The organism is Lachnospira sp. (genome assembly GCF_016290755.1).
GTDB classification, from domain to species: Bacteria; Bacillota; Clostridia; order Lachnospirales; family Lachnospiraceae; genus Lachnospira; species Lachnospira multipara.
Genome location: NZ_JAEEVD010000012.1, coordinates 1 through 54453 on the forward strand (window position 1 = coordinate 1; position 54453 = coordinate 54453).

Annotated in this window: 53 protein-coding genes; 47 read left to right on the forward strand and 6 right to left on the reverse strand. The window is 35.6% G+C overall.

Annotated features, from left to right (window positions below):
* The 21 genes from QVA17_RS04700 to QVA17_RS04800 form a co-directional block, all read left to right on the forward strand.
* Positions 1 to 499, forward strand: a 499-nt coding sequence (locus QVA17_RS04700) for an ATP-binding cassette domain-containing protein (protein ID WP_287386799.1), incomplete at its 5' end; no start/stop codon positions are given.
* A gap of 365 nt (positions 500 to 864) precedes the next feature.
* On the forward strand, positions 865 to 1380 hold the full coding sequence (locus QVA17_RS04705; protein WP_027438863.1) for a nitroreductase family protein: 516 nt from the start codon (positions 865 to 867) through the stop codon (positions 1378 to 1380).
* A gap of 89 nt (positions 1381 to 1469) precedes the next feature.
* Entirely contained in the window at positions 1470 to 2303 is an 834-nt protein-coding gene (locus QVA17_RS04710) for an HAD family hydrolase (RefSeq protein ID WP_287386802.1), read from the forward strand.
* Between the two features lie 100 nt (positions 2304 to 2403).
* Positions 2404 to 3351, forward strand: a complete 948-nt coding sequence (locus tag QVA17_RS04715; RefSeq protein WP_287386804.1) for an L-lactate dehydrogenase — start codon at positions 2404 to 2406, stop codon at positions 3349 to 3351.
* Positions 3352 to 3359: 8 nt separating this feature from the next.
* Positions 3360 to 3887, forward strand: a complete 528-nt coding sequence (locus tag QVA17_RS04720; protein WP_287386805.1) for a GNAT family N-acetyltransferase — start codon at positions 3360 to 3362, stop codon at positions 3885 to 3887.
* 250 nt (positions 3888 to 4137) lie between these two features.
* Positions 4138 to 4536, forward strand: a complete 399-nt coding sequence (locus QVA17_RS04725; RefSeq protein ID WP_287386806.1) for a transporter — start codon at positions 4138 to 4140, stop codon at positions 4534 to 4536.
* A 135-nt stretch (positions 4537 to 4671) separates the two neighbouring features.
* On the forward strand, positions 4672 to 5844 hold the full coding sequence (locus tag QVA17_RS04730; RefSeq protein WP_287386812.1) for a trans-sulfuration enzyme family protein: 1173 nt from the start codon (positions 4672 to 4674) through the stop codon (positions 5842 to 5844).
* On the forward strand, positions 5844 to 7034 hold the full coding sequence (locus QVA17_RS04735; protein ID WP_287386814.1) for a MalY/PatB family protein: 1191 nt from the start codon (positions 5844 to 5846) through the stop codon (positions 7032 to 7034). Before QVA17_RS04730 ends, QVA17_RS04735 begins: the two co-directional genes overlap by 1 nt.
* Positions 7035 to 7043: 9 nt before the next feature.
* Positions 7044 to 7952, forward strand: coding sequence for a LysR family transcriptional regulator (locus QVA17_RS04740; RefSeq protein ID WP_287386816.1), 909 nt, complete (start codon positions 7044 to 7046; stop codon positions 7950 to 7952).
* 161 nt (positions 7953 to 8113) lie between these two features.
* Positions 8114 to 9049, forward strand: a complete 936-nt coding sequence (cysK, locus tag QVA17_RS04745; protein WP_287386818.1) for a cysteine synthase A — start codon at positions 8114 to 8116, stop codon at positions 9047 to 9049.
* A 25-nt stretch (positions 9050 to 9074) separates the two neighbouring features.
* Positions 9075 to 9227, forward strand: a complete 153-nt coding sequence (locus QVA17_RS04750) for a YezD family protein (RefSeq protein WP_287386819.1) — start codon at positions 9075 to 9077, stop codon at positions 9225 to 9227.
* A gap of 215 nt (positions 9228 to 9442) precedes the next feature.
* Positions 9443 to 10315 (forward strand): radical SAM protein, encoded by an 873-nt coding sequence (locus QVA17_RS04755; RefSeq protein ID WP_287386821.1) that lies wholly within the window; start codon positions 9443 to 9445, stop codon positions 10313 to 10315.
* Positions 10308 to 10664: a NifB/NifX family molybdenum-iron cluster-binding protein gene (locus tag QVA17_RS04760; protein ID WP_287386823.1), complete on the forward strand. Its 357-nt coding sequence runs from the start codon at positions 10308 to 10310 to the stop codon at positions 10662 to 10664. The genes QVA17_RS04755 and QVA17_RS04760 overlap by 8 nt, the downstream gene beginning before the upstream one ends.
* A 44-nt stretch (positions 10665 to 10708) precedes the next feature.
* Positions 10709 to 11557: a nitrogenase iron protein gene (gene nifH / locus QVA17_RS04765; RefSeq protein WP_287386825.1), complete on the forward strand. Its 849-nt coding sequence runs from the start codon at positions 10709 to 10711 to the stop codon at positions 11555 to 11557.
* A gap of 66 nt (positions 11558 to 11623) precedes the next feature.
* A complete protein-coding gene (locus tag QVA17_RS04770; RefSeq protein ID WP_287386827.1) occupies positions 11624 to 12622 on the forward strand; it encodes a PLP-dependent cysteine synthase family protein in 999 nt (332 codons plus the stop codon).
* A 9-nt stretch (positions 12623 to 12631) separates the two neighbouring features.
* A complete protein-coding gene (locus QVA17_RS04775; protein WP_287386828.1) occupies positions 12632 to 14098 on the forward strand; it encodes a nitrogenase component 1 in 1467 nt (488 codons plus the stop codon).
* A gap of 1 nt (position 14099) precedes the next feature.
* On the forward strand, positions 14100 to 15398 hold the full coding sequence (locus QVA17_RS04780; protein WP_287386829.1) for a nitrogenase component 1: 1299 nt from the start codon (positions 14100 to 14102) through the stop codon (positions 15396 to 15398).
* Positions 15399 to 15424: 26 nt separating this feature from the next.
* Positions 15425 to 15790 carry a NifB/NifX family molybdenum-iron cluster-binding protein gene (locus QVA17_RS04785; protein ID WP_287386830.1) on the forward strand — a complete coding sequence of 122 codons (366 nt, stop codon included), beginning with the start codon at positions 15425 to 15427 and terminating at the stop codon, positions 15788 to 15790.
* A gap of 56 nt (positions 15791 to 15846) precedes the next feature.
* Positions 15847 to 16932, forward strand: coding sequence for a tRNA 2-thiouridine(34) synthase MnmA (gene mnmA, locus QVA17_RS04790; RefSeq protein ID WP_287386832.1), 1086 nt, complete (start codon positions 15847 to 15849; stop codon positions 16930 to 16932).
* A 42-nt stretch (positions 16933 to 16974) separates the two neighbouring features.
* Positions 16975 to 17871 (forward strand): LysR family transcriptional regulator, encoded by an 897-nt coding sequence (locus QVA17_RS04795; RefSeq protein WP_287386834.1) that lies wholly within the window; start codon positions 16975 to 16977, stop codon positions 17869 to 17871.
* A gap of 339 nt (positions 17872 to 18210) precedes the next feature.
* The gene (locus QVA17_RS04800; RefSeq protein ID WP_287386835.1) at positions 18211 to 19533 is read left to right on the forward strand and encodes an O-acetylhomoserine aminocarboxypropyltransferase/cysteine synthase family protein; all 1323 of its coding nucleotides are present in this window, start codon (positions 18211 to 18213) and stop codon (positions 19531 to 19533) included.
* Positions 19534 to 19705: 172 nt separating this feature from the next.
* Here the strand turns inward: QVA17_RS04800 and QVA17_RS04805 are convergent, their stop codons facing one another.
* A complete protein-coding gene (locus QVA17_RS04805; RefSeq protein WP_287386836.1) occupies positions 19706 to 21286 on the reverse strand; it encodes a glucose-6-phosphate isomerase in 1581 nt (526 codons plus the stop codon).
* Between the two features lie 230 nt (positions 21287 to 21516).
* Here QVA17_RS04805 and dtd point away from each other — a divergent pair, with 230 nt between their 5' ends.
* Together dtd and QVA17_RS04815 are read left to right on the forward strand one after the other, a co-directional pair.
* Positions 21517 to 21963 (forward strand): D-aminoacyl-tRNA deacylase, encoded by a 447-nt coding sequence (gene dtd / locus QVA17_RS04810; RefSeq protein WP_287386838.1) that lies wholly within the window; start codon positions 21517 to 21519, stop codon positions 21961 to 21963.
* A gap of 44 nt (positions 21964 to 22007) precedes the next feature.
* Complete coding sequence (locus QVA17_RS04815) at positions 22008 to 23048, forward strand: M42 family metallopeptidase (protein WP_027431719.1); 1041 nt, start codon at positions 22008 to 22010, stop codon at positions 23046 to 23048.
* A gap of 215 nt (positions 23049 to 23263) precedes the next feature.
* Here QVA17_RS04815 and QVA17_RS04820 read toward each other — a convergent pair whose 3' ends face one another.
* Complete coding sequence (locus QVA17_RS04820) at positions 23264 to 23668, reverse strand: RNHCP domain-containing protein (RefSeq protein WP_287386840.1); 405 nt, start codon at positions 23666 to 23668, stop codon at positions 23264 to 23266.
* A 275-nt stretch (positions 23669 to 23943) separates the two neighbouring features.
* On the opposite strand from QVA17_RS04820, the gene QVA17_RS04825 reads away from it, so the two are divergent.
* Complete coding sequence (locus QVA17_RS04825; RefSeq protein WP_287386842.1) at positions 23944 to 24786, forward strand: DUF3737 family protein; 843 nt, start codon at positions 23944 to 23946, stop codon at positions 24784 to 24786.
* An 84-nt stretch (positions 24787 to 24870) separates the two neighbouring features.
* On the opposite strand, the gene QVA17_RS04830 is transcribed toward QVA17_RS04825, so the two are convergent.
* Together QVA17_RS04830 and QVA17_RS04835 are read right to left on the reverse strand one after the other, a co-directional pair.
* Positions 24871 to 25839 (reverse strand): hypothetical protein, encoded by a 969-nt coding sequence (locus QVA17_RS04830; protein WP_287386843.1) that lies wholly within the window; start codon positions 25837 to 25839, stop codon positions 24871 to 24873.
* A gap of 136 nt (positions 25840 to 25975) precedes the next feature.
* Positions 25976 to 26452 carry a hypothetical protein gene (locus QVA17_RS04835; protein WP_287386844.1) on the reverse strand — a complete coding sequence of 159 codons (477 nt, stop codon included), beginning with the start codon at positions 26450 to 26452 and terminating at the stop codon, positions 25976 to 25978.
* A 246-nt stretch (positions 26453 to 26698) separates the two neighbouring features.
* On the opposite strand from QVA17_RS04835, the gene QVA17_RS04840 reads away from it, so the two are divergent.
* The gene (locus tag QVA17_RS04840; protein ID WP_287386845.1) at positions 26699 to 27451 is read left to right on the forward strand and encodes a HesA/MoeB/ThiF family protein; all 753 of its coding nucleotides are present in this window, start codon (positions 26699 to 26701) and stop codon (positions 27449 to 27451) included.
* 139 nt (positions 27452 to 27590) lie between these two features.
* On the opposite strand, the gene QVA17_RS04845 is transcribed toward QVA17_RS04840, so the two are convergent.
* A complete protein-coding gene (locus tag QVA17_RS04845) occupies positions 27591 to 28154 on the reverse strand; it encodes a TetR/AcrR family transcriptional regulator (protein WP_287386846.1) in 564 nt (187 codons plus the stop codon).
* Positions 28155 to 28349: 195 nt separating this feature from the next.
* Here QVA17_RS04845 and QVA17_RS04850 point away from each other — a divergent pair, with 195 nt between their 5' ends.
* From QVA17_RS04850 to QVA17_RS04955, 22 genes are all read left to right on the forward strand, one after another.
* The gene (locus QVA17_RS04850) at positions 28350 to 29282 is read left to right on the forward strand and encodes an HPP family protein (protein WP_287386847.1); all 933 of its coding nucleotides are present in this window, start codon (positions 28350 to 28352) and stop codon (positions 29280 to 29282) included.
* A gap of 235 nt (positions 29283 to 29517) precedes the next feature.
* Positions 29518 to 31335, forward strand: coding sequence for a methyl-accepting chemotaxis protein (locus QVA17_RS04855; RefSeq protein WP_287386848.1), 1818 nt, complete (start codon positions 29518 to 29520; stop codon positions 31333 to 31335).
* Between the two features lie 183 nt (positions 31336 to 31518).
* Positions 31519 to 32049 (forward strand): HDIG domain-containing metalloprotein, encoded by a 531-nt coding sequence (locus QVA17_RS04860; protein WP_287386849.1) that lies wholly within the window; start codon positions 31519 to 31521, stop codon positions 32047 to 32049.
* Positions 32050 to 32180: 131 nt separating this feature from the next.
* A complete protein-coding gene (locus QVA17_RS04865; RefSeq protein WP_287386850.1) occupies positions 32181 to 33032 on the forward strand; it encodes a hypothetical protein in 852 nt (283 codons plus the stop codon).
* A gap of 142 nt (positions 33033 to 33174) precedes the next feature.
* Positions 33175 to 33852 carry an NUDIX domain-containing protein gene (locus QVA17_RS04870; RefSeq protein WP_074520532.1) on the forward strand — a complete coding sequence of 226 codons (678 nt, stop codon included), beginning with the start codon at positions 33175 to 33177 and terminating at the stop codon, positions 33850 to 33852.
* Between the two features lie 25 nt (positions 33853 to 33877).
* Positions 33878 to 34444, forward strand: coding sequence for a flavin reductase family protein (locus tag QVA17_RS04875; RefSeq protein ID WP_103952531.1), 567 nt, complete (start codon positions 33878 to 33880; stop codon positions 34442 to 34444).
* A 99-nt stretch (positions 34445 to 34543) separates the two neighbouring features.
* On the forward strand, positions 34544 to 36079 hold the full coding sequence (locus QVA17_RS04880) for a M23 family metallopeptidase (protein ID WP_287386851.1): 1536 nt from the start codon (positions 34544 to 34546) through the stop codon (positions 36077 to 36079).
* Positions 36080 to 36260: 181 nt separating this feature from the next.
* The gene (locus tag QVA17_RS04885) at positions 36261 to 37556 is read left to right on the forward strand and encodes a UDP-N-acetylglucosamine 1-carboxyvinyltransferase (protein ID WP_287386852.1); all 1296 of its coding nucleotides are present in this window, start codon (positions 36261 to 36263) and stop codon (positions 37554 to 37556) included.
* Between the two features lie 65 nt (positions 37557 to 37621).
* The gene (locus QVA17_RS04890; RefSeq protein ID WP_027431730.1) at positions 37622 to 37834 is read left to right on the forward strand and encodes a DUF1858 domain-containing protein; all 213 of its coding nucleotides are present in this window, start codon (positions 37622 to 37624) and stop codon (positions 37832 to 37834) included.
* 65 nt (positions 37835 to 37899) lie between these two features.
* Positions 37900 to 39984, forward strand: coding sequence for a RecQ family ATP-dependent DNA helicase (locus QVA17_RS04895; protein ID WP_287386853.1), 2085 nt, complete (start codon positions 37900 to 37902; stop codon positions 39982 to 39984).
* A 142-nt stretch (positions 39985 to 40126) separates the two neighbouring features.
* On the forward strand, positions 40127 to 41212 hold the full coding sequence (locus tag QVA17_RS04900) for a GGDEF domain-containing protein (RefSeq protein ID WP_287386854.1): 1086 nt from the start codon (positions 40127 to 40129) through the stop codon (positions 41210 to 41212).
* Between the two features lie 11 nt (positions 41213 to 41223).
* A complete protein-coding gene (gene truA, locus QVA17_RS04905; RefSeq protein ID WP_074520539.1) occupies positions 41224 to 41967 on the forward strand; it encodes a tRNA pseudouridine(38-40) synthase TruA in 744 nt (247 codons plus the stop codon).
* 170 nt (positions 41968 to 42137) lie between these two features.
* Complete coding sequence (locus QVA17_RS04910) at positions 42138 to 42851, forward strand: hypothetical protein (protein ID WP_287386855.1); 714 nt, start codon at positions 42138 to 42140, stop codon at positions 42849 to 42851.
* Positions 42852 to 42908: 57 nt separating this feature from the next.
* A complete protein-coding gene (locus QVA17_RS04915) occupies positions 42909 to 43427 on the forward strand; it encodes a hypothetical protein (RefSeq protein WP_287386856.1) in 519 nt (172 codons plus the stop codon).
* Between the two features lie 72 nt (positions 43428 to 43499).
* Positions 43500 to 44705 carry a flagellin lysine-N-methylase gene (fliB, locus tag QVA17_RS04920; protein ID WP_287386857.1) on the forward strand — a complete coding sequence of 402 codons (1206 nt, stop codon included), beginning with the start codon at positions 43500 to 43502 and terminating at the stop codon, positions 44703 to 44705.
* 29 nt (positions 44706 to 44734) lie between these two features.
* On the forward strand, positions 44735 to 46495 hold the full coding sequence (locus tag QVA17_RS04925; protein WP_287386858.1) for an ABC transporter ATP-binding protein: 1761 nt from the start codon (positions 44735 to 44737) through the stop codon (positions 46493 to 46495).
* Entirely contained in the window at positions 46495 to 48258 is a 1764-nt protein-coding gene (locus QVA17_RS04930; RefSeq protein WP_287386859.1) for an ABC transporter ATP-binding protein, read from the forward strand. The genes QVA17_RS04925 and QVA17_RS04930 overlap by 1 nt, the downstream gene beginning before the upstream one ends.
* A gap of 15 nt (positions 48259 to 48273) precedes the next feature.
* Positions 48274 to 48954, forward strand: a complete 681-nt coding sequence (locus QVA17_RS04935; protein WP_287386860.1) for an ABC transporter ATP-binding protein — start codon at positions 48274 to 48276, stop codon at positions 48952 to 48954.
* On the forward strand, positions 48951 to 50201 hold the full coding sequence (locus tag QVA17_RS04940) for an ABC transporter permease (RefSeq protein ID WP_287386862.1): 1251 nt from the start codon (positions 48951 to 48953) through the stop codon (positions 50199 to 50201). Before QVA17_RS04935 ends, QVA17_RS04940 begins: the two co-directional genes overlap by 4 nt.
* A gap of 2 nt (positions 50202 to 50203) precedes the next feature.
* The gene (locus tag QVA17_RS04945) at positions 50204 to 51250 is read left to right on the forward strand and encodes an ABC transporter permease (protein ID WP_287386863.1); all 1047 of its coding nucleotides are present in this window, start codon (positions 50204 to 50206) and stop codon (positions 51248 to 51250) included.
* Positions 51251 to 51286: 36 nt separating this feature from the next.
* Positions 51287 to 52477: an ion transporter gene (locus QVA17_RS04950; RefSeq protein WP_287386865.1), complete on the forward strand. Its 1191-nt coding sequence runs from the start codon at positions 51287 to 51289 to the stop codon at positions 52475 to 52477.
* Between the two features lie 9 nt (positions 52478 to 52486).
* On the forward strand, positions 52487 to 53170 hold the full coding sequence (locus QVA17_RS04955) for a 4'-phosphopantetheinyl transferase family protein (protein WP_287386867.1): 684 nt from the start codon (positions 52487 to 52489) through the stop codon (positions 53168 to 53170).
* A gap of 476 nt (positions 53171 to 53646) precedes the next feature.
* On the opposite strand, the gene QVA17_RS04960 is transcribed toward QVA17_RS04955, so the two are convergent.
* Positions 53647 to 54264, reverse strand: coding sequence for a cytidylate kinase-like family protein (locus QVA17_RS04960; protein WP_027431742.1), 618 nt, complete (start codon positions 54262 to 54264; stop codon positions 53647 to 53649).
* Between the last annotated feature and the right edge of the window lie 189 nt (positions 54265 to 54453).

The following is a 54453-nucleotide window of genomic DNA, read 5'->3' on the forward strand; positions in this document are numbered from 1 at the left end:
TGGATGTGGCAAGTCTACATTTTTAAATATCCTTGGAAATCTTGAAAAATATGACACTGGACGAATACTAATAGATGATGTAGAAATTGAAAAAATTGGACATGCCGAATATTTAAGAGACTACGTAAGCTTCCTTTTTCAAAACTTTGCCTTAGTAGAAAATAAGACCGTTAAGCAAAATCTTAGCATTATAAAAAAGAAAAACAGGTCTGGTATAAGTATTAAAGAAGCACTAGAAAGAGTAGGTATGCTCGATAAGTTAAATACTAAAGTTTATAAGCTATCAGGTGGAGAGCAGCAAAGAGTAGCTCTTGCTAGGGTCTTATTAAAGAAAAGTAAAATAGTTCTTGCAGATGAACCAACCGGTTCTCTTGATGAGGAAAATGCAAGAATAGTAATAGATATTTTGAAAAAAATGTCAGAGGAAGGGAAAACTGTGATTATGGTAAGTCATAATAAGGACTATTTAAAAGAAGCTAGTAAGGTGATTTATTTATAAATGATAATAAGAATTGCTTGCCCTCTTTATAGATGTTAATATGAAAGAAGATTTAACATTTATAGAGAGGGTAATTTTATGCCAAAAATACTTTTAGTTGAGGATGATGCTAGCATAATTGAGTCTCTTAGCCAATACCTTGAGGGTGAAGGTTTTTATAATCTGAATATAGCGACCACTAAAAAGTGATTTTTTACATTACCGGCAAAAACAGAGAAATCAATTAATGACTGTATAAGTTGACATATGGAACGGAGGAGAAAGCGTAGGATAAGCGAGAATAGAAACAATAACGATAGTTACTCCCACAAACCCCTTTCCCTATGTTACAATAAGATATAAATATATAGTGTTAAGGAGGCTTTATGGAGTTTTTAGAGTTAGCAAAGAAGCGTTTCTCAGTTAGAGATTACGAAGATAAGCAGATAGAGAAGGAAGTTCTTGATAAGATTATTGAGGCGGGTTATATTGCACCAACAGCCAAGAATAACCAGTGTGCAAGAGTTTATGTAATTCAAAGTGAAGAGGGCCTAGCTAAGATTAGAAGTCTTAGTAGATGTGCTTACAATGCACCAACTGTCTTACTTATTGCCTATGAAGAGTCTGAGCAGTATTTTAATTCTAAGGAGGAAGGAGTTTCTTCAGGTCAGCAGGATGCAAGTATTGTAGCTTGTCATATGATGTTAGAGGCAGCAGATTTAGGAGTTGGCTCAGTTTGGGTAGATGTATTCCCGAATACTTTAACAGCTAGGGAATTTAACTTACCAGAATCTGTTAAGCCAGTGTGCTTAATGCCTATGGGTTATGCTAAGGAAGGCGTTGTGCCATCTCCAATGCATACAGATTTAAGACCAATTAATGAGATGGTAAAGTATTTATAAAAAAAGCCTACTAAGATAGCGAAAGCTAGCTTAGTAGGCTTTGCTTGCTTTATAGTAGCTGGCACGCAAGCAAAAGAAATGGAGTTTTTATGCAGAAAAAAATAATATTAATTGATGTAGATGGCACACTTGTTGACTACGAAGGTAAGCTTCCAGACTCAGCTACAAAGGCTATTAGAGAAGCTAGAGCCAATGGACACAAGGTTTATATATGTACTGGAAGATCAGAAGCAGAGGTTTACGATTACATCTGGGATATAGGACTTGATGGAATGATTGGCGGTAATGGGGCTTATGTAAAAGACGGGGATGAAGTTGTTTTACATAAGAAGATAAGCAAGGAAGAAACTAAGCATATTGTGGATTGGCTTCATGAAAGAGGATTAGAGTTTTACTTAGAGTGTAATAGTGGCCTTTATGCTTCAGAAAATTTTGAAGAAAAAGGACAAACTGCAATAAGAGAATATGCTAGTCGAAAAGGTAAAAATTCAAGCAATATGACAGTTAGAGATGCTTTTCCAGATATGATTTTTGGAGCAGATCTTTATAGAGATGATGTAAATAAAGTTTCCTTCATTCTTTCAAGTTATCAAGATCACCTAGATTCAATTAAGGAATTTCCTGAGCTTAAGGCCTCAACCTGGGGCGGTTCAGGAGAGATTGCACTCTTTGGGGATTTGGGAGTTAAGAACATTGATAAAGGCAAGGCTATTGATGTCTTACTTGAGCATCTAGGGGAATCTATAGAGAATACCATCGCTATTGGGGATGCCAAGGTGGATATTCCTATGCTTGAAAAATGTAATATCGGTATAGCAGTAGCATCTGGCGGAGATGAAATCAAAGCCATGGCAGATTATATAACAGATGCTGTAAATGAAGATGGAATTTACAAGGCTTTTAAGCACTTCAATCTGATTTAGAATGTCCGCTTTACACTATCTGCATAGTTCGTTATAATTATAACAGATGCAAGGACTAGTAATAGTCTACGGTATATGCACCTAGAAAGGGGTATATTTTATGGGAACATTAAATAATAGAAAAGTTGCAGTTATAGGTTGTGGATTTGTAGGAGCTGCTTCTGCATTTGCCATTATGGAGAGTGGCTTATTTTCAGAAATGGTTTTAATTGATATGAATCACGACAAGGCGGAAGGTGAGGCCCTTGATATAAGCCACGGACTTCCTTTTTCAAAGCCAATGCAGATTTATGCAGGAGATTATAAGGATATTTCCGATGCGGCAGTTATTGTAGTTACAGCTGGCGCAGGCCAGAAACCAGGGGAGACAAGACTTGATCTTGTTAAGAAAAATGTATCTATTTTCAAGTCAATCATTCCACAGATATCTGAGGTTAACAAGGATGCAATCATGCTAATTGTTGCAAACCCAGTAGATATCTTAACTTATACTGCTTGGAAACTATCAGGATATCCAGAGAATAGAGTATTTGGCTCAGGTACAACCCTTGATACTGCTAGACTTAAGTATTTGCTCGGCCAGCACTTAGATGTTGATAGCCGTTCAGTACATGCATTTATCGTTGGAGAGCATGGCGATAGCGAGATTGCAGTTTGGAGTAGTGCCAATGTATCTGGTATTCCAATTAACAGATTCTGCGAGATGCGTGGACATTTTCATCACGAAGAAGCAATGCAAAGAATAGCTGAAGACGTTAAGAATAGCGCCTATGAAATTATTAATAAGAAGGGTGCAACTTACTACGGAATTGCCATGTCGGTTCGCCGAATCTTAGAGGCGATTATTAGAGATGAGAAGACAATTCTTCCTATTTCAAGCATTCAGCATGACAATCACGGAGTTTCAGGCATTGCCTTTAGTATGCCAGCAATTGTTGGTAAAAATGGTGTAGAGGCCACAGTGCCAATCTCTCTAAGCCCAGAGGAAGAAAAGGCCTTAAAGGAATCAGCTAGCACATTACAGAAAGTCATCGATGACGTATTTTAAGGAGATTTATGATTTATTTAAAAGAAGCTAACATGGAAGACGTGGAAAAAGAATACGAGTTTATAACTAACACACCCGAGGATGAAAATGGATTTACAAACCCAAATTCTGGCTGTAGTTTAGAGGATTTTAAAGATAAGATTTTACCAGGACTTATAAAGATGTCTAGAGGTATTGATCTTCCAAAGGGATTCGTGCCGCAGACAAGCTATTTTCTATGGGATGATGATAAAATAGTTGGCTTGTTTAGAGTAAGACATTACCTTAATGATTACTTAAAAGAGCACGCAGGCCATATAGGTTATGGTATTGCTAAGGAATACAGAGGAAAAGGCTATGCAACTAAGGGACTATCACTTGCCCTTGATATGGCAAGAGATATTATCTTAGAGGATGAGCTTTATATGTCAGTTAGAAAAAACAATCCTGCTTCTCTTAAAGTTCAAACAAAAAATGGTGCCTACATTCATCATGAAGATGAAGAAGAGTATTACACAAGAGTTAAGATATGGGAGCTAGAAGACGACGAATTATAGAAGATGATAAACTCTAGAGGATGACAAAAGATAATCAATAAATATAAAAATACAGCACCTGGTAGTGCAAAACTATCGGGTGCTTTTGCATTTTTATAATATTCCTTATCTGAAATCGGGGAGAAATTTAAAATAGTATTAGATGCACTAGAAATTTGGGGAAATGAATACATTGAATACATGAAGTCAAAGAAAAAATAGATTAATAGATAGCTTTGTAAAAATTAGACATGACAAAAAGGGGACAATTATGGAAAAAACAAGAAGCATATTAAGAAAACTAATAGTTAAGATACCGAATTTTCTTGAGAAAATCATAGGTATTATTTTATTGATTGGCGTTATTTATGGTGGCTTTAATTTAATACTAGAGGTTATGGATTTTTCAGGCAATATAGAAGTAACTGAATACGTTGAGAGTATTTTAAATGCAGCTTTTAACGTAGTTATTGTAATTGAGTTTGTAAGAATGTTGGTGAAGCATTCTATGAACACAATTATTGAAGTACTCATATTTGCAATTGCTAGAGGACTTGTGGCAGGACATGAAGAACCTTTATCCATTTTAATGAGAGTTATTGCAATAGCAGTTTTATTCTTTATTAGAAAGTATCTCTTTAAGGACTTCGATTTTGAGGAAGAAGAATAGAAAAGTTAGGTAAATTTTTTACAAAAGATTTGATGTATAGGTCAAAATTATAACAAGACATAAATATTAGGTATTTCCATAGCTAGAGGCCAAAACCTTATAATAAAACTAATCTAGGAAGGTGAGGTAATAGCTATGGAATTACAATTTTTAACACGATGTTTGTACGGAACTAATGATTTTGAAAACGTAGAAAACACAGGAAGTATAAGCTTCCCAATCTATCAAACAGCAACTTTTAAGCATCCAGGAGTAGCCATGAGCACTGGCTTTGATTATAGTCGACTCCAAAATCCCACAAGACAACATTTAGAAGAAATATTAGCTAGTTTAGAAAATGCAAAAAAATCTTTTGCTTTTTCATCTGGAATGGCAGCAATTACTGCACTTATGGAAATATTTGAACCAGGAGATGAGCTTATAGCAGATGCAGATCTCTATGGTGGCAGTATAAGATTATTTGATAACATAAGTAACAAAAATGGTATTAAGTTTACAAGAATTAATTTATCTAAGGAAGATCCAAGAGAATATATAACAAAGAAAACAAAGGCAATTTATATAGAGACACCAACTAATCCTATGATGAATGTCATAGATATACAGGAAATGGCACGTATTGCAAAGGAGAATGATCTTTTGCTTATAGTGGACAATACATTTTTATCGCCATATTTCCAAAATCCAATTGATCTTGGGGCAGATATTGTGGTTCACAGCGGAACTAAATTCCTTGGGGGACATAATGATACATTAGCAGGCTTTATAGTTACAAGTAATGAGGAAATTATTGAGAAAATGTCTTTTATTATTAAAACTGTAGGCTCAGGTCTCGCACCATTTGATAGTTGGTTAATTATAAGAGGTATTAAAACACTTGCTCTTAGAATGGAAAAGGCTCAAGAAAATGCATTCAAAATTGTCAAATTTTTACAAAACAATAAAAAGGTAAAGAATGTCTACTATCCTGGAATTGAGGGACATAAAGGCTATGAGATTATGAAAAAGCAGGCTAGAGGTTTTGGCTCTATGATAAGTTTTGAGGTGGAATCTAGTGAACTTGCAAAGACTGTTTTAAAAAGTACAAAGTTAATTCCTTTTGCAGAAAGTCTTGGAGGAACAGAGACACTTCTTACATATCCAACTACACAGACTCATGCTGATGTTCCAGAAGATATCAGAATTGCTAATGGCATTACAGATTCAGTTCTTAGATTATCTGTGGGAATTGAAGATGTGGAGGATTTAATAAAAGATTTAGACCAGGCTTTTAGGGCATATGAGGATGATGATAAGGAGGATTCATAATGAAGGAGACCAATCTTGATTTTGATGAGTATATAGAAAGAAGAAATACTGATTGTTTAAAATATGATTTTGCTACCAGGAGAGGAAAGCCAGCAGATGTGCTACCTTTATGGGTAGCAGATATGGATTTTAGGGCACCTAGCACTGTATTAACTAAGATAAAGGAAAGAGTTGATCATGGTATCTTTGGTTATACAGAGCCAAGGGATGATTATTATAATACAGTAATTGACTGGTTTAAAAGGCATCACGATTTAACAGTTGAAAGAAGTCAGATATTTACAACACCAGGAATCGTATATGCTATTGCACTTGCAATTCGTGCCTTTTCTTTAGAAGGGGAGGCAGTACTTATTCAACAGCCGGTTTATTATCCCTTTAGTGAGTTGGTTAGAGATAATAATAGAAAGCTGGTAAGTAACGACCTTTATTTAGCTGATGATGGAAAATATCATATTGATTTTGAAGACTTTGAAAAAAAGATAAAGGAGAATCATGTTAAGCTCTTTGTTCTTTGCAGTCCACATAATCCGGTAGGCAGAGTTTGGAATTATGAGGAATTAGAAAGAATCATTGATATTTGCTATGAGAATCAGGTTATTATCTTTAGCGATGAAATTCATTGCGATTTTACATTTTCAAATAACAAACATATTAGTTTATATAATGTAAATGAAAAGGCAAAGGAGATTGGTATAGTTGCAACATCTCCTGCCAAAACCTTTAATTTAGCTGGTTTACAGATTTCTAATATATTTGTTGCTAATAGTGATTTAAGATATAAATTAAGAAAAGAAAAAGCAGCATCAGGTTATAGTCAACCAAATACTATAGGCGCAACGGCTTGTGCGGCCGCTTATAAATATGGAGAGGAATGGTATGAGGCTTTACTTGATTATTTAGATGCTAATTTAGAATTTGTTAGAACTTATTTAGAAGAAAATTTACCACAAATTAAACTTATAGAGCCTGAGGGAACTTATCTTATATGGTTGGATTTTAGGGAGTTAAATCTATGCGTAAAAGACTTAGAGGATTTAATAGTCAATAAGGCAAAACTATGGCTAGATAGTGGTGAAATATTTGGTAAAATAGGAGAGGGATTTCAAAGAATAAATATAGCTACTAATAGAGCTATTCTTAAAGAAGCTTTAGAGCGAATTAGGAAGGCGGTAAAAGAGCTAGAATAGGAGTTTTTCATGACTATTTTACAGTTAAAATATGTTATAGCAGTGGCTAATTCTCGTTCTATGAGAGAGGCAGCAAGTGGACTTTTTATATCACAGCCAGCCTTGTCTGCTTCTATTAAGGAATTAGAGGAAGAGCTTAATATACAGATTTTTGAGAGAAATAATAAGGGTATTAGTTTGACAAAAGAAGGGGCTGATTTTCTAAGTTATGCTAAGCAGGCTGTGAGCCAATATAGCTTAATAGAGGATAGATACTTAGATAAAGATAAGAATAAGATACATTTTAATGTGTCTATTCAACATTACATTTTCGCAGTGCATGCATTTATTAACACAATTAAAGCGGTAGATGCAAGCAAATATAATTATTCTCTTAGTGAGACAAAGACGGAAGATGTGCTTCTTAATGTAAGTAAACTAAATAGTGAGGTAGGGGTTATTTCCTTTACTAAAGCTAATGAGAAACTTATTAAGAAACTTTTTAGAGAGTACGGATTAGAGTTTAAGGAACTTCTAAAGAGGGATACCTATGCTTATATGTGGAAGGATCATCCTCTTGCTAATAGGGATTTAATTTCTTTAGAGGATTTAAGGGATTATCCTTGTGTCTCTTTTAATCAAAATAGTGATAGTAATTTTTATCTACCAGAGGAGGCTCTGTCTAATTATAATCAGGATAAGAGAATTGAGGTTAATGATAGAGCCAGTTCTGTAGAGTTTATGCAAGCACTCAATGGTTATTCTATTGGTACAGGCATAATGATTGCAAGTAAGGCTCTAAAGGAGGGCTTTGTAAGCGTTAAGTTAAAGGAAGAAGATCCTTTAACTATTGGCTATATAGTTAGAAAGAATAACAATTTATCGGAGATTGCAAAACTTTATATTGAGGAACTGTTAAAATGCAAGGGAATTGTGTAATTTGCTTAAAGTAAGATAAGTTTTGCTATAAAAAAAACTTATCACTGAGAATAAAATTTACCGATTTTTCAAACTTTGTAAAGGGTGCTAATATATAGTCAATCCAGTAAGGATACTTAATCAAAAAGCAAAAATATAACAAATTTAAGGAGGAACAGGAAATGAGTGATATTAAACAGAGCGCAGCAGAATTAATTGGAGGAACACCAATTTTACAGCTTAATGGCTATTCAAAGAAGAAGGGAATTACTAATGCAACTATCCTTGCAAAGTTAGAATACTTAAATCCAGCAGGATCAACTAAGGATAGAGCTGCTTATTACATGATAAAGGATGCTGAAGAGAAGGGACTTTTAAAGCCAGGTTCAACAATTATTGAGCCAACAAGTGGTAACACAGGTATCGGTCTTGCTTCAGTGGCAGCAGCTAAGGGTTACAGAGCAATCCTTACATTACCAGATACAATGTCAGTGGAAAGAAGAAATCTTTTAAAGGCTTATGGTGCTGAACTTGTACTTACAGAAGGTGCTAAGGGTATGACAGGTGCTATTGCTAAGGCTGAAGAGTTAAACAAGGAAATCGAAGGTTCAATCATTCTTGGACAGTTCGTTAACCCTGCAAATGCACAGGCTCATAGAGAAACAACAGGCCCAGAAATCTGGAAGCAGACAGATGGTAAGGTAGACATCTTTGTAGCAGGTGTTGGTACAGGTGGAACAATTACAGGTGTTGGTGAATACTTAAAGTCACAGAATCCTGATGTTAAGATTGTAGCTGTTGAACCTGCAACATCAGCAGTACTTTCAACAGGTAAGGCTGGAGCTCATAAGATTCAGGGTATCGGTGCTGGTTTCGTACCAGAATTATTAAATACAGAGATCTATGATGAGATTCTTACTATTGAAAATGAAGATGCCTTTAAGGAAGGTAGAGAATTTGCAAGAACAGAAGGTATCTTAGTAGGTATTTCTTCAGGTGCAGCCCTTAAGGCAGCAGAAATCCTTGCAAATAGAGAAGAAAATAAGGGTAAGACAATTGTAGCATTATTACCAGATTCAGGTGATAGATACCTTTCAACAGCACTTTTTGCTGATTAATTATTGAAAAAGGAGAGTGAGGCTAATGGCTAGTAGTAACGATACAAAAAAGAGTGGCAGAGATTATATGGACGAAGTTAAAAAAATTGTGGAAGACATAAAATTTGGTAGTCTCACTCTTGTTATTCAGGATGGTAAGGTTATTCAATTAGATAGAATTGAAAAAATCAGACTATAAAAATATATTTTGATATCTACTTATATTTAAACTGACTGGAAAGACCAGAGGTTACTTAGATGTCTGTTTTTTACAAAAAATAGCAGTTTCATTTGCTGCAAAATCTTTGTAAAAATACGACAAATAGGTAACCTCTATTTTTTATACCCAATTTTAGCTTTTAAAGATAATAGGTAAGTTAAAACTGTAGTAAATGTAAAGAAGGAAGGAATTACATGGGAAGAGAATATAGTGATTTACAAAACTCGCATCCATGTTTTGGAGGACATAAAAATAATGCCGGTAGAATTCATTTACCAGTAAGTCCGGGATGTAATATAGCATGTAAGTTTTGCGATAGAAGCATTAATGATGTAGAGGAAAGACCAGGTGTTACCTCAAAGATTTTAAAACCTGAGGAGTCTATAGACATTTTAAAAAAGGCTTTGGAGATTTGTCCGGATATTAAGGTGGCGGGTATTGCAGGACCTGGGGATACCTTGGCAACAGATAATGCCATTAAGACCTTTTCCATAATTAAGAAGGAGTTTCCAAATCTTATTAAATGTATGAGTACAAACGGTCTACTTCTTAATGAAAGAGCAGAGGAAATTATAGAGTTAGGACTTGATTCTCTAACAGTAACAGTTAATGCCATTGATCCAGAAATTGAGGCTAAACTTAATGATTACATTATCTATCATGGAAAGAAAATAGAGGGAGTAGAAGGCGCAAAGATTCTTATTCACAACCAGCTAGAGGGAATAAAAAAGGTGGCAGCTGCAGGAATTACAATTAAGGTAAACACAGTTTTAGTGCCAGAAATTAATGGAGAGCATATAGAAGAGGTGGCAAAAACTGTAAAGGCAGCAGGTGCGAAAATGTACAACGTCATCCCACTTATACCACAGCATAAGTTAAAGGACTGCAAAGCTCCTGCCTGTTCAGATATAGAAAAGGCCATCTGGAAGGCAAGTAAACATATAGAAGTCTTTAGACACTGCCAGAGATGTAGAGCAGATGCCGTTGGAGTACCAGGTGTATCGGAATTCGGTGATCAGATATATCAGAGAAGACTAAGGGTAAAGGAGACATTTTCACATGGCTAATTCTTATAAAATCGGAGTTGCCTCCCTTGATGGAATCTATGTTAATTGCCACTTTGGTAGAGCTAACAAATTCTATATATATGAGGTGAGTGAAGACGGAGAGATTGATTTTGTTGAATTAAGACATATAGTGCCGGTGTGTGCAGGAGGAAATCACGACAATAATTTGCTTGAGACAAATGTAAAAAGATTTCTAGATTGTAATTATTTGATAGTTGCCAGGGTGGGCGATGGAGCGATGTCAATTGCTAATAGTCTAGGCCTTGAAATTCACGAGATTCCGGGAGATATCTATGAATCCATTGAACAACTAATTAAATATAAAAAAGTGCAGGAGCTATTTAACTAAAGAGGTGTATATAAAGGAATTAAGAAGGAAAGGGAAGGATAATTATGAGCGAATTAAGACAGATTGCGATTTATGGAAAGGGAGGTATTGGAAAATCTACTACAACACAAAATCTAACTGCGGGTCTTGTAGAACATGGTAAGAAAGTAATGGTGGTGGGGTGTGATCCAAAGGCAGATTCCACAAGACTTTTACTTGGTGGCCTAGCTCAAAAGACTGTTCTTGATACTATCAGGGAAGAAGGTGAGGATATTGAACTTGATAGAATCTTAAAGGAAGGTTATGGCGGAACTAAGTGTGTAGAATCTGGTGGTCCGGAGCCAGGTGTTGGATGTGCTGGTAGAGGTATTATTACATCTATTAACATGCTTGAAAATTTAGGCGCTTACACTGAAGACCTAGATTACGTTTTCTATGATGTATTAGGTGATGTAGTTTGTGGCGGTTTTGCAATGCCTATTAGAGAAGGAAAGGCAAAGGAAATCTACATTGTTGCTAGTGGTGAAATGATGGCTTTATATGCTGCTAACAATATTTCAAAGGGTATTAGAAGATATGCTAAGACTGGTGGAGTTAGACTTGGTGGTATCATTTGTAACTCAAGAAATGTAGATAGAGAATTAGACCTTTTAAGAGCCTTTTCAAAGGAATTAGGAACTAAGCTTTTATATTTCGTACCTAGAGACAATGTGGTTCAGCATGCTGAAATCAACAAAAAAACTGTTATTGAGTACAGACCTGAATCAAATCAGGCTCAGGAGTACAGAAATTTAGCTCAAGCCGTTATTGAAAATAAGGACTTTGTAATTCCAACTCCAATGACACAGGAAAGATTAGAGGAAATCTTAATGGAATATGGAATGATGGAATTAGCAGATGACTATAAGATCTAAATAAAAAATTTTGTAAAAATACGACTGACTGGAGAACCAGAGGCCATAAAGAGGAAGGAAATAATTATGGGAAAAAGTTTTAAGTCAATTACAGAATTAGTAGGAAAGACTCCATTACTTGAGTTAGTAAATTACGAGAAGGAGCATGAGTTAGAAGCAAAGATTTTAGTGAAGCTAGAATATTTTAACCCTAATCAAAGCGTAAAGGATAGAATTGCACTTTCAATGATTGAAGATGCTGAAAAGAAGGGACTTTTAAAGCCGGGAGATACAATTGTTGAGACAACTAGTGGTAACACAGGAATTGGTCTTGCAGCAATTGCAGCAGCTAAGGGTTATAAGTTTAGGGTTTATATTCAGGATAATGTAAGTAAGGAAAGATTTCAGGTAATTAAAGCCTTTGGCGGGGAAACAATTAAGTTATCAGAGGAGCCTCATGTGGCTAAGACTCTAGCTGAAACTAATGGTGATTTCGTGGCAGCCATTAAGACTTTAAAGGAAGAGGTTTTATCTAAAGAGGAGAATATCTACTTTGTAGATCAGGTTTCAAACCCAGCAAATCCAGCTGTTCATGAGCGTACAACTGGTCCTGAAATCTGGGAAGATACAGACGGTAATTTAGATATTTTTGTTGCAAATGTAGGTACAGGCGGAACTGTATCAGGAACAGGTAAATTTTTAAAGAGCAAGAATCCTGATATTAAGATTGTAGCAATTCAGCCAGGACCTAATTCACTTCCAAGTGAGACAAATCCTGAACCTGAGGAGATTACAGGAGTACATTCTTTTGAAGGAATTCCAGCAGAAAGAATACCAGCAGCTTTTGATAGAAATATCTATGATGAAAAGGTGGAAGTAGAAACTGTTGAAGCATTTAAGGCAGCTAGAGAAGTAGCAAAGTCTGATGGAATTTTAATTGGAACATCATCAGGAGCTGCAATTTATGCAGCAACTAAACTTGCACAAAGACCTGAGAACAAGGGTAAGACAATTGTTGCAGTGCTTCCAGATACAGGTCTTAGATATTTATCTACTAACTTGTTTAATGAGGATTTTTTAGTATAGGAGACTAATATGGCAATTAATTTAAATAATTCAAACGTTGCAACACGTGAAAACAGAATTGGTTCTATTACAGGATATGTAGGTACATTAAAGGATTTAGCTAGTCAAAGTGAATGCGGAACATTAAAGGGATGTTCTAGATGTTTTTCGCAGTCTAGTACTTGTCTTTCATCTTGTGGACTTGGTCAGTTATCAGCTATTAGAAATGTAGCAGTAATTCACCATGGCCCAGCAGGATGTTCAGTAGCTAGTGCTAATTCTTACTATATGTCTAGAGTAATGGCAAAGAAAAGAGGAGTTACATCTAACACAGTTTACATTGGAACTGATATGAATGAAAAAGATACAATCTTTGGTTCAACAGAAAGCTTAAGAAAGGTAATTCTTGAGGTTAATAAAAGATATTCTCCTGAAGCAATTTTTGTATCAAGCTCATGTGCTACAGGTATTATCGGTGAAGATATTGATAGTATTGTAGAAGAGGTAAGAGATGAGATAGAAGTTCCAATTGTAGCAGTACATTGTGAAGGTTTTAAGTCAAGAATTTGGGCTACAGGTTTTGATATTGCAGATCATGCAGTATTACAGGAAATCGTACAGCCACCAAGAGAAGGCGTTAAGACTAATAAGATTAATTTTAAGAACTTCTTTGAATCTGCAAGACCAGAGATTATTGAAATCTTTAAGAGATTTGATCTTGAACCAGTATTCCTTTATTGTAATTCATCAGTTGAGGAATTATCACATATTTCTGAAAGCCTTGCTACAACATGTATTTGTGGTACACTTGGTAACTATTTAGGAAATGCTTTAGAGGAAAAGTATGGTGTTCCATACATTAGAAGTATTAACCAGTGCGGTATTAAGGGCTTTGAGACATGGCTTCGTGAAATTGGTAGAGTAACTAATAGATCAGAAAAGGTTGAAGAATATATTCAGGAGCAGCGTGCTATTTATATTCCTCAGATTGAAGAAGTTAAGAAGGAATTAAAGGGCCTTAGAGCAGTTCTTGGTATGGGACCTGGTTATACATTTGAAGTATCAAGAGTATTAGACGAACTTGGCATCAAGGTAGATTGGGCTCTTGCATGGCATTATGACAAGAAGTATGAAAATGGAGATGTTCCACCTTCAATGAAGTACTTACTTGATAATGATATTGACTTTGAGGCAAGTGTAGCTGATCAGCAGAATTATGAAGTAATGAATATTCTTAATAAATATAAGCCAGATATGTATCTTTCACGCCATCCAGGTTCAACTGTTTGGGCAATTAAAAATGGTACACCAGCAATTTATGTTGCTGATGAATATATGATATTTGGTTATAAGCATACACTAGAATTTGCTAAGACTATTGTGGATGCAATTAAGAATAGAAGTTTTGAGGAAAATCTTGCAAAGAGAACTAAGCTTCCATACACAGACTGGTGGTATAAGCAGGATGTAGATACATTTTTAGAGGAGGCAAAATAAGATGGCAAAGATATTAGACAAGCAAAGATATAAGTGTGCCTTAGGAGCTATGCAGACAGTACAGGCAATTGAGCGTGCTCTTCCTATACTTCATTCAGGCCCAGGCTGCGCACAGAAATTATCCGATACTAACGGCAGCTCCGGCTACTTCTCGCCTAACATTTTCCCATGTACTAGTATTAATGAGAAGGACGTTGTATTTGGTGGCGTTAAGAAGTTGGATTCAACTATTGAAAATGCATTAAAGGTGGTAGATGCTGACCTATACGTGGTCTTAACGGGCTGTATTCCAGAAATCGTAGGTGATGATACAGGAGAGGTGGTTTCAAGATACGCAGATAATGATAAGCCTGTAGTTTACGCACCAACAGCGGGCTTTAAGGGCAATAACTACAAGGGTCATGAGCAGGTGGTTAATGCCATAATTGACCAGTATTTAGAGCCTTCAGATAAGAAGACTAAGGGGCTAGTTAATATCTGGGCAGATGTGCCATATCAGGACCTATTCTGGCTTGGTAACATTCGCGAGCTTGAAAATTTAGTAAAGGAACTAGGTCTTACACCTAATACAATTTTTGGTTATAAGCGTGGTATTGAAAATATTAACAAAATCCCAGAGGCAGAATTCAACCTTTTAGTATCACCTTGGGTAGGTTTAAGTACAGTAAAGAAGCTAGAAAAGAAATTTGGCACACCATATCTTCACTTAAAGACACTTCCTATAGGTGCTACTGAAACAAGTAAGTTCCTTCGTGAAGTTGGAAAGTTTGCAGGGGTGGATGAATTTAGCGTGGAAAGAATAATCAAGGAACATGAGGACTACTATTATTATTTAATTGAAAGATACGCAGATCTATTCCTTGAAAACCGTGTAATTAATAAGCAATTTACAGTGGTTGCCGATGCACAGTACTCACTTGGAATTACTAAGTTTCTTGTAAATGACTTAGGTTTAGTTCCTGCAAAGCAGTTTATTGTAGATGACACACCAGCTAATCAAAGAGAGGCTATTGCCGAAGAATTTAAGAAGTTAAATTATGGCATTGAGGCAGAAGTTTCCTTTGAAACAGATGGTTTTAAGATTCATGAGGAAATTAAAAATCACGACTATCATGGATATCCACTAGTTTTAGGTGGCTATTACGAAAAGGAAATTACAGAAGATTTAAAGGGTAATTTCTTAAATATTTCTTGGCCAGTTCAGGATAAGGTGGTATTTGATAGAGCTTATGCAGGTTACACAGGCGGAATCAGACTTATAGAAGATATCTATACTGTAGCTGTTCAGAGATTTAACTAGAATTTTTGTTTAAAGGAGCTGATATTTTGGCATATAAAATTGCAGTAGCTTCCTCAGATGGAGTAAAGATCGACTTAAAATTTGGACAAATCAGTGAGTTTTTAATTTACGAAGTCAGTGATGGAGACTATAAGCTGCTAGAAAAAAGAGAATATAAGCAATCTAAAAAATGTGGAACTGGTGATAGCTCATGTTCTGGTGGCGGAAAGGCTTGTAGCGGACCTGCCGACATTTTAGATAAAATATCTCTAATTTCAGATTGCAAAGCCTTAGTGTGTAAGAAGGTTGGCTTTCAAGCTATGAAGCAGCTAGAAAAGAAGGCAATTTCAGTCTTTGATGTGGATTTTACAATAGATTATGCCCTTTCTAAGATAGTGAATTACTATGGCTAGAAAAACATTTATGGTTTATACTGTAGTTAATCATAGATTAAGATAAAGGAGTTTATATGAAGAAGGCTTTAATTGCTATGAGCGGTGGCGTGGATAGTAGCGTTTCAGCTCATATAATGATAAAAAGAGGATACGATTGCATGGGTACAACAATGCGTCTTTATGAAAATGATATGATAGGTGAAGACTTACTTAGTACCTGTTGTTCTCTTAAGGACACTAATGATGCAAGAGCAGTCTGTGACAAGATTGGCATTCCTTTTAAGATTCTTCATTATGAGAATCTTTTTAGGGAAGAGGTTATGGAGGACTTCGTTTCCAATTACGAGGCAGGTCTTACACCAAACCCATGTATCGTATGTAATAAGCGTTTCAAGTTTGGACGTTTAATAGATAAGATGGAAGAATTTGGCATGGACTATGTGGTAACAGGTCACTATGCAAGAATCTATTATAACGAAGAGACTAAGAGATACGTTTTAAAGAAGGCGGTGGACCTTTCAAAGGATCAGAGCTACGTTTTATATAACATGTCTCAGGAGCAGCTTGCTCACACAATCTTCCCCCTTGGAGAGTACACAAAGTCAGAGGTTAGAGAGATTGCCATTGAAAATGATTTCGTAAACGCTAAGAAACACGAGAGTCAGGACATTTGCTTTGTTCCAGATGGTGACTATGTAGCATTTATGGAAAGATTTAGAAAGAAGAGTTATGAACCTGGCGAATTTGTGGATCTTAAGGGAAATGTAATTGGTAAGCATAAGGGTTATGTTCACTACACAATAGGTCAGAGAAAGGGCCTTGGTATTGCCATGGGTCATCCTGTATTTGTTGTGGATATTAATCCTAAGGAGAATAAGGTGGTTATTGGCGAAAGCGAGGATTTATTTAATGATACTTTAATTGCAGATAACATTAACCTTATCTCAGTGCCAGACCTTTATGAGCCAAGAAAAGTCAAGGCTAAGATTAGATATGCCATGACAGAACAAGAGGCCACTGTTAGACAGCTTGATGATAATAGAATAGAAGTAAAATTTGATAGGCCACAAAGAGCCATAACTAAGGGCCAGGCAGTTGTTTTATACGACGGCGAGGACGTAGTTGGCGGTGGCCGAATTATTGATATAGTAAGAAATTAATAAATTAGCTCCGATAGACTTAAACATTTGGGAGGACAGATTATGACACTACAGCAGATGAAATATGTTATAGAAATAGCCGAGAGAGGCTCTATGAACGAGGCAGCAAGATATCTATTTATTTCCCAGCCAAGTTTATCAGAGAGTATTAAGGAATTAGAAAAGGAAATCGGTGTAAAGATTTTTTCAAGAAGCAATAGAGGTATTGATTTAACTATTGAAGGTCGTGAATTTATTGGCTATGCCAGACAGATTTTAGAGCAGTATTCCCTTCTTGAGAATCACTACAATCAAAAGTCAGAGAATGAAAAGAAGTTCTACGTTTCTACCCAGCACTACACATTCGCAGTGGAAGCATTTTCAAAAACTATAAGAAATGCCGGCATTGACGAATACGACTTTGCCATCTATGAGACTCGTACTCACGAGGTTATTAAGGATGTGAAAAATGGTCGAAGCGAGCTTGGAATTATCTATCTTAACGACTTTAATGAGAAGGTAATTAATGCGGATTTAAAGGAGAATAACCTTCTATTTACAGAGCTTTTTGAGTGCTCGACTTATGCCTATTTAAGTGCTGATCATCCTCTTGCTAATAAGCAAAAGATTAGCTTTAGGGAATTAGATGGCTATCCTTGTCTTTCCTTTGACCAGGGGGATAAGAATTCCTTCTACTATGCTGAGGAGGTTTTAAGCACCTACCCCTATAAGAAGTTGATTCATGTAAATGATAGATCAACTGCCCTAAATATGATGACTTTACTAGATGCCTACACCTTGTGCTCTGGCGTTATATGTGAGGAGTTAAACGGTGAGGGCTATAAGGCGGTGCCGCTTGAATCTGAGGAGAAGATGCGCATTGGCTATATTAAGAGATCTGATAGTAAGTTATCAGACATAGCTAAAAAGTTCATAAAAGAATTAAAGAAATACGGTTAATGACTATTTTAGTTTTTTGTTATATGCTTTTTGAACGCAGTGTAAGCTATCTTAAATTAAGATTGGCTTGCTTATTTCAGAAGGGGATTTGCTCCTTCTGAAATAGGATGCGTAAGGGCAAAGATAAAGTAATAATAAAGATGAGAAATAAGGCTCTAGGATATTATGTCCTAGGGCCTTTTTACTGCCATGGTTATAGGAAGAGCTTATAACTAATTCTTAATTTTAAGAATTATACAGGCTGCTTTTCTAGTGTTAAGATTTAATCAAGTTAAGGAAAGCTAAAGAAACTCATGAGGATCTTAACTAATATATAAAGTATTGAAAGGAGATTAAAAAATGAGCGATCATCAGTATAAATTTGAAACATTACAATTACATGTAGGACAGGAAAAGGCAGATCCGGTTACAGATGCAAGAGCAGTACCAATTTATCAGACAACATCATATGTATTTCACAGTGCACAGCATGCAGCTGATAGATTTAATTTAAGAGATTCAGGTAATATTTATGGTAGATTAACAAATTCTACACAAGGGGTTTTAGAAGACAGAGTAGCAGCACTTGAGGGAGGCGTTGCAGCACTTGCAGTATCAGCTGGCGCAGCAGCAGTTACATATTCACTTATAGCACTTGCAGGAGCAGGAGATCACATTGTAGCACAGAATACAATTTATGGAGGAAGCTATAATTTACTTGATAATACTTTAAAGAATTACGGCATTAATACTAGCTTTGTAAATATTCATGATCATAGTGAAGTTGAAAATGCTATTACAGACAAGACTAAGGCTATTTTTATTGAAACACTTGGAAATCCAAATTCAGATATTCCAGATATAGATGCACTTGCTGTTATAGCTCATAGACATAACATACCTTTAGTTATTGATAATACATTTGGTACACCATATCTTATTAGACCAATTGAACATGGTGCAGATATTGTTGTTCATTCTGCTACTAAGTTTATTGGTGGACATGGTACAACACTTGGTGGTGTTATTGTTGATAGTGGTAAGTTTGATTGGAAGGCTTCAGGTAAGTTCCCACAATTTACAGAGCTAAATGTAAGTTATAATGGAGTTTCATTTACAGATGCAGCAGGAGCGGCAGCTTATGTAACTTATATTAGAGCAATTTTACTTAGAGATACTGGAGCAACACTATCTCCAATTAGTGCTTGGATTTTATTGCAAGGTCTTGAAACACTTTCACTTAGACTTGATAGACATGTAGAGAACACTAAGAAGGTAGTTGAATTCTTATCAAATCATCCATTAGTTGAAAGAGTAAATCATCCTTCATTAAAGAATCATCCTCAGCATGACCTTTATGAGAAATATTTCCCTAAGGGTGGAGCTTCTATATTTACATTTGATATTAAGGGTGGTCAGAAGGAAGCCTATGCATTCATTGATGGCCTTAAGATTTTCTCACTACTTGCAAATGTAGCAGATGTAAAGAGTTTGGTAATTCATCCATATGATACAACTCATGCAGAATTAACAGAGGAACAGTTAGAAAAGGCTGGAATTTACCAGAGTACAATTAGATTATCAATTGGTACAGAACATATTGATGATATTATCTGGGATTTAGAGCAGGGCTTTGAAGCCGTAGAAAAGTTAAATTCACAAGCAGAAAGGAAACTAGCTTAAAAAGATAAAGACCTAGTGATTAGAGGACATAAAACAAATATTTAGATAATTAATTTGCCATTATATTCATCTTCATTGATGTAATTATACAAAACCTTAAAAAGAGAAAGAAACGGGATTAGTTAAAAACTAGTCCCGTTTCTTGTTACATTTTCATTATTATTAACTTAAATTAGATGTTAAGTAAATCGCTATAAACCTTAAGAGCGCCCTCTGTTTCGTGAGCAAGTACCTTCTTAGCAAGTACCTTTCCAAGCTGAACACCTTCCTGATCGAAGCTGTTGATATTCCATACAAAGCCTTGGAACATAATCTTGTTCTCGAAGTGAGCAAGTAAAGCACCAAGTGCCTTTGGTGTAAGCTTATCACCAACGATAATGCTTGATGGACGGTTACCTGCGAAGTTCTTGTTAGCGTTGTCATCCTTCTTACCGCAAGCAAAGGCTACGATCTGAGCTGCAACGTTAGCGCAAAGCTTCTGCTGGCTTGTGCTACCCTGAATATCAACATCAGTTTCAAGCTGGTTGTTTCTAAAGCCGATGAACTGAAGTGGTACAATATCAGTTCCCTGATGTAATAACTGATAGAAGGAATGCTGTCCGTTAGTTCCTGGTTCACCAAAGATTACAGGACCTGTCTTATAATTAATTGCTTCACCAAATCTATTAACTGACTTACCATTAGATTCCATATCAAGCTGCTGTAAATGAGCTGGGAAACGGCTTAAAGCCTGTGAGTATGGTAAAACAGTTGTACAAGGATAACCAAGTACATTTCTTTCATAAACACCAATTAATGCATCAAGCATAGCTGGGTTCTTTAATAAATCCTTATTCTTAGATAAAACGTCTTCTTCTGCTGCACCAGCAAGGAAATCTGCAAATACTTCTGGGCCAAAGGCAAGAGAAAGTACTGCGCCACCTACTGAAGATGTTGAAGAGAAACGACCACCAATATAATCATCCATAAAGAATGCAGCTAAGTAATCAGAGGACTGAGCAAGTGGAGATGTCTGGCTTGTTACAGCTATCATATGCTTAGAAGCATCAAGACCAGCCTTCTTTAGGGCATCCTTTACAAAGGATTCGTTAGTTAATGTCTCAAGTGTTGTACCTGACTTAGAAACTAATACGAAAAGTGAATGAGCAACATCGATTGAGTTAAGAACTGCTGCTGCATCATCAGGATCTACGTTACTAATAAACTTAGCTTCCATCTTAAATGCGTTGTTCTTCTTAGCCCAGTTCTCAAGTGCAAGATACATAGCACGAGGACCAAGGTCAGATCCACCGATACCAATCTGAACTACTGTTGTAAACTTCTCGCCTGCTGCATTAGTGATTTCGCCTGCGTGAACCTTATTAGCAAATTCAGCGATTCTAGCCTGCTCATTAGCATAGAATTCTCTCTTATTAACGCCATCAGCCATAACATTATTACCTAACTGACCACGTGTTAACTGGTGAAGAACTAATCTCTTCTCGCCTGTATTAACAACTTCACCATTATATAATGCTTCATACTTATCAACTAACTGAGCTTCATCTGCTAACTTTGCTAAGCAATCTAAAACTTCTTCGTTAACCTGCTTAGAAGCATAATTATAGTTAAGACCAGCACCCATAGGAACTGTCATTTCCTTAACTCTTTTAGCACCATTTTCACCAGACATAACCTCAGTTAAGTCTACTTTTGCAACCTTAGTAAGTGCATTATATGCACCTAGAGTATCCATATTACTCCAATTAACCATATAAAACCTCCAAATTAGTAGCATTTAGCTAATTATTTTTATTCCATATAGCATGGAAATTTATAAATTGTTAAAAACACAACATAAGGAAATTATACTCCTTTTAGACTTCTGAAACAATATATAAAGTTCAATTGACTTGATTTATCTAGATGTTCTACAATTATCCTAGTTTACTTAGTCAGCTAAAAAATTGGGCTAAGATTATAAACTTTAGGAGGAAATTTTAAGTGAAATTTGTAATTCAGGTAGTAACAGAGGCTAATGTAAAGGTTGAGGGAAAAACAGTTGGTGAAATTGGAAAAGGCTTTTTAGTTTTAGTAGGCGTAGGTCAGGAGGACACTAAGGAAGTGGCAGATAAGATGATTAAGAAACTTATTGGAATGCGCATTTTCTCAGATGAAAACGGAAAGACAAATCTAGCCCTAAAGGATGTTAATGGTGAATTACTTCTTATTTCACAGTTCACTCTTTACGCAGATTGCAAGAAGGGCAACAGACCTAATTTCCTAAATGCAGGTAAGCCAGAAATGGCCAATGAACTTTATGAATACATCATTAGCGAGTGCAAAAAACAAGTCCCAGTAGTAGAGAAGGGCGTATTTGGCGCAGAGATGATGGTTTCATTAACTAACGATGGTCCTTTTACAATTATTCTAGATTCTAGAGATTTGTAAAAATAAGACATAAATCAAAATACATTTATAAAGGAGCAAGGAAAATGAACTTTGAAAAATATCAGGATTTCATTATGGAAAAGACTCTTGAGCTTTTAAACATCAACTCTCCAACAGGTTATACCGAGGATGCAGCAAACTACTGTTTAGAGGAGTTTAGAAAGCTTGGCTTTGAGGCTAAATTAACTAATAAAGGTGGCGTATTAGTTAATATTGGCGGCAAAGATAAGGAAAATGGCCTTCTACTTGAGGCTCACACAGATACACTAGGGGGCATGGTTTCCTCTATTAAGTCTAGCGGACGTTTAGTGGTTACACCTCTTGGTGGCATGAATGCCAATAATGCTGAGACTGAAAATGTAACAGTTATCACTAAGTTTGATGGTGAGTATGAAGGTACTTTCCAGCTTAACAATGCAAGTATCCATGTAAATGGAGAATATAACGATACTAAAAGAACCTTTGATAGTTGCGAAGTTGTTCTTGATGAAGATGTAAAGTCAGAAGAGGATACTAAAAAGCTTGGTATTAGCGTTGGTGATATTGTTTGCTTTGAACCTAATGCAAGAATAACTAAGTCTGGCTATATTAAGAGTAGATTCCTTGATGATAAGTTAAGTGTAGGTATTCTACTTGGATTTGCAAAATATATCGCAGACAATAAGATTACACCAGAGCGTGCAATTTATATTCATATTACTGTATTTGAAGAGGTAGGCCACGGCGGATGTGCATCTGTTCCAGAGGGAGTTACTGAGGCTATTTCTGTAGATATGGGTTGTGTAGGTGAAGGCCTTACATGTACTGAAAAGCAGGTTTCTATCTGTGCTAAGGATAGCGGTGGACCTTACGCTTTCTCAATTGTTAAGGGCCTTATTGAGGCTGCCAAGAAAGCAGGGGCTGATTATGCAGTAGATGTTTATCCTCACTATGGTTCAGATGTTGAGGCAACTTTATCTGCTGGTTATGATATTAAGCATGGCCTTATTGGTGCTGGTGTTTATGCTTCCCATGGCTATGAGAGAAGTCATAAGGAAGGTGCCCTTAATACAATGAAGTTGTTAGTGGCTTACGCAGATTTATAATTTATAAGTTAATTAGATCTTTAATTTTGGCTAGATTGTATTTTTGTAAAAAACGGACATAGTAAAAATTGAAAAAAAACGACATTTTTTAGAAAGCCGTTTTTTAATAGAATAAGAGTTGTTATACAACAATAAAAAAAGGAAGTTCTAACTAGTGGGGTTAACCTCATTAGTTTGGACTTCCTTTTAGTATTCTCATTAAGTTTAAAAAGCTTTTAGTCTAGGCCAAGCTTTCCTTCCTCATCCATCATACGGCTCATCTCTTCGATTCGCTCAAGTGGGAAAGGTGGGTTAGCGATAGGCTTCATAGCAATTGACATAAGCTTCATTGGATTGTCATCTGCTGCGATTCTGTTAGAGCTTAAAGTTCCGCAGATCTTACAACGATGAATAATAGCCCATTCGCCATTCTTTCTTACCCAAACACCGATTGGCTCCATAACTCCGCCACAATCAGCTTCTCTATCACCTGGTTCGATATCAAGGTGCTTACTTGAAAGACAGTAAGGACAGTGATTTCTGTGATCACTACTTGCACCATCTGGTTTTATTGTTCTTCCGCAAACATCGCATGTGAAAGTCTCTTCACAGGCATGATCTTTATAATAACCTTTTTTCATATTATCTCCTTGTTTTTAGATATATTAATAGTTATATTAATAATTAAGTAAAGTAATGCTAACATAAGAAAATAAAAAAGGCAAGTTAGGGAAAATACATAACTTTCACGACAGTTTATAAAAAAGTAATAAAGTCTAATTTTGTTTTACTTTACAAAAATAAAGACTTGTTTTATAGTATAAAGTACAAAATTTAATTTTATACAATTTATTACAAAACTTGCGTTTTAGACACATTTACATTAAAGAAAAAGTAAAAAGGAAAGGGTTTGGTTATGGTAACAATTATTGAAAATCAGTCTTTTGATGAAGAAAGAGCTTTATATGGTGTTAAAGATACAACAGTTTCTAATTGTAAGTTTGAGGGACCAGCTGATGGTGAGTCTGCACTTAAGGAAGCTAGAGACATTTGCATAGATAAGACATCTTTCTCTTTAAGATATCCTCTTTGGCATGTGGATGGCTTTAAGATGTTAGATTCTACAATGGATGACAAGACTAGAGCTGCTATTTGGTATGCTAAGAATGGTGAAATTACTAATTCTAAGCTTGGCGGTATTAAGGCAGTTAGAGAGTGTTCTAATATTACAGTTAAGGATTCAACTGTTGAGTCACAGGAATTTGGTTGGAAGTCAGATAATATCACACTTGATGGCGTTGATATTACATCTGAATACATTTTCCTTGATTCTTCTAATATTAAGCTTAACAATGTTAACATGAAGGGTAAGTATTCTTTCCAGTATGTTAAGAACATGGAAATCACAGATAGTAACTTAGATACTAAGGATGCTTTCTGGCATAGTGAGAATGTTACAGTTAAGAACAGCGTAGTTAAGGGAGAATATCTTGGTTGGTATTCAAAGGGCCTTACACTTATTAACTGTAAGATTATTGGTACACAGCCACTTTGCTACTGTGAGAATTTAACACTTATTGATTGTACAATGGAAGGCACAGATCTTTCTTTTGAATACTCAGATGTTAATGCTACAGTTACTGGTAACATTGAATCTGTTAAGAATCCAAAGTCTGGTAAGATCGTTGCTGATTCAATCGGTGAGATTATTAGAGAAGATGCAGTTATTGATTGTAACGCAGAAGTAGTAGTTAGATAATTAACCTTGCTACAAGGATAATTATAGATTTTCCATAGGAAAAATTTGCATAACTAAAGGGACGGTGTTTGCCGTCCCTATTTTTTAGTTTAAAATCTTTGTTTCATACTTTATCTTGTTAGCCTGAAGTAGGTTAGCAAGTGTAAGAGCTGCACCAGCGATACTAAAGACATAGTTAAGTATAAGGTCGCTATTGTAAGCGCTAGCAAACTCTGAGCTAAAATCCTTCATCTGTGGAATATATGAAAATGCATCAAAGAAGTTTACATCACTAAAGGTTCTAACGAGCCAAATTGCGTAATTAATCTGAACTGAGAAATAAATCATAGCACACATAATTACAAAGCAAATTACAATTCCAATCCAAGAAATCTTCTTAGCGAATTTATGATATAGACTAAAGGTTGCATAACCCATTACGATACCTGAAATTACGGCAACATAGTTTAACTGTCCAATAATTACGATACAAAGTACACCCACTAAAGAACCTAAGATACCACCAATAATACCGGCAGCGAAGTTTTCCTTAATTGAATGTTCGTACTGCTGTGCCTGTGAGAAATTCTTGCTGATATCGTTATAACTAATGCTATCTAAAATGTGGAAGTTGCCGGCAATTACTGCTGCAACGAGATTTTCTGTTCTACCACTAATTTCATCACAAGGGATGTAATTCTGGCTTTGAAGATAATTTACCACATAAGCAATACTATTGCAGATGTTCTGAACTAGTGCTTCCATCTTTCCGTTTGGTACAAAGCTAATAGTTAAAAGGCAGTTCTGAATAGTTGCATTACAGAAATGCTTTCTTGTGTTGCTATTAATTGTGTTAATTAATTCTGTGATATTAGCTGAATTAAGAGTTGTATTAGTTGCTGGATTAAAAGCAGTAATTCTAAATTCAACTTTAGTTGCTGCACCATAACTTGAAAGTGTGTTTACAATAATTGTATATCCGTTATAGTTTCCACTTGAAAAATATCCTGATGGATCTAGATTAAGACCTAATGTATTGGCTACATTAGTCATGAGCTTTTTAGTATTAGCCATTCTATAACCTCCATTTTTTTAAAAAGTTCCCATAGATTGTATCATCATGAAAACTTTCGGTCAAATAGAAATAATGATTATATAAATGGCTAATATAAAAAGCAATGATTTGAAAGAACTAAATGTTATGTAAAGTTTACGGTTTCATGCTGCTTTCAATGATGCTTGCTTCAATCATTTCAAAGCAATGCATTTTAAAAACGATTAAGTCTTTCTCTGAAAGCATAGTGTTTTTAAGAGCACATACCTCTGATTCACTCTTGTTAAGTCTAGTCTTTGAAAATTTTAGTTTCTCTAGGGTCTTAATAAATATAACAAGTAGTGCTACACATATTAAAGACAAGCCTATGATAATGACAAACTTAAAAGGTGAATTGTAACAATTGTAAATAACTACAGCCGAAAGTAATAGGCAGATTGTAAATATAAATCCTGCCACAATAGATTTGCTAAGACTCTCCCTCAACTCAATTCTTACATCTTCTAGCATTTCATTAGCTTGGGCTACGAATTCATCTCTAACATCGGCTGCTGTTAACGAGAGAATCTGACGCTTTTTGGCCTCAAGCTCCTCAGCGGAATAACCGCTATAATCTTCGTTTAATAATGCCATATTATCCCCCAGTTTTTCACAAAAAAATACTTCTAGAGTTATTATATGTTATTTCCTCTGGTATAGTAAAGCGACTATAAAAATAGTTACAATTCTATTAGTATTATTGGAAATTTATATAGTACATTTTCTGTAAAAACTGTGACTTTTTTACTATAATTAGAAGGTAAATGTGACTATTTACTTATAAGTAATCAAACAATAATCATATAAAATTTTGATTAGTTAATGCAGCAGGAGGAAAAAATGGGCTTAAAAAATGAGGAAAAGGAAAGATATCAAAGACAAATACTATTAAAAGAGATTGGAAATGAAGGGCAGGAGAAGTTAAAAAACTCATCGTGTTTAGTGATTGGGGCAGGAGGCCTTGGTTCTCCGGTGTGCTTTTACCTAGCCGCAGTGGGAATTGGCCACATAGGTGTCATGGATGGGGATAGACTAGAGCCTTCAAATCTTAATCGACAGATTATTCATAAAACTAAGGATTTAGGGGAGTTTAAGGCGGCTTCTGCAAGGGAGAAGATGTTAGAGCTAAACCCTAATATTAAGGTGACTGCCTATTGTGAATTTTTAACTTATGAAAATGCAGACGAAATCCTAAAGGACTACGACTTTGTAGTAGATGCTACTGATAACTTTAAGGCTAAATTTCTTATAAATGAGGTGTGCGTTAGAAACAATAAGGCCTTTGTCTATGCTGGAATTTCAAACTTTAAGGGGCAGTTAATGACCGTATTACCACATAAAAGTCCCTGCCTTAAATGCATTTTCACAGATGAAGCCTTATCAGAGGAAAATAACGCCGTGGAGCGAAAGGCAACCATCGGGGCAATTGTTGGTGTTATTGCTAGTTTAGAAAGCCTTGAGGCTATTAAGTATCTTCTTGGAATTGGCGAACTTCTTACTGGGAAAATGCTAATAGTAGATGGACTTAGCATGAATATTAGAAAGGTGACTATGCCAGAAAGAAACGAACATTGTGAGAGCTGTGGGGCTTGATGTCATTGTAAAGCGGGGGATTGCTTACACTGCGTTCAAAATAATAAAAAAGGGAATCTGCCGGTTTAAAAACTTAAGCGGATTCCCTTTAATAATCTTCTTATTTCGTTTTAAACTATCTATGAATTCTTAGCCTATCTTAGTTAAAGAATGACTTATAACCGTCAAAGATAAATCTTGTAATGTTATCTGCAAGATGTTCCTTTGTAACATCACCTGGGTGATCAAACCACTTGATAATAGGGTTAAATACAATTGAACAAATGCAAACGCTTAAGAATTCAGGATCATGAACATTAGCTGTTTCGCTTAAAGACTTTGCAATCTTATAAGTGAATCTAAGTTTGATCTTATGCTGTAATCTAACATCGTCAACATAGTTAAAAATTGAGTTTAAATCACTTTTACGTGATTCAATGATATTGATTAATTGAACAATTGCTTGACGTGTTTCAATCCTATCTTTAGGAATTGATGTAAGGTGATCGAATAATTCGTTGAATTGGTCTAGAATATAATCTTCAACTGCATCAATTAAATCTGGAATGTTTTTGTAGTGAGCATAAAAAGTTCCCCTACTAATGTTTGCTCTTTCTAGAATGTCGTTGACTGTAATCGTCTTTGTGTGTGGCTCCTGAATTAACTCATAAGTCGCTGTGATTAAAGCTTTCTTTGTTCTGATAACATCGCGTCGTTCAGCCATAAAAATCTCCTTTTTTTTATTCCCATATTTGTGCATAAAGCTATACATCTATACCCTAATAGTATAACATTATATATAAAAAGTAAAGCAAAATTTAAACATTTACTTTATATTGTCTTTTTGTTTTAATAAATACAAGGATAGAGTTGTATTATACAACTTTATTTTGGATTATCAAGTTATTAGGAGTAAGAAATGAATAGAAAAAATCTAGTTAACTATATACTTGCAGTTTTAGTTATAACATTTATGGTATTTTTATCAGAACTTTTAGGAGAAAAAGAAATAATTTTCCCAGAACTGGCTGCTCTATCAGTGGGAAGCCTTGTGTTAGCTGCTCTTCCATGGGTTGTGGATGGAAAACGTATGATTTTATACATTTCCCTTTCTGCTGTATGTGGTGTATTGATAGTATTGTTTTTACCAGGTCCTCTATATTTTCAGATGATAGTAGCTTATGCCCTAAGTCAGGTGATTTTCCTATTATCAAGAACTACAATGGCCCCAATGATTTCAGCAATAGTGCTCCCTGTTATGCTTCAAACTAGAGGCTATGTCTACATTTTAGCTGCCATTAGCCTTACAAGCTTGATTGTATTTATCAGATGGATTTTAGTAAAAAAGGGACTTAAACTAAATGTGGTTTATAAGCCAGAGGACAGCCTAAATAAGGACAATATAGTCCTTGCCCTTGAAAGAATTATAGTGGTTAGCTTGCTTATGCTAATCTTTATTCCTAAGGATTTAAAGTTTATGCTAGCTCCACCACTTCTTGTGGCCTTTACTGAGTTTACAAGGAGGGGAAATAAAGCTCTTAAAGCCCCAGTTAAGGCAGTGCTATTAATTACACTTTGTGCCACAACAGGCATGGCCTTCCGTTTTATATTAACAGTTAAGGCAGGTCTTCCTCTAACTTTAGTTGCAGCCCTAGTGGCAAGCGTAACATTTTTAATAATGAGATTTATGAAAATGTATCTTCCGCCGGCAGCAGCCATGGGGGTTTTAGCGCTTCTTATACCGGAAGAAAAATTACTTGTATACCCCCTTCAAGTAGTAGTAGGAATCACATGTTTAATGCTTTTTGCAATGTTAATAGATAAGTTTAGATATTTATTTAGAAAAAAGTAAAATTATTCGTGCAATATATTAACTTTTTTGGTAAAATATATCTTAGAGAAAGGTCCTTTAAAGACCTCATATAAAAGGTAGCCGCAAGTACCTAAGTAAAGCCTTGAAATTAAGCTAAATTAGCTTCGTTTTACAGACCTTATTTAGAGGATTTGTAGCTGCTTTTTTTATTGCGTGAACAAATAAATATGCGTTTAGAGAAAACGTAAAAAAATTCCGTTTAAGGGGGTTATTTATGTCAGAGAAGAATGAAACAAATGTAGGTATTTTAAATTCATTAGCTTTCAAGCTATCTGTTGTAGCTTTTATAATTGCTGGTGTTTTAATCTCAGTGCAGATGTATTTTGCCATTACAAGTTCAAGAAATACTATGGAAGATACATATTACAAATATGCACAGAATCTGGCTGAAACAGCTGCAACTGCCCTAAATATTCAGATGGAAACGCTAGCATCTAAGTATGGTTTTGAATCAAATGCAGAAGGTGCAGCATCAATTGAAGCCTACATTACAAAATGGGCTGAGACAAATCCATCTGAGTATGCATCTACAATTACAGAACTTTTTGAGGATTCTCTAGGTACTGTTTCCCTTGAGGGTATTGATACAAGTTATACTTACCTTTCAAGTCAAAATGCAATTATGGTTTATCATCCAGAGAAAGATAGAATTGGTACAGCTGTTACAAATGATGCTATTAATGCTATTTGTAAAAAGTTACAGGCAGGTACTAGCACAAGCTCAATCGGTAATGGTGTTGTAACTTACACAGCTGATGGCTATAAGAAATTCGCAGGTTATGCCTTTACTAATGGTGGCAATATCGTAATTGTTCTTGGTGAATTTTCACAGGTAATGAAGCCTATTGATGATTTACAGATTCACCTATTAATCTTCTTAATCGTAGGTATTATTATTATGGCTATTATCCTTTATGTGGTTATTAGATTATTCCTTAACCCATTAAGAGTGGTAACTGAAAAACTTAATAAGACAGCAAGATTTGACTTTACAACAGATGAGAATGACAATAGTGAAAAGCTTGGCAAGCGTAAAGATGAAATTGGCGTAATTGCTAGAGCGGCCAATGAAATGATTGAGCATCTTACAAGTATTGTTGTTAATATTAGCGATGCAGGTGAAAAGATTAATAGTAACGTTTTGGAGCTTCGTAATAGTACGGATGAGGTTAATAATAAATGTACCGATAACTCTGCAACTAGTGAAGAGCTTGCAGCAGCTATGCAGGAGACTTCTTCAACTGCTGAGACAATTGCTCAAAATGTTGTGGAGATGCAGGGCGAGGCAAAGAATATTGACAAGTTAGCAGACTCTGGCGTTGGCTTATCTGAAGAGATTATGGATAGAGCTGATAAGTTAAAGATTAGCACAGATCAGGCTACAAATAAGACTAAGTCAATGTACTCATCTGTTAAGGCTAAGGCAGATGAAGCTATTGAAAGCTCAAAGGCTGTGGATAAAGTAAATGAACTTACAGACACTATTATGGCTATTTCTTCACAGACTGGCTTACTTGCCTTAAATGCTTCTATTGAAGCTGCTAGAGCGGGTGAAGCTGGTAAGGGCTTTGCAGTTGTTGCTACAGAAATTGGTAGTCTTGCAGACCAGACAAGTGATGCAGTAGGAAACATCAATGGCATCATTGGTGATGTAAATAAGTCAGTTAATAAGATGAGCGAGTGCTTAGAAGAAATCAATGGTTTCCTTGAGCAGACAGTACTTAGTGACTATGCTCAATTTGCAGAAGTAAGTGAGCAGTACTACAGTGATGCTAATAGCTTTAAGGAGAGCATGATTGATATTAAGAACTCTCTATCAGAGCTTGGTGGTTCTATCGATATGGTAACAGAATCTGTTTCAACGATTTCTACAACAGTTGAAGAGGCAGCAAGAGGCGTTACTGACATTGCTGAAAAGACAACTGAAATTGTTCAGGAAACAAGCGGCAACTTAAATATGGTTGACGAATGTGAAGGCTATGTTGAAGAGCTTGAGGAAATCGTTCATAGATTTAAGATTGACGAGCAGTAAAATTTATCAAAAAATGATTGCTGTTTTGTAATTGAAAATAATTAATCAAAAGACCCATATTTTATAAATGTGGGTCTTTTTTTTAGACCTCATTTAAGATAAAATATTGCTTAGCTATAAATTTTGAATACCAAGTAGATAATATATAGAGATACATTTTCAAAAAGAAAAGGATAGGAAATTATGAGTAAGAAGATATTAGATAAGATCTATGAAGGCCATAAGTTACAGGATAAATATGGCAAGGAGTTTTATGAGGAGGCTAAGGAAATTTTAGAGCATCCAATCGTTTTACAGATGAAGCAGTTTAATCATCACAGTCAGACAAGCTGCTATCAACACTGCGTACATGTGGCTTATTATTGTTACAAGCTGGCGAAGATTCTTGGCTGGGATGAGAAGGCTTTAATGAAGGGCGGATTGCTTCACGATTTATTCCTTTATGACTGGCATGATTACACACCGGGAAAGAATGAAAGATTACACGGTTTTGAGCATCCCAATAAGGCTCTTTATAATGCTCATAAGTATTTTAAGCTTACAAGAAAAGAAGGGGATATTATTGTAAAGCACATGTTCCCACTTACTTTAACTCTTCCTACTTACAAGGAAAGTTACGTAATTATTATGGTGGATAAATTTGTTACCTCTTGCGAAGTTTTAGATAGATTCTTTAAAACTAAAAAAAGAATACTTAACCAGAGAGCTAGATAATACTGAACTTTTTGGATACAAGAAACTTAAATTATCTTTACGAGTATATTAATTCATGTTATAATACTTTCGATTGTGATATATTAAAATATTTTCACAACTATAAAATAAAAATATTGGAGGATTACAATATGAAATTTTGTCCAAATTGCGGCAAGCAGCTTCAGGATAACGAAGTTTGTACATGCCAGCAGACATCAAATGTAGCTCAGGGACAAGCACAGACAGCTAATGCAGGTCAGGCGCAGTTCAATCAGGCACAGTTTAATCAGGGTCAGCCACAGTACCAAGGTCAACCACAATACCAGGGTCAGCCACAGTACCAGGGTCAGCCACAATACCAGCAGCCACAGTATCAGGCTCCAAAGCCAATGAACCCAGCTGTTGCAGCAGTACTTGCATTCTTTACACAGGTATTTACAAAGCCTTTCGATGCAGTTGTTAATTATCTTCGTTCAAACTCAGTAGCTGCAGCATACATCATGCTTACAGTATCTGTTGTATTATGCTTTATTAATAACATTTTAAGTGAATTAGAATCAGTTATTGCTTATAGCACTCCTTTTTACAATCGTGAATTCCAGTGGGCTACAGTAGGTAGAAACTCTGGTATTGATTTACTTCAGATTTATGCTTATGCTTCACTTGCAGCATTAGTTTTTGTACTACTTACAAACTATTTTGATAAGAAGAACAACAATAGAATCAGCTTTACACAGGGTATTTTATTATTCTCAATTGCTGGTATTATCTCAGATCTTATCGGCGTTTGTGCTAACTTAATTGACTTAATCAATGTTGAGTTCTTTACAAAACTTGCAAGCTTAGTTAATAAGTTCTCTTACGGTTTTGAAATTATCGTTGTTGTGACACTTGCAACATTACTTGTTAAGGATAAGAACAAGTTACCACTTGTTTACGCATTAGCAGTAACAGCAGGTGCATTTGCATCAATGATCATCAACATTTTATTTACATTATAAGATGACTAGAATTTAATAGTGAATTTAGGCGAGACCCCAGTGGTCTCGCTTTTTTTATGGATTTATTATATAATGACAAAAGATGGGGTGAAGAGGGCTTATGTAAGCCCATAAAAAGATTTATGTCTTTAGGAGGTTTAAGATGACATATTTAGACAGCGAACAAAACAAACAATTTTTAGGGAACGGCAAGGAGAATGCTAAAGGTGAAAGCCTAGAAACATTTTTAAATAATTATGATCCAACTAAGTATCAAAGTCCTTGTAATACAGTGGACACTTTGGTTTTTACTTATATTGAAGAAGATGGACATAAGAAAATCAACAGATTGCTTCTTATTAAGCGTGGCAATCATCCAAGTATTGGTATGTGGGCTCTTCCAGGCGGCTTTGTAGATTTTAAGGAAGACTTAAAGGCAGCAGCTATTAGAGAATTAAAGGAAGAGACAGGAATTAGTGATATCGACGCAATTCAGCTTAAATCCTATGGAAAGTATGATAGAGATCCAAGAACAAGAATTATTACAACAGCCTTTGTTACTTTGATTCCAGAAGGCTCTCAGAAGGCTAAGGCAGACGATGATGCCAGTGATGCAGCATGGTTTGATATTAATTTAGTGGATATTTCTGAAAATGTTACAAGACTTACTTTAACTTCTAAAGAGAAGGAAGAAGTCATTGCAGCAGATATTGAAAAGGCTTATGTAAATATAGCTGGAATTGTGGGAAAAGAATATAAGACGATTGAAAAAATCGGACTTGCAGCAGATCATGGGGAAATTATTTTAGAGGCCTATGAGATGATTAAATCTGCATTATAAAAGATTTTATTTTGAGGTATTAGATATGAAAAAACAGACATGGAGAGCAGGAAATATGTTATATCCTGTGCCTGCAGTAATGGTTTCTTGTAAGAGAGGAAATGAAAAACCAAATATTATTACAGTAGCTTGGGCAGGAACTGTATGTTCAGACCCAGCTATGGTTTCAATTTCTGTTAGAAAATCAAGATACAGCCATGACATCATTAAGGAAAGTGGCGAATTTGTGGTAAATCTTACAACTAAGAAGCTAGCTAGAGCTACAGATTTTTGTGGAGTACGTTCTGGTAGAGACATGGATAAGTTTAAGGAAATGCATCTTACAGAATATAAGTCTACACAGATTAAGGCACCAGGCATTATGGAAAGTCCTGTAAACATTGAGTGTAAGCTTAAGCAGGTGATTGAGCTTGGTACTCATGACATGTTCTTAGCAGAAGTAGTAGCGGTAAATGTTAACGAAGATTTGCTTGATGAAAAGGGAACTCTTCACTTAGAAAAGGCTGAGCTTATTGCCTATGCACACGGTCAGTATTATGGTCTTGGCCAGCATATTGGTAAGTTTGGCTATTCTGTAAAAAAGAAGAAATAATTACATAGAGTTTACAATTTCGGGCTTTTTTGGTAATATTTAATTTGTTACAAAAATATTACATTTTTATGTATTTGATTTAGAGGTAGGATTACAGTTATGCATATAACTAGATATGGAAGAGGAATCAAGAAGGCAGCTATAATTATTACAGCACTTACAGGATTCATAGTTGCATTTTCAATTCCTTTTTATACAAAAAGTATGCTTGACACTAAAGTAGGATATTATTCAATTTCCATTAATGGAGTTACAGTAGGGGCTGCTAACTCAGTAAACGATGTTAATGAGGCTTTAGCCAATGCAAGAAAGAAGCTTTCAGCTCAGTATAGTAGTGATGTTTATATGAATCCTGATATTGAGATTGTAGAGGAAACTAGAGCGATTGCTAATAGATCAAGCGTAGATGAATTAAGCGATGATATATATAGTTATCTTTTTGATAACGTCTTAGAGGTAGAGAGAAATTTCGATTATACATTAAGAGTAGATGATTACACAGTTACACTTTCAAGTTTAGAAGAAGTAGAGGACGTACTTAATCAGATAGTAGAACAGTACGACACTCTTTCACAATATAAGGTTACAATCGCATCTTCAGAAAAGATTGATAGCGGATATGTAGTTAACCTAGAGAAGAAATCAGAGTCAAATCAGTCAAGTGATATTGTTGCTGCAGCTATTGGTGGCGACGGAACAACCGTTAATGAAGCAACAGACGTTACTAATGGCGGTATTACAGCAATTGAATTTAAGGAAAATGTATCTATTATTGCAGTTCCAGAAGGAATTGAAGCTACAGCTTCTGTAGAGGATGCGTTAAGCCAGTTAACAGAAGAAAAGACAGTTAATGAAAGCTATATTGTAGCTGAAGATGAAGATCTAGAATTTATTGCAAGTAAATACGGGGTTACAGTGGATGACTTAGTTAAATTAAACCCATTAATTAATGCTAATACAATATTAGTTGAGGGTGACATTATTACAGTTCCAGCTAAGGAGACAATCCTTACTGTAGTAACAACTAAGCAGTTATCTTTCCAACAGGAATATGATGTAAGCCCAGAATATACAGATGACGATAGCTTATCAAAGTATAATAATGTTGTTACAAGTGAGGGAACAACAGGTCAGAGATACACTGAAGCCAATATTGTTTACTACAACAACACAGAGATGACAAGATCTTATGTGACAGTTGGCATGTATGTTACAGCAGAGGCTACACCAGCTAGTATTTCTGTTGGTACTTTATCATCATCAAGCTTTACAAGACCACTTGCCACATCCGTTGGAACTTATAAGTCAGGCTTATTTGATGATAGTTCTTTAAATGGAGTTATTTGGAGCGTTGATAGCGGCACGAATGTATTAGCAGCTAATGACGGTACAGTAACAAAGGCTAGATGGTATTCAGACTATGGTTACGTAGTTGAGATTAAGCATAGTGATGGAACAATTACAAGATATGGTTATTTATCAGAGCTTAATGTTTCTGAAGGAGATACAGTAACTAAGGGCAGTGTAATTGCTAAGACAGGTAATAGTGGAGCAGCAAGTGATAATGAACTTCTATTTGAAATATGGAAGAGTGGAGTTTCATTAAATCCATTAGATTACGTTAATAAAAATTAAATATGACATCAGGTTAAAGCGTGAAGTTACAAGCTTTTGTAGTTTCACGCTTTTTTAAAGTGGAGGTGCTAACCTTTACAAAATTAATTCTTGTGATATAATTCTTTAGGATTATTAAAAAGATAATTTGATATGTAACTAGGGATTGAAGGCAAAGGCCAAGAAATAAAGAGGTTTATAAATGGAACAGTTTGTTGTTAAAGGTGGATCACCACTAAATGGTAGTGTGTCTATTGGTGGTGCTAAGAATGCAGCTCTTGGAATTTTAGCTGCAGCAATTATGAGTGATGAGACAGTTACAATAGAGAACGTACCTAATGTTAGAGATACAAGAGTACTTTTACAGGCAATTCAGGGGATTGGTGCAAAGGTTAAATATTTAGATAACAATACAGTAGAAATTAATGGCTCAACTATTAATGATGTAGTTGTAGATTATGATTATATTAAGAAGATTAGAGCTTCTTATTACTTACTTGGAGCATTACTTGGAAAGAAGCATGAGTCTAATGTTGCACTTCCAGGTGGCTGTAATATTGGTTCAAGACCAATCGATCAGCATTTAAAGGGCTTTAGAGCACTTGGTGCTAAGGACGATATTGATAAGGGTATGGTTCATGTTAAGGCTGAGCGCTTAGTAGGAGCTCATATTTATTTTGACGTGGTTACAGTAGGTGCCACAATTAATCTTATGATGGCTGCTTGTATGGCAGAGGGTTCTACAATTTTAGAGAACGCTGCTAAGGAGCCACACGTAGTTGATGTTGCCAACTTCTTAAACGCTATGGGCGCTAATATTAAGGGTGCTGGTACTGATGTAATTAGAATTAAGGGTGTTGAAAGCTTACACGGCTGCACATACTCTATTATTCCAGATCAGATTGAAGCTGGTACATTTATGATGGCAGCAGCTACAACACATGGTGATATTACAGTTTGTGATGTTATTCCTAAGCATTTAGAGTCTATTTCAGCTAAGTTACTTGAAATGGGCTGTACAATTATAGAAGGTGATGACTCAGTTAGAGTTATTGCTACAGATAGAACACTTAAGGCTACTAATGTTAAGACATTACCATATCCAGGCTTCCCAACAGATATGCAGCCACAGATGGCAATTGCATTAGCTGTTGCAGAAGGTAACAGTATGGTAACTGAAAGCATTTTCGAGAACAGATTTAAGTACGTTGATGAATTAGCTAGAATGGGTGCTAAGATTAAGGTTGAAGGCAACACAGCTTATATCGAAGGTATTGAGAAGTTCTCAGGTGCAGATGTTAGTGCTCCTGATTTAAGAGCTGGTGCAGCACTTGTAGTAGCTGCTTTATCAGCAGATGGTTTCTCAGTAATTGATGATATTGAATATATTCAGAGAGGTTATGAGAGCTTCGAGAAGAAGTTAACTAGCCTTGGTGGTAATATTGAGAAAGTTGATAACGAGAGAGATTTACAGAAATTTAAGCTAAAAATTGGATAAAATTTATTTTTTGCCAGTAATTAATGTGATAGTATAGTTATATCAACTTATAAGGAGTGGAAGATATGGAGAAGAAGGTTACACAGGATATGATTATCGCTGATATCATTGCCCAGAATCCATTAGCAGTTGATGCTTTAATGGAATGCGGTATGGGTTGTATTACATGCCCAGCTTCACAGGGTGAATCTTTAGCAGAAGCTAGTCAGGTTCATGGCTTAGATCCAGAGGACGTTGAGGCTTATGTTAATCGTTATTTAGAATTAGTTCAGCCATAATTAATACATGAGTGAATTTAGAGTGTTGCCCATAAGGGTGACACTCTTTTTTTGAAAGGAATTCTATGACAAGTAATGAAATATTAAAATCTGTTTTCGGTTATGAAGAATTTAGAAGCGGACAAAAAGAAATAATAGATGAGATATTAGCAAAGAAAGATTGTCTTGGAATTATGCCAACGGGCGCTGGTAAGTCCATTTGCTATCAGGTACCAGCCCTACAACTTCCCGGTATAACAATAGTTATTTCGCCTCTTATATCTTTAATGAAGGACCAGGTCTTTGCCCTTAATCAGGCAGGTATTCATGCGGCCTACATTAATAGTTCCCTTACAGAAAGACAGATTTCTATGGCCTTTGATAATGCTTGCAGAGGTCAGTATAAAATCATATATATAGCGCCGGAAAGACTAGATACTAAGCGCTTTTTCGAGCTTATTCACGCAGTGGATATTTCCATGGTGGCAGTCGATGAGGCCCACTGTATTTCTCAGTGGGGACAGGACTTTAGACCGGCATATCTAAATATCGTAAAGTTTGTAAATATGCTTGAGAGAAGACCGGTTATCGCTGCATTTACAGCAACTGCCACAAAGGAAGTTAAGGAAGATATTATTAAGATTTTAGGTCTAAATAATCCGCAAGTTTTTATAACTAGTTTTGATAGACCAAATCTATACTTTAGAGTGAAGCACGTGACAAGTAAGCCTGTAGAGGCCCTTAGATACTGCTCAGAACATAGAGATGAATGCGGTATTGTCTACTGTGCAACTAGGAAAAATGTAGACGAGATATGTGATTTACTCAATAGTAAGGGCATTCCTGCAACCAGATATCATGCGGGTTTGACAAACAAGGAACGTAGCAAGAATCAGGACGATTTCATATATGATAGGGTTAAAGTTGTGGTGGCAACTAACGCTTTTGGTATGGGTATTGATAAGTCCGATGTAAGATATGTCCTTCACTATAACATGCCACAGTCTATGGAAAATTATTATCAGGAGGCAGGTAGAGCAGGCCGAGACGGAGAAGAGTCAGAGTGCTTATTACTTTATAATCCTCAGGATATTATTATTAACAGATTCCTAATTGAGAACAAGGAAGCTAAGGATGACATAGATATTGAAACTCAAAAGGAAATTGCTAGACGAGATAGTAAGCGATTACAGGTTATGATTGATTACTGTAATACTACAGCTTGTCTTCGTACCTTTATTTTACAGTATTTCGGGGAGCAGGCAGACTATAAGGATAGCAGAGCTAATTCCATGACCGCCTGTGGACATTGCTGCAATTGCTGTAATGAAGTGGATTTTGTGGATGTGACAAATGAAGCTAGTAAGCTAGTGGACTGCGTCTATGAACTAGGAGAAAGATTTGGCCAGGGCATGGTTATATCTGTTCTTCGAGGGGATGACAACGACAGAATTATTAGAATGGGACTTAATGAATTATCCTCTTTTGCAAGCCTAGCAAGTCTATCTGAACGCTCTTTAAAGGACATTATAAATGAACTTATAAGACAGGAAGTTCTAGTAAAGACCGCAGGTCAGTATCCACTTCTTCAAATGGGACCAAGACGAAAGGTCTTTGATAATGGTGATATTAAGATTAGTATTCGTGATGAAGGCAAAGATAGCAGCTTTAAGAGAGAACTTACAAGGTCTAGAAAGCGTAGTCTAAGCTCTATGTCAGAGTCTGATTTCTCGGGCGGCAGAGCAGGTTCTAGCTATGGAGCTTTTGGAGCTGGCTATGGCTCGTCAAGCTATGGATATTCTGACTACGGAGATGACTATTCTTATGGCAGCGCAGGAGCTAAGGGACGTAAACGTGGACCTGCAGGAATTAGTAGAGATTACTATACTTCTGCAAGTAAGATAAATCTAAGCCCTGAGGCAGAAGAGCTACTTGCCAACTTAAAGCAAGTTAGAAAGAGCATTGCGGCTAGAGAGAAGATGCCAGCCTACATCATATTTGGTGATAAGACTTTGATGCAAATGTGTATCTATCGACCAACAAGCTACGAGGAAATGCTTGGTATCTCAGGTGTTGGTGAGAATAAGAATAAAAAATACGGTCTTGAATTTGCTAGAGAAATAGCAAGATTTGATGGCAAAAAGATAGATGATAGTGACTGGGATTTGTAAAATAGCTTTAGTAAGCGAGTCTAAAGGCTAAGAAGGCTTCATATACATATATAGTAATAATGTATAATATTGACAAAGGTTTCTTTAGAAATTAAAATTTAATTAGAAGTTATTGAACGTGATTTTTAATAAAGAGGCCAGTATGAGTGAATTTGAAGCAAGAATTAGATCGCTTATTTTACGAATTATATTAGTTACTATTATATTTGATATAATAAGCAATATTGGATTAACAATTTATTATATAGTTACAGATGATTTAGGTTCGGAAATATCTGTGTATTTGTCGGAACGCATTATAATGCCAACTGCAATTAATGTGCTTGCCCTAATTGCGGCGAAGCGTTTTAATGACTCTAAGAAAGAAACAGCTAAGTCAAAATATTGGGCATGTGCTATGGCCTTTGCAACAGTAGTGGGCTCTTTAGCAGTTTTCCAATGCTATTTTCCATGCCTTTGGACAGGACCAGCAATAGCCATGATCTTTTGTAGCATTTTCCATGACTTTAAATTAATAAGGGTAATGTTTATCTACAGTATGGGCATTATTGCCTTGGCCTATGTCTTTGTGGTGGGGGACTATCCTGAGAATATGTCCTTTTACATGCAGTGCGCTATAGTTAGTGCCATAATTACAGTGATTGCATTTCTATTAGCAAACGCCATGGAGGAATATGCAAGAAATGTGGCAAAGCTTAATAGGGAAAATCTTGAAAAAGAGATAGAGCTTAAAAGAAGACTAGATTTCGACCCTTTAACAGAGGTACATTCAAGAGGTTATATGGATCTGCGCGGCGAGGAGATGCTTAAAAATGCTGATAGATTTAATCCAGTAACTGTTGCTATAATAGACATTGATGATTTTAAACAAATTAATGATAAATATGGACATGAAAATGGAGACAAGGTTTTAAGGACTTTGGGCCTTCTCCTAAACAGTCTTATTGATGAGAGACATACAATCGTTGGCAGATACGGCGGCGAGGAGTTCTTATTTATTTTTGAAGGTGGCAACATAAATGAGCATGAGGCATTACTTGATGCCCTAAGAGAGAGTTTTTCTCTTATAAATTATGCTTTTATGGGGCCAACTAATAACTCTTGTTCCTTTAGTGGCGGTATCACTGTGACCTATGAAAGACAGCATTTAGATGAGGTCTTTAAGGTGGCAGATGAGGCACTTTACATTGCTAAGGGCAAGGGGAAAAATAACATAGTTAGGAAGTAAAGGTTAAGTTTATGAAGAATTACAAAATGACTGTATGCTATGACGGTAGTAGATTTTACGGATGGGAGCACCAGCCAGATATAGAGATGACAATTCAGGGAAAGCTTGAGTCGGTTTTAAAGGAAATGCTAGGCCAGGAAGTAGAGGTTATTGGTTGTGGTAGGACCGATGCAGGAGTTCATGCTAAGGCATACATTTGCAATGTCCACATGGAAACTGAAATGTCAGAGAAGGAAATCAGGGATTATATGAATCACTATCTACCTGATGATATCGGGGTTAATGAGGTGAAGGTGGCTTCGGATAGATTCCACGCTAGATATAATGCCATGGGTAAAACTTACCAGTATGCTTGTTATATCGGGGATAAGAAGCCTGTATTTGATAGAAAATATGTCACAGTCCTTGAGGGCAAAATTAACGTCGAGGCTATAAAAAAGGCCGCAAGTTACTTAGTTGGAGAACATGATTTTAAGTCTTTTTGTGGAAACCCAAAGATGAAGAAGTCCACAGTTCGAGAGATTTATTCTATAGATGTTACATGTAGAAATGGCTATATGTATCTAACATATCATGGAAAGGGATTTTTACAGTATATGGTAAGAATTCTTTCAGGTACCCTAATTGAGGTAGGAGAGGGAAAGAGAAGCCCAGAGTCTATTATAGATTTGATTGAGGCAAAGGATAGAAGCCTTGCTGGACCAACCGCTCCTGCAAGGGGATTAACTCTATTAAAAGTTCACTATGCCAAATAGAAGAAACAAAACTTGTTATAGATATCAAAAATTCAATCTTTTATGGAAATTTATGCCTATATAATGTAAAATAAAGGTTGTTTATCTCATTTGCAGATAAATATGAGTTTAGTTGGAGTCGCAATGTCTAACTAGACAAGACTTGATAATATAGGGAGGTTTTTTACAAGATGACCCAGAAAACTAAAGTGGCCAACGTGTTTTTCAGAATAGTGATTTTTCTTGGCCTTATCGCATCAATTGTAGGAATTGTTGAGATGTGCTTGATTGCACTAAAAGAGAATTATTCAACTAATACCGCTGTAATTTATTATGGCATGGCGAATAACCTATTTATTTGGACAATTGCCTTCATGGTTCTTACAGGAATTTCAGTTTTAGCTTTTATTATGAATTTTGTTTCACATAAGGCAGTGGGTACCCTTTCTTATGTATTAAGAACAATTTTTATCTTTGTTGAAGCTTTAATTAACATTATTTTATGCACTGTAGCTTATGTATTTAACGTAGTTGCCGCAGTACTTCTTGGATATTTACCAGTAGAGAAAGTTTATGAAGTTAATTCATATATTGACGATGTAGATAAGCTTGAAACCTTAGTTGCAATCCTTGTATGTGCAACAATTGCAGCTTTTATCTTCTATTTGATTTTAAGTGTTACATCAATTGTTTCACTTCATAAGATGAATAATAAGCTTTTTGAAAATGCATCACAGCTACAACAGAAGAATTACACAGCACAGGCAACTGAAGAAGTGACTTTAGAGGAAGTTGTTGAGACTCCAGTAGAGCAGGCAAAGCCTACAACTGAGACAGTAGCTCCAGTAGCTCAGACAGAGCCTACAGCTTCAAGTCAGGATTTTTCAGGATTTAATAATAACTAAAATTAAAGAGCAGGAATAATCCTGCTCTTATGTTCTTTATAGCAGATTAGGAGGCTTATGGATAAGGTATATAGAAAAAGACAACTTGCATTTAGCATAGTTCTTTTACTTGGAGAACTAACAGGAATTAGATCTGTTATTTATATGTTAACATTTATTGGAAATTATAAGGATTTATCAGATGCTTCAGCTTTTGAAATGGGAGTTTCAGTGGGACTAAATTATATGCTTTTTTCAGTGCTTATAACTATAAGCTTCATTTTAAGTATTAGAGCTAAAGCAGCAGTTAAGCATATGGAGTATCTTAGCCGTAACATTGATATGGTCATTGCAGTAATAATTACAAGTTCATCTTCAGTGGCAGTGCTTATTGTCATGATGCTTGGCTATGCAAGATATATGGGCGATATGGATATGCTTGCAAGAATTTATGAGTCAGAAGAAGTTAAGTTACTTATCTCAAATCCGCAGGAGTTCTACATTTACATGATTGCAGTAGCAATTATTTTACCACTAGCAATTAAGTCGATTTTTGACATTATAAATTACTTTAGAACTAGAAAAATAGAAGATTAAGAGATTAGAAGATAAATATAGAAGAAAAGAAGAAGTAAAAGATTATTGAAAATGAGGAAGTAAGTGGGAAAAATGAAACTAGTAACACCTAAGTATTATGAGGAATTTAAATGCATCGCGGGAGACTGCACAGATACTTGTTGTGCAGGCTGGGATGTGGATGTAGACAAGAAATCAAACGATTTTTATAAGACAGTAACAGGACCTTTCGGGGATAGACTAAAGGCGGTTTCTGTAGATGATGAAGAGGGCGGCTGCACATTTACCTTAACAAAGGAAAAAAGATGTCCCTTCTTAAATGATGCTAATCTTTGTGATTTATATACAGAGTTAGGAGAGGACAAGCTTTGCGATACCTGTGCAGAGTTTCCAAGATTTATTAACAATTTTGGCGCCTTAAGAGAGATGGGAATTGCACCATCTTGTAAGACAGCTGGGGAAATTATATTTGCCAAAAGAGGAATGATGGAATTTAGCGAATCCGATATTGATGAGGATATCGCTCTTAATGACATCGACCCTTTTGTATATATGCTTCTTAGAAGGGCAAGAAAGCTAAGCTTTAACTTAATTAATGACACGGATTATAAGTTGGGCGAGCGTATTGCAGCCTTCCTTGCAATGAGCAGGGATGTGCAGCGACTTCTTGATATTCAGGAAGATGAGAAGATAGGCAACGTGCTAAAGGCCTATGAGAATAAGGATTTGGTGGATGAGGCCATTAAAAACATTAGAAAGAGACGTCTTGAATCAGAGACACTCTCTGCTAGAAAACTTGGTTTCCCTCAGGATGCTAAGCATTTTGAGCAGATCAAACACTACTTTGATAGTTTTGAAGGCATGGAAGTTATCAACCCTGATTGGTATAAAGTCTGTCAGGCTGTGGATAAGTTCTACGAAGATATCAAGGAAAGTAGAAAAGCTATTGAATTAAAGGACGAATTCAATGAATACTACAAGGATAGACTTGCTGAGTATGACCAGTTATTTAACTACACAATATTTAGATATCTACTAGATGCAGTTAATGACTACGATTTACTCTTAAAGACTACAATTTGTATTGTTTGGTATATTGTTTTAAAGGCAGCAGACATTGCGGTTTGGTATTGCAATGGAAAGACACTATCCTTTACAGAACAAGTTGATATAGCACATTTATACTCAAGACAATTTGAACACTCTTATTCTAATTTTGAAGTGTACAACGAAATGTTTGAAACAAATGAAATATATTCCGTAACTAATCTAGAAGCAATTTGCTTAATGTTTGACTAGTTTGGAATAGTAAGAAAGGTAATTTTAGTATGAAGATGATAATGAGGTATTTGGAAAAATTCAAAAAAGAATGCGTATTAGCACCACTTTTTAAAATGCTAGAAGCAGTATTTGAACTTTTTGTTCCTATTGTAGTTTCTGCAATTATCGATAAGGGTATTGCAAACGACGATATTGCTTTTATTTTAAAATCTAGTGTAATGCTTGTATTCCTTGCGATGATTGGACTTGCAAGTTCAATAACAGCTCAATATTTTAGTGCGAAGGCAGCCATTGGATGTGCAACAAAACTAAGATATAGCGTGTATGAGCATATCTTAGGATTATCTTTTACAGATTATGATGAAGTTGGAACATCAACATTGATTACAAGATTAACTTCTGATATTAATCAGATTCAAAATGGTGTTAACTTAGTTTTAAGACTATTCCTTCGTTCACCATTTATTGTATTTGGTGCAATGATTATGGCCTTTACAATTAATGTAAAGATCGCTCTTGTATTCGTGGTTACAATTCCTGTATTAGCATTTATTGTTTTTGGAATTATGCTTATTACAAGACCTATGTATCGCGATGTTCAGAATAAGTTAGATAAAGTCCTTTTAACTACTAGAGAGAACTTAACAGGTGTTAGAGTTATTCGTGCCTTTAATAAGCAGGCTAAGGAAAATGTAAAGTTTAAGGCAGAAAACGAAGACCTCAATAAGCTTCAGAGAGTAGTTGGTAGAATATCAGGTCTTATGAATCCTTTGACTTATGTGGTTGTAAATGCTGCTATTGTAGCCTTAATTTACTTTGGTGCTATCAAGGTTAACACAGGTTCCATGACACAGGGACAGGTTGTTGCCCTTTATAACTATATGTCACAGATTTTAGTAGAGTTAATTAAGCTTGCTAACCTTATTGTAACTATTACTAAGGCCCTTGCTTGTGCAGGTAGAGTAGAAAGCGTATTAGCTATTGAATCTTCTATGGATTTTGTAGAAAAGAGACAGGAATTAGGTCTTGATGAAAATGTATCTAATAAACAGCCTAAGTTAGAACTTCGCAATGCATCCCTATGCTATAAGGGAAACAGTGAGGACTCAGTTTCTAATATAAATCTTGTTGCTAAGAAAGGTGATATGATTGGAATCATTGGTGGTACTGGTTCAGGTAAAACTACAGTGGCAAATCTTATCTCTAGATTTTATGATGCAACAAAGGGTAGCGTACTTATTGATGGTGTAGATGTTAAGGATATTCCTAGAGAAGAGCTTGTAAAGAAGGTATCAGTTTGTATGCAGAAGGCTGTTTTATTTAGTGGAACAGTAAGAGAGAACTTAACAATGGGGAGAAAGGATATCCCAGAGGAAGTTCTTGAAAAGGCAGTGGAAGTTTCTCAGTCTAAGGAATTCTTATCAAAGAAGGAAGGCTATCTTGATTACATGATAAATCAAGGGGCTAAGAATCTTTCAGGTGGTCAGAAGCAAAGACTTAATATTGCAAGAGCATTAGCTGCAAGTCCAGAGATTCTTATTTTAGATGACTGTTCTTCAGCTCTTGATTATGCAACAGATGCAGCACTTCGAAACGCAATCGTAAGAGACTTAAAAGATGTAACAACTGTTATTATTTCACAGAGAGCCGCTTCCTTACTTAATTGTACAAAGATTATTGTACTTGATGACGGTAAGATGGTAGGCGAGGGAACTCATGAAGAGTTACTTGAAAACTGCGAAATTTATAAGGAAATCTACGATTCTCAATTTAGCTCACAGGCTAAAGTTGTAGGAGGTGCACACTAATGAAAAACAATAATAAGAAAACAGTGATTTTTAAGATTTTAGATAGAGTAAAAAATTATAAGCTAGCTTTAGCAACAAGTATTGTTATGGCTATTGTAACAGTAGTTTGTCAGCTTTACGTTCCAATTTTAATTGGTAGAGCTATTGATTTAATTGTAGGTCCTGGAGAAGTGGATTTTACAGGTATTGCAAAGGTTTTAGGACAGATTGGAATATTTATCTTTGGGGTATTTTTATCTCAGTGGATCATGAATATGTGTAACAACAAGATTACCTTTGGTGTAACAAAGGACATTAGAGATGAGGCTTTTGATAAGATTGAAACTCTCCCTCTAAAGTACATTGACGGTAATTCTTATGGTGATATCGTAAGTAGAGTAATTGCCGATGTAGATACATTTGCAGACGGATTACTTATGGGCTTTACACAGTTCTTTACAGGTGTGCTAACAATTATTGGTACTCTTGGTTTTATGTTCTTTATTGACTTTAGAATAACATTGCTTGTATTCTTACTTACACCACTTTCACTTCTTATTGCTTGGTTTATTGCAAAGAAGACCTTTAACAGCTTTAAGAGACAGTCAGAGACTAGAGGCGAGCAGACAGCGCTTATTGATGAATCTATTAACGGCGTAAAGATTATTAAGTCTTTTAATAGTGAGCAGAAGTATCTTAAAGAATTTGATGAAATTAATGAACGACTTGCTGAGTATTCATTAAAGGCTGTATTCTTTTCAAGTTTAACAAATCCTTCTACTAGATTTGTAAACTCTTTAGTTTATGCAGTAGTTGCTGTAAGTGGTGGTATTTTAGCTATTAACGGCGGTATTTCCGTTGGTGAACTTGTTTCATTTTTAAGTTATGCAAACCAGTATACTAAGCCATTTAATGAGATTTCTGGAGTTATAACTGAATTACAGAATTCAATTGCTTGTGCCGCTAGAATTTTTGAGCTTATTGAAGAAGATTCAGAGATTTCAGATGAGGGCAAGTTAGAGCTTTCAGAAATATCTGGTAAGGTTGATTTGGAAAATGTATACTTCTCATATACAGAAGACACACAGTTAATTACAGACTTTAATTTAGATGTTAAGCCAGGTCAGAGAATTGCAATCGTTGGCCCAACAGGTTGTGGTAAGACTACATTAATTAACTTACTTATGCGTTTTTATGATGTTAATGAAGGAAGCATTAAAATTAGTGGTCATGACTTAAGAGACATAACAAGAGAATCTTTAAGAAATGGCTTTGGTATGGTATTACAGGAGACTTGGCTTAAGTCAGGTACAATTAGAGATAATATCGTTATGGCTAAGGAAGATGCCAGCGAAGAAGAGATTATTAATGCTTGTAAAGAGGCTTATTCATGGGGCTTTATTAAGAAGTTACCAAAGGGCCTTGATACTGAGATTGGTGAAGATGGCGGAAGTCTTTCAGCAGGTCAGAAGCAGCTTTTATGTATTACAAGAATCATGCTTGCTAACCCACCAATGCTTATCTTAGATGAGGCTACATCTTCAATTGATACAAGAACAGAATTAAAGATCCAAGATGCATTTGCAAAATTAATGAATGGAAAGACAAGCTTTATCGTAGCCCACAGACTTTCAACAATTAAAAATGCAGACGTAATCTTAGTTATGAAAGACGGAAATATATTAGAACAGGGAAATCATGAAGAGCTATTAAAGGCTAATGGTTTCTATAAGAAGCTTTACGACAGTCAGTTTATTAAGGCTTCTGATGAAGAGGAAGAGTAATAAAGAGGTAATTTTATGGCATTTATTCAGGTAGAAAATGTGACTAAGCGTTATGGCAAGAATTACATTTTAAAGGATATAAATATTGAGGTAAATAAGGGTGAATGTGCCGTTATTATTGGCGCAAACGGCTGCGGCAAGACAACACTTTTATCTATACTTGCAGGAAGTAATAAGGCTAGTTCAGGAAAGATAACTATTGACGGAGTTAATGCGATTTCAAATAGCAAAAGCTTTGATAAGATGATTGGATACATCCCTCAGGAAAATCCACTACTTGAAGGACTAAGTGTTAGAGATAATCTAAAGTTTTGGTATGTTGGAACTAACAGAAATATGGAGGAGGACCTAAAGTCAGGTGCTCCTGCCATATTTGGTGTCACAAAATTTCTTGATAAGAAGGTGGAGCAGTTATCAGGAGGTATGAAGAAGCGTCTTAGTATTTGTGCGGCTCTTGCAAAGAATCCACCAATTCTTATTCTTGATGAGCCAGGGGCTTCTCTTGATATTGTTTGTAAGCAGGAAATTAAGGAATATATTGAAAAGTATATGGCAGTTGGCGGAACAGTGATTTTAGCTAGCCATGAGGATTACGAGATTAATCTTGCAACGAAAATGTATCTCTTAAATGATGGCGTTTTAAAGGAAGTAGAAGTTGGAAGTCACAATGAAATTATGAGGGGACTAGCACGATGAAAAAGAAATTAGAGTATTTAAGACTACAGATTATTAGTAGTTTTACTTGGGTCCCTAAAATAATTTTGGTGTCGCTAATCTTAGCTATAATCATTGGGGCAGCAGCCTTTGGAATATCTGCTTGTACATCTAATTCAGATGATTCCTCTCTTTTAAAGGTGGCAATAGTATATGACGATAATGATAATTCAAAATACATAAGGCAGGCTATGTCTTTAATTGCAGATGAAGAAAGCGTTTCGTCAGTCTGCAGTTTGGTGGAAATGGATGAAGAAAGTGCCCTAACAGGCCTTAAGGATGGAACTGTGGATGTTGTTGTGCTTATTCCTAAGGGACTTATAAGAAGTATTATGAATGGTCAGAATAAGACAATTGAAATGATCTTCCCAAGTGTTGGTGTTAATAATTCTTCTTATATTTATCAGGAGATGATAAATGCCGGTACAAGCGTTGTAAGTACTGCTGAAGCAGGAGTTTATTCTATGGATGATGTCCTAAATGCTCTTTTTAGTGGTCAGAAGGATAAACAGACAGAATTAGAAAATAAACTTAGCGAAATCTACTTTAGTTACGGCCTTGATAGAAGCATCTACTTTAGTGTAACAGATGTTTCAAAGACAGAAGGCCTCTCAACTACACAGTTTTATATAGCCACTGGTTTCATGCTTTTATTGCTATTTAGCGGTATAGTTTGCGAGAAACTTTTTGTGGTAAATAACAACAGCCTAACTAGGGTGTTAAGAATTTCAGGAATTAAAGAAGGCTACATAAGCTTTTCAAGAATAATGGGAATATGCTTGGTTTACACAGGATTTTTCTGGCTGGTATGCATTTTCCTAGGAATAGTTGGACTACGTTTCCCGGCAGTGTTTAATTACTACGAGCTTAGTTCACCTCTAGATTTAATCACTTCCTTAATAGGTCTTTTTGTGATTAATTATGCAATTCTTAGCTTTATATTTTTTATATTTGTATTAATAGATAATACAATTTATAAGGTTATAGGCCTTTTTATAATAGGAATAGTCTGCATGTATATGTCTGGCTGTATAATTCCTAGCTCACTTCTACCTAATGCTGTAAGAATAATAGGAAACTTCTTACCAACCTACTATTTCTTCAGATTAATAGGACAGATAATGACAACTAATATTAATCCAATCTTGCTTTTTGAAAATGTATTGATTGCTGTAGTTTTAACATCACTTGCAAGTTTGGTGCTTAAATTAAGGGTGAGAAGGGAGTAGTTATGAAAAGGGTTTTATTTTGGATATATTTAATGCTAAAGAAGCAGATTAAGAATCCCTTTATTGTTGGGCTTTTGATTGCTATTCCTTTAGTAACTTTGATTGCAAAAAGTATTCCTGCTTTGAATAAATCGGACACGATTCAGATAGGACTATGTCTATCAGATGAAGATGAAATGGCTACAAATACAGTGGAAGCGTTAATTTCCGGAGATTATCCAGTGAATTTTTACTTAGTTGATTCAAGAGAGGATTTGCTTGAAGATATAGTAAACAAAAAGGCTGAGTGCGGTTATGTATTTGGAGAAAATATTTCTGATAAGATAATGGAGGATAACTATAACGGAATTATTGAGTGTGTTATAAATGAATCTAATTATGTAAGTTCAATGACTAACGAGATTGTATTTTCCCAGTTATTTAAGAACTTCGCAGATGATGTATTAGTGGACTTTATATCTGATAATAAGATATTTTCAGAAAAATTAGATAAGGCCATAGTCAACGCTAAATCTAGATATGAAAAATACTTATCAAGCGATGTAACTTTTCATATAGACTTTACTGTGCTTGATAGCGATGATACTTCTAGAAGTGAAATGACTCAAACAACAGGAAAATTTCCGTTAAGAGCCATCCTTTATATATTAATATTTGCAGGAGGCTTGTTTGGGGTAGCTTGGTTTTTAGAAGATGAGGCAAAGGGAAGCTATGTAACTTTATCAAAGAGATATAAGATACTTGCAAGACCTGTATATGCCTTTATTGGCGCTTTTCTTTTTTGGATTTCTTCAAGCATTGCCCTAGTTATTTCAGGAAATAGTATAAGTCTTAAAAAAGCATTATTAGGTATTGTTTATGTTATCCTAGTAACGCTTTATGCTTGGGTGCTTGGTAGCATTTTCAAAAGAATAGAAAGTTATATAGCAATTACCTTCGTTTTAATTGTTGCCTGCTTTATATTCTGCCCAGTATTTATAAATATTTCGCTATATTTAGATGCTGCTAAGTATATAAGTTATTTATTGCTACCTAATTATTTTATTTAAGTTTTATAAATGTCTGTCTTAGTGGGGGGAAGAGTTATGGATAATAAGAAGAAGCGAGTTTTTGAAATTATTCAAATTGGATATGTAGGAGATTGTCAAAGCAGGCTTTTTGACATTTACATTACTACTGCCATCTTACTAAATTTGGTGATTGCAGTGGCGGACACCTTTGATGAGCTAGCGGCTTACTCATACATTTTCGATAGTATTGAGTTAATTACAGTCCTTGGCTTTACAGTGGAGTACGGGTTAAGAGTCTGGACATCCAATCTTCTCTATCCTAATGAAACGAAAGTAAAAGCGCTTTTAAGATATGTGTTATCCTTTGATGGAATTATAGATTTTCTTTCCTTTGTTCCATTTTACTTGCCTTTCTTTTTTCCTAGCGGAGCAGTGGCTTTTAGAATGTTTAGAGTTGTCAGAATCATGAGATTATTTAGAGTAAATGCCTACTCAGACGCTCTAAGTGTGATTTCTAAGGTTATTATTCGAAAAAGAGAGCAGATTTTATCTTCTGTTTTTATTGTTTTGACTTTGATGATTGCCTCTTCCTTATGCATGTATAGTGTAGAGCATGAGGCCCAGCCCGATGTTTTTGAAAATGCATTTTCGGGCTTTTGGTGGTCTGTGTCCACATTACTTACAGTAGGCTATGGAGATATTTATCCAATAACAGCGCTAGGCAAGTTACTTAGTATTGCAATTACGATTCTGGGTGTTGGTATTGTAGCTATTCCAACAGGTATTATTAGTGCCGGTTTTGTTGAAGAGTATAACAATACAAGGCGTTCAAGTGACATAGAAAACATTGAAGATATTAAGTTTGTAAGAATTAACATTACAAAAGAACACAGTTGGGTTTCAAAGCAAATAAGGGATTTGAAAATTCCAGAAGGTCTTATATTTGCAGCAATTATAAGAAAAGGTGAGGCTATTGTGCCAAAGGGCGACACAATTATTATGATAGCAGATCAAGTGGTTTTAGCAGCTCAAGCTTATAATGATGACTATAAAATTCACATAAGAGAAATCGAGCTAAAGGATAGGAATCCTTGGCTTGGACATGCAATTAAGGACATAGATATATCTAGACACAGTCTGGTTCTTATGATTAAGAGAGGAAATAGAATACTTATACCTAAGGGTAATACCATATTAAAAAGTGGAGATTGTGTTTTCGTATATTCAAAGAAGAATATACAGGACTCAACAGAAATTGACCTATAAGGAGTATAAATGATTAAGATATATTTAGCTAATGCTTGTACTTTAAAGGAGGTTAGCGAAATTGCATATGCAAAATTAACTGATTACCGCAAGAAAAAAACAGATAAATTACATGTAGAAATGCCCCGCCTAACAAGCATCATGGCAGGCTTGCTTTTAAATTATGCAACAAAGGATTATCTAAATTGTAAATTAGAAGATGACAAAAGTTGTGCAATAAAGAAACTAGCAACAGAAGACCTGATTGATGGTTACGACACAGATTACGATTTTGAAATTGAAGAAATCGGACAAGGAAAGCCGGTTTATAAAGAAAGAACGGATATACATTTTAACATTTCTCATACAGCAAATATAGTAGTAGTTGCCATTGCCTCAAAGCCAATCGGCATTGACATTGACGGCAATAGAAATTTTAGCGACAGAATGATAGATAAATTTTATTCAAAAAAGGAAGCAGCTTGGGTATATGGAAATGACCTAACAAAGCAGGATAGATTCTTTAGTCTTTGGACTATGAAGGAAGCTTTCTCAAAGTTACTTGGTGACGGAATTGCTAGAACAATTCTTAATGTAGAATTTTTACATGACACTGATATAGTGGAGTGTTATTATAAAGGCGAAAAGCAGGATGTTATAATAGAAGAACAAGAATATTGTGGATATAAAATTGCAGTGATTAGGGAGGCCTAGTCACTGTTTTTTTGTGGCTTGATATTGTGAGGCTGTTTTGTGCGGCTGTTTATTTTGGGGAATTTTGGAATTGTAGGGGTGAAATAAGAATTATTAGGGTGATTGATTTTGGAGCCGAAATTGGAATAATTGACCTAACGGGACTTAAATATAGTCCCTAGGTCAATTTATCCCGGAACGTGAAAACTTCACGACCATTCCAACTTGCTAAAAGCGGTAGAGTTAGATTGGTGGGTTTGCGTTTTGTGGTGGTGTAGAAAGGTAATGGAGTTTTGCTATAACTTCGAAAAGACAATTCTAAGCTTGTTGGCACTTAAAAAATCCAGAACAAGATAATCCGCTGTCGAAGACAGAGATTATCAAAGTTCTGGATTTTTGCTAGTACCACTACAAGCTTAGCTTAGTGGGAGCGTGTCTTTGAGAAGTTAATAGTAAAACGCAATGACCGTTTTACAATACATTCCAAAAGCATCCCACTAATCCAACTCATCAATATGCTTCTTAACTATATCCGCAATGATATCTGCGCATCTTTCTGGGCCGATGACACCAGTGTTTAAGCAGATGTCGTAATTGTGGTAGTCACCCATTTCCTGATGAGTGTACTGTTTGTAGTAAGTTTCTCTTAAAATGTCGTGTCTTTCACGGGCCTTCTTAGGATTGAGGCCGAAATTTTCTTCAAGCTCACCTGTACGCTTTGTACGAACTTCTTTATCGGCGTATAGGAAAACATTAAAACATGGAATTCCAGCTTGCTTTAAAACGTAGCCGGCGCAACGACCAACGATGATACAAGGCTTTTTTGAAAGGTTAATAATAACTTCCTTTTGTGCATGGAAGATTCCATCATAAGAACTTGTATAAACCATGGCGTTGTTCATAAGGCTGTTCATAAAACGAGTAGCACGGCTCATAGCCTCGCCTTCTCTTCTAATATCATCTTCAGAATAACCGCTTCTTTTAGCAGTTTCCTTTACGAAATCCTTGTCATAAAAAGGAATGTCTAGAGTGTCAGCTAGGCGCTTTGCAACTGTACGGCCATAGGCTGCGTATTCTCTACTGATAGTGATTACTGGATATTTTAAATTTTCCATAAAACCCCTCCTGGTAAATGTTATTTGATAGTGGCGGCCCTTGTGGGCTGCCACTTTTTAAGTACATTGTAAAGCGGACATTCGGAATCCGCTTCGCTACTTCCTCATGAACGCAGTGGCACTTTGTGCCACCTGTCAGAAGGGGCTTTAACCCCTTCTGACACTAGTAAGCTTTATACCCCCGCTTAA

Bases quoted from the DNA above. Each gene is read 5' to 3' on its own strand.
- QVA17_RS04850 (WP_287386847.1), top strand. From the start codon at position 28,350: ATGAATAGAAAAAATCTAGTTAACTATATACTTGCAGTTTTAGTTATA.
- QVA17_RS04780 (WP_287386829.1), top strand. From the start codon at position 14,100: ATGGCAAAGATATTAGACAAGCAAAGATATAAGTGTGCCTTAGGAGCT.
- QVA17_RS04770 (WP_287386827.1), top strand. From the start codon at position 11,624: ATGGGAAAAAGTTTTAAGTCAATTACAGAATTAGTAGGAAAGACTCCA.
- mnmA (WP_287386832.1), top strand. From the start codon at position 15,847: ATGAAGAAGGCTTTAATTGCTATGAGCGGTGGCGTGGATAGTAGCGTT.
- QVA17_RS04710 (WP_287386802.1), top strand. From the start codon at position 1,470: ATGCAGAAAAAAATAATATTAATTGATGTAGATGGCACACTTGTTGAC.
- QVA17_RS04925 (WP_287386858.1), top strand. From the start codon at position 44,735: ATGAAGATGATAATGAGGTATTTGGAAAAATTCAAAAAAGAATGCGTA.
- QVA17_RS04845 (WP_287386846.1), bottom strand. From the start codon at position 28,154: ATGGCTGAACGACGCGATGTTATCAGAACAAAGAAAGCTTTAATCACA.
- QVA17_RS04860 (WP_287386849.1), top strand. From the start codon at position 31,519: ATGAGTAAGAAGATATTAGATAAGATCTATGAAGGCCATAAGTTACAG.
- QVA17_RS04725 (WP_287386806.1), top strand. From the start codon at position 4,138: ATGGAAAAAACAAGAAGCATATTAAGAAAACTAATAGTTAAGATACCG.
- QVA17_RS04855 (WP_287386848.1), top strand. From the start codon at position 29,518: ATGTCAGAGAAGAATGAAACAAATGTAGGTATTTTAAATTCATTAGCT.
- QVA17_RS04715 (WP_287386804.1), top strand. From the start codon at position 2,404: ATGGGAACATTAAATAATAGAAAAGTTGCAGTTATAGGTTGTGGATTT.
- QVA17_RS04950 (WP_287386865.1), top strand. From the start codon at position 51,287: ATGGATAATAAGAAGAAGCGAGTTTTTGAAATTATTCAAATTGGATAT.
- QVA17_RS04940 (WP_287386862.1), top strand. From the start codon at position 48,951: ATGAAAAAGAAATTAGAGTATTTAAGACTACAGATTATTAGTAGTTTT.
- cysK (WP_287386818.1), top strand. From the start codon at position 8,114: ATGAGTGATATTAAACAGAGCGCAGCAGAATTAATTGGAGGAACACCA.
- QVA17_RS04825 (WP_287386842.1), top strand. From the start codon at position 23,944: ATGGTAACAATTATTGAAAATCAGTCTTTTGATGAAGAAAGAGCTTTA.
- QVA17_RS04880 (WP_287386851.1), top strand. From the start codon at position 34,544: ATGCATATAACTAGATATGGAAGAGGAATCAAGAAGGCAGCTATAATT.
- QVA17_RS04875 (WP_103952531.1), top strand. From the start codon at position 33,878: ATGAAAAAACAGACATGGAGAGCAGGAAATATGTTATATCCTGTGCCT.
- QVA17_RS04915 (WP_287386856.1), top strand. From the start codon at position 42,909: ATGGATAAGGTATATAGAAAAAGACAACTTGCATTTAGCATAGTTCTT.
- QVA17_RS04935 (WP_287386860.1), top strand. From the start codon at position 48,274: ATGGCATTTATTCAGGTAGAAAATGTGACTAAGCGTTATGGCAAGAAT.
- QVA17_RS04945 (WP_287386863.1), top strand. From the start codon at position 50,204: ATGAAAAGGGTTTTATTTTGGATATATTTAATGCTAAAGAAGCAGATT.
- QVA17_RS04830 (WP_287386843.1), bottom strand. From the start codon at position 25,839: ATGGCTAATACTAAAAAGCTCATGACTAATGTAGCCAATACATTAGGT.
- QVA17_RS04840 (WP_287386845.1), top strand. From the start codon at position 26,699: ATGGGCTTAAAAAATGAGGAAAAGGAAAGATATCAAAGACAAATACTA.
- QVA17_RS04870 (WP_074520532.1), top strand. From the start codon at position 33,175: ATGACATATTTAGACAGCGAACAAAACAAACAATTTTTAGGGAACGGC.
- QVA17_RS04910 (WP_287386855.1), top strand. From the start codon at position 42,138: ATGACCCAGAAAACTAAAGTGGCCAACGTGTTTTTCAGAATAGTGATT.
- QVA17_RS04755 (WP_287386821.1), top strand. From the start codon at position 9,443: ATGGGAAGAGAATATAGTGATTTACAAAACTCGCATCCATGTTTTGGA.
- QVA17_RS04865 (WP_287386850.1), top strand. From the start codon at position 32,181: ATGAAATTTTGTCCAAATTGCGGCAAGCAGCTTCAGGATAACGAAGTT.
- QVA17_RS04820 (WP_287386840.1), bottom strand. From the start codon at position 23,668: ATGAAAAAAGGTTATTATAAAGATCATGCCTGTGAAGAGACTTTCACA.
- QVA17_RS04960 (WP_027431742.1), bottom strand. From the start codon at position 54,264: ATGGAAAATTTAAAATATCCAGTAATCACTATCAGTAGAGAATACGCA.
- QVA17_RS04835 (WP_287386844.1), bottom strand. From the start codon at position 26,452: ATGGCATTATTAAACGAAGATTATAGCGGTTATTCCGCTGAGGAGCTT.
- QVA17_RS04720 (WP_287386805.1), top strand. From the start codon at position 3,360: ATGATTTATTTAAAAGAAGCTAACATGGAAGACGTGGAAAAAGAATAC.
- truA (WP_074520539.1), top strand. From the start codon at position 41,224: ATGAAGAATTACAAAATGACTGTATGCTATGACGGTAGTAGATTTTAC.
- QVA17_RS04775 (WP_287386828.1), top strand. From the start codon at position 12,632: ATGGCAATTAATTTAAATAATTCAAACGTTGCAACACGTGAAAACAGA.
- QVA17_RS04805 (WP_287386836.1), bottom strand. From the start codon at position 21,286: ATGGTTAATTGGAGTAATATGGATACTCTAGGTGCATATAATGCACTT.
- QVA17_RS04800 (WP_287386835.1), top strand. From the start codon at position 18,211: ATGAGCGATCATCAGTATAAATTTGAAACATTACAATTACATGTAGGA.
- QVA17_RS04890 (WP_027431730.1), top strand. From the start codon at position 37,622: ATGGAGAAGAAGGTTACACAGGATATGATTATCGCTGATATCATTGCC.
- QVA17_RS04895 (WP_287386853.1), top strand. From the start codon at position 37,900: ATGACAAGTAATGAAATATTAAAATCTGTTTTCGGTTATGAAGAATTT.
- nifH (WP_287386825.1), top strand. From the start codon at position 10,709: ATGAGCGAATTAAGACAGATTGCGATTTATGGAAAGGGAGGTATTGGA.
- QVA17_RS04740 (WP_287386816.1), top strand. From the start codon at position 7,044: ATGACTATTTTACAGTTAAAATATGTTATAGCAGTGGCTAATTCTCGT.
- QVA17_RS04815 (WP_027431719.1), top strand. From the start codon at position 22,008: ATGAACTTTGAAAAATATCAGGATTTCATTATGGAAAAGACTCTTGAG.
- QVA17_RS04735 (WP_287386814.1), top strand. From the start codon at position 5,844: ATGAAGGAGACCAATCTTGATTTTGATGAGTATATAGAAAGAAGAAAT.
- QVA17_RS04900 (WP_287386854.1), top strand. From the start codon at position 40,127: ATGAGTGAATTTGAAGCAAGAATTAGATCGCTTATTTTACGAATTATA.
- QVA17_RS04955 (WP_287386867.1), top strand. From the start codon at position 52,487: ATGATTAAGATATATTTAGCTAATGCTTGTACTTTAAAGGAGGTTAGC.
- QVA17_RS04705 (WP_027438863.1), top strand. From the start codon at position 865: ATGGAGTTTTTAGAGTTAGCAAAGAAGCGTTTCTCAGTTAGAGATTAC.
- QVA17_RS04885 (WP_287386852.1), top strand. From the start codon at position 36,261: ATGGAACAGTTTGTTGTTAAAGGTGGATCACCACTAAATGGTAGTGTG.
- QVA17_RS04795 (WP_287386834.1), top strand. From the start codon at position 16,975: ATGACACTACAGCAGATGAAATATGTTATAGAAATAGCCGAGAGAGGC.
- QVA17_RS04730 (WP_287386812.1), top strand. From the start codon at position 4,672: ATGGAATTACAATTTTTAACACGATGTTTGTACGGAACTAATGATTTT.
- fliB (WP_287386857.1), top strand. From the start codon at position 43,500: ATGAAACTAGTAACACCTAAGTATTATGAGGAATTTAAATGCATCGCG.
- QVA17_RS04760 (WP_287386823.1), top strand. From the start codon at position 10,308: ATGGCTAATTCTTATAAAATCGGAGTTGCCTCCCTTGATGGAATCTAT.
- QVA17_RS04750 (WP_287386819.1), top strand. From the start codon at position 9,075: ATGGCTAGTAGTAACGATACAAAAAAGAGTGGCAGAGATTATATGGAC.
- QVA17_RS04930 (WP_287386859.1), top strand. From the start codon at position 46,495: ATGAAAAACAATAATAAGAAAACAGTGATTTTTAAGATTTTAGATAGA.